The organism is Roseibium sp. RKSG952 (assembly GCF_009711355.1).
In genome coordinates, this window is the sequence record NZ_SMMF01000931.1 from 11,919 (window position 1) to 67,588 (window position 55,670).

Genomic DNA, 55,670 nt, shown 5'->3' on the forward strand with positions numbered 1-55,670 from the left:
GTGTGGTGCGGCGCCTGTTGGATATGGGGCCACGCGAAGATCGAGCGCTGGCGTTTGTGATGGCGTTCTGCGTGGTTGGCTTTATTGCTCAGCTGCCCGGTCTGGCCCGGCGCGCCCATCTTGAGAATCTTGAACTCAACATGCTCTTGGGCGGGGCGCTACTGGGATCGGTCTTCATCTTGCCGTTAATGTTCTATTTTCTGGCTTGGATTTCGTATCTCGGGGCGAAGCTTGTAGGAGGTAAAAGCACATCCTATGGCGCCCGGCTTGCTTTGTTCTGGGCGCTCTTGGCCTCAGCGCCCTTAGTTCTGCTGAATGGCCTGATCGCCGGATTTATCGGACCGGGACCGGCGCAAACAGCTGCGGGTCTTTTGTGGGTTGTGGTTTTTGTGTGGTTCTGGTTCTCCGGTTTCAGACAAGCACAAGGGCCTGCCGCATGAATGTCGCCGTATTGGGTAATCTGGCTTTGCTCACAGTCAAAGACCCCGCCGAAGCTGCGCGAAGGTTGTTGACTCTGAATATGAACCGCGAGGCGCTCTGGGTGGCTTTGGCGCTTGCCGTTGTTCTGAACACCTTGCTTCAGGTTCTGTCAAACGTCCTATACCCCGTAAGCGACCCTGATATGCAGGATCTGGCCGGATCAATCACCCTGTATGTCGCCGTGGTTGGCGGTGGGCTGGTCGTCAGCATCGCCGCATTCTATCAGGTCGGCCAAAAGATGGGCGGCAAAGGGTCTTTCAATGACATCATGATACTGATGGTCTGGCTTCAGTTTCTGCGTGTCGCTGTTCAGGCCTTCAGCCTATTGTTGCTGATCAGCCTTCCCGGGCTGTTGGACATTCTGGCTTTTGCAGCTTTCTTGCTGGGCCTTTACATCACGGTCCACTTCATCGATCAGGCCCATCGCTTTGGATCTCCGCTCAAGGCGCTTGGCGTTCTCGTTCTTTCGGCGCTGGCTATCGCCGTTGTTATCACTATCCTGTTGTCCCTCGTTGGGGGACCAATGCTGGGAATCCCCGCCCATGTATGACGTTCAGAAGATCCGATCCGATTTTCCCATCCTGTCACGAGAGGTGAACGGCAAGCCGTTGACTTATCTCGACAACGGCGCATCAGCGCAAAAGCCGCAGGTGGTGATTGACGCGGTGACGAATGCATATGCGCATGAGTACTCGAATGTGCATCGAGGACTTCACTATCTGTCCAACCTCGCTACTGAGAAGTATGAATCCGTGCGCGGAACCGTTGCGCGTTTTCTGGGTGTCTCCAACGAGGATGAGATTGTCCTGAATTCGGGTACGACTGAAGGTATCAATCTGGTTGCCTATGGTTGGGCCATGCCCCGGATGGAAGCGGGGGACGAGATTGTACTCAGTGTGATGGAGCATCACGCAAACATCGTCCCGTGGCACTTTCTTCGGGAACGGCAGGGCGTTGTATTGAAGTGGGTCGATGTTGACGCCGATGGCAGCCTGGATCCGCAAGCAGTGATTGATGCGATCGGGCCGAAAACCAAACTGGTTGCGGTCACCCATTGTTCGAATGTCCTGGGCACTGTTGTGGACGTCAAAGCTATCACGCAGGGCGCGCATGACAAAGGTGTGCCGGTTCTGGTGGATGGTAGCCAGGGCGCGGTGCATATGGCGGTCAACGTTCAGGATATTGGCTGCGATTTCTATGCGATCACCGGACACAAGCTTTACGGTCCGTCCGGGTCTGGTGCGATCTACATCAAATCCGAGCGTATGGCCGAGATGCGCCCCTTCATTGGCGGTGGGGACATGATCAAGGAAGTGTCCAAAGATCAGGTCATCTACAACGACCCACCAATGAAGTTCGAAGCTGGTACGCCGGGCATCGTGCAAACCATCGGGATGGGTGTCGCGCTTGATTATATGATGGAGCTCGGGATGGAAGACATCGCGGCGCACGAATCTTCACTTCGTGACTACGCGATGCAGCGCCTTACCGGGCTGAACTGGCTACAGGTTCAGGGAACGACGTCTAATAAGGCTGCAATCTTCAGTTTCACATTGGACGGGGCAGGGCACGCCCATGACGTTTCTACGATTCTCGACAAAAAAGGCGTAGCGGTTCGTGCTGGCCACCATTGCGCCGGGCCACTGATGGATCATCTGGGAGTGACGGCCACCTGCCGCGCCAGCTTTGGTCTGTACAACACAACAGATGAGGTCGATACGCTGATCGACGCACTGGAGCTTGCCCATGATCTGTTCGCCTGATGTTGTCAAAAGCTTGGCATCAGGAGCAGATTTTCAGTTGCACCCGGATCGTATCAGGGTTAGCTAACGGCCAAGGCACCTGTAGCTCAGCTGGATAGAGCGCTGCCCTCCGAAGGCAGAGGCCAGAGGTTCGAATCCTCTCAGGTGCGCCATATACCCTAAATTAATGTGATTTATCGGCGACTTAAGAGTGCCGGTACTAGCTGTTTGTTCATCCATTCCTTATTCGGTCTTTTTGGTCGGTCGTACCTAGCGAACTGTCTGTTAAGGCGATGGTTCACTACTTCTTAGGAGATGAAGAACAGCAGCTGTAATCGATGGCTCTATGCCGAAAATGGATAGCGTCGCGATCAATTGCGCTGAACGCTCTCAGCAATCACTGGGTAGCCCGCGACACCGGTATAGCGGGCATGTTCCGGGTTGAGACAGAAGCCAGCCGTACTGATGAAAGCGTGAAGACGTTGCCAAACCCAGATTTCTCTAGGTCAAAGTCTTTGCGTGGTTGCGATGAACAAAACTCGGGATCGTCCTGTGCGGACTAGAATGCGTCACTTCCTCATCGGAGCAATCACCCGACCTATGTGGTCGGGCATTATTGCGAGTGGCCTGTGCTGGGTGTTTCAGTCATTCCTCTCAGGAAAACCAGTCATCAAATGATGAGACCGTGTCAAAAGTCCAAAACACCACTTCAGGGGTTTCTGTGGTTTGTGAAGACAATGATGAACTTTTTTGTCCCATCAAACTGGACAACCTGAGATCCAACCCATTGGCTGACGCGCCATTTTCGGTGTCCTGAGCCGGAGCGTTAAATACAAACTCGTCGTTGCCAGTCCATGCATTGGTTGCGGTTACAGATTCAGCGAGTTTGAACAAGTTTCCTAATTCCTGCAGTTGCCAACCGCCACTGGCATCGACCGCAACTGCGTTTACCATAGCAGTGCTTCCCGCATTGTTCGTATCGCCATTGGCAACAACATTGTCCGGGAGATCGTTTCTCAAACTATCGATAAGTCCAGGGTTCAATGGCCTGCCGCAATATCCACACATTGTGCTCTCCGAGTACGTTCGTCGACAGGCCTGAACCGATCGACTTAAAATAGCATTGATAGAGGGCGTATCGATGAAATGCGGCAGTATTTTGGCTATCCGCGCGATGCTTCAGTTGAGTCGTCGCGCTTATGTTGCCAGATGTTGCGGTGGTTCTAACCTTCAGGATCGGTTGAAAATAAATGCAAGTTCACTTCTCACTTTCTGAGCCGGAATAGACTGCACTTATAACAAAATCTTACGAATCGTGTGGAGCTCTGAGGCGCGCCATCGACCAACTATTTTTCCGATTGAAGACGCAGGGCGCAGTCTTGTGTGATCTGCCGCAATCACTTGACTTACCAGTTCTGGTTGAAACAACTGCGCTAAGTCAGACCAAAGTGAACAAATCCATAAAACAAAACCCCGGGTGGTACGGCACACCGGGGTTTCAGGCAGTTAACGATTTGTGTTTCTTAGCCGCGCCAACTGCGAACCACACCGCAATCCATATGGACAAAGTTCGAGCGGTAGTACTGACCAACACCGCCTGCACGACAGGACATAGCTGCTTTGGCCATTTGCGAAACTGAACGTGAAGACAGGCGCAGATCAGCTGCCTGGCCCTTCATATGTAGCGAGTTTCTCGCTACCCCGCGCGAGCGCGAGCGCAACATTGCATTGGTCTGTGGGGAACGATAGCCGGACAGCAGCATGTAAGGCTCATTTACGTCCAGCAGGTTATGGGAAGCTGCCATGATGTCGATTGTGCGCAGATCCATCGATTTGGACTGGTCGGTACGCCAGTCGCGCATGAAGTGGTTCACTTCTTTGACAGCATCCTTGATGTATTTTCCATCGACCCAATATATCATGTCGATGCGTTCGCCAGTGCGACCAGAATACATGCGGATACGACGAATATCGCCACCCCCGCGTAGAAAGCCCGCTGCGTTGGAATAAGTCGGTGCTGCAACCACTGCTGTTGCCGCAAATGCGCCCAATAGGGCACGCCGGGTCAACCCCGAAGTACTGCTCTCGGCCATTTTATGTTTCGTCCCGTACTGTTCCTGCCTGCACACGATGTTACGTGCGCTCTCTTAATTTTTTCCCATCCCCAGATGCGGGATTTATGACACAGTAGGAATCATCCGCCAAGCAATCTTTCGCACTCATGTTTTCAAGGGGGAATATTCGGCAGTTTCTTGCGCATATGACACAGGTGTGCACAGTTATGACACATTTCGACGGTTTTTCCGTCGTCCGATGCAAACGCGCATCAGCGTCTGACAGATAGGTCAGAGTCATCTATTTGTGAATGGACAAAGGGCAGGTTCCGAAATCATATTTGTTCGGCGAGCAGCGCAAACTACAAGTTATTGAAAATTCAAGGCCATCCCATGCAGTCTGTCTTTCGGACAAGTACCAGTCTTCTTCTTGCCGCCTGTTTTGCGGTTTCAGCGTCCTTTACATCGGCAGCAACCGATGAAGGGCAAAGTACAGCTTTCCAGATGTCAGTTGCCGAGAGCACTTCGGCAGGGTCTGGTCTTGCTGAGTTCTATCGCAACAATGGCTTTGAACCAGTTTGGGTTGGCGATACGCCGGAACATGCAGCCAGACGTGCGGCTCTGATCAGAGCTCTGGCAAACGTGGAAATGCACGGTTTGCCAGCGTCCAGATATGATGTTCAGTCGCTGATCTCAAAAATGCAGGATGCCAAATCGGTCAGGGATCTTGGCCAGATAGAGGCTGAGCTCAGCCGTGTTTTCCTGAATTACGCGCGTGACGTGCAGTCCGGTGCGTTGCGCCCCTCACAAATTGATCCCGGCCTTGTTCGAACCGTCAATCGGCTGCCGGCCGAGGAACATCTGAACGCGGTCTTGGCTTCTAAAGATGGTGCCTACATTCAGCAGCTGGCGCCTCAGACCCGGCAATATCGCGCGCTTATGAAGCAGAAAATGGCGCTTGAATCTCTGATCGCGAAAGGCGGTTGGGGATCGACTGTTCCGGTTGATAAGCTGGAGTTGGGCGACAGTGGGCCGAATGTAATTAGGCTTCGCAACAGATTGGTTTCATTGGGGTATATGAAGCCGACTGCCAGCCCGACTTTCGATAAAACGCTGCTGTCCGCAGTGAAGGATTTTCAGCGGGATCATGGCCTGGAGCCTGATGGTGTTGCTGGTCAGGGCACAATAACCGAACTTAACCGTCCGGCTTCGGATCGTTTGAAAGCCGTACTCGTTGCGCTAGAGCGGGAGCGTTGGCTGCCGCGTGAACGGGGCGAACGCCATATCCTTGTAAATCAGGCGGATTTTTCGGCTAAGATCGTAGATGACGGTCGCGTCACGTTCGAAACGCGCGCGGTTATCGGAAAAAACACTCATGATCGTCGTAGCCCGGAATTCTCGGATGAGATGGAGCATATGGTTATCAACCCGAGTTGGTACGTACCACGCTCGATCATCACCAAAGAATATCTGCCAAAATTGCGCGCCAATCCGAATGCGGTAGGTCATATCGAGATCACCGATCGCCGAGGCCGTCAGGTAAACCGAGGAGCGGTGGACTTCACTCAATTCACGGCCAAGAACTTTCCGTTCGCCATGCGACAGCCTCCAAGCAAGAGCAATGCACTTGGCTTGGTGAAGTTCATGTTCCCGAACAAGCACAATATCTATCTGCACGATACTCCGCAAAAGAGCTTGTTTGCGCGTGAAGTGCGGGCATTCTCGCACGGCTGTATTCGTTTGGCACAGCCATTCGAATTTGCGTATGCATTGTTGGCGCGTCAGGAAGAAGATCCTAAAGCGTTTTTTCATCGCATCCTGAGCACGGGTAAAGAAACAAAGGTGAACCTGGATAAGCCGGTCCCGGTGCACCTGATTTACCGGACAGCCTATATCGGCCCCAAAGGTGAAGTGCAGTACCGCCGCGATGTCTATGATCGGGATCGCAAAATTTGGGAAGCGCTGCAAAAAGCAGGGGTGGTCCTGCCTGACGTTCAGGGGTAATCACGCAGGCAAGTCCTGATATAAGGAAGCCTGCCATGCAGTTTACCATTCAACAAATCGCTGACGCACTCGGTGTCCCGGCCGAGGGTAACACTGATCTGACAATCCTGCGTGCTGCGGAACCGGCTGAGGCTGGGGCCACGGACCTGGCAATGGCAATGTCGCCCAAATACGCCGAGGCACTTTCGTCCGGTACTGCGCGCGCAGCAGTGTTATGGGAAGGTGCGGACTGGCAGGCCCTTGGGTTAGAGGCAGCGTTGTTTGTGCCACGTCCGCGGATGGCAATGGCAGGGATCACAGCCATGCTGGACCGGGGGCAGGGCGTAGAACCGGGCATTCACCCTTCGGCAGTGATCGATCCGACTGCTGACATCGGTGACGACGTTGCAATCGGCCCTCTGAGTGTGGTTGGCGCGCGCGCCCAAATTGGCGCGGGATCAGTGATCGGCGCCCATTGCGTTATCGGGATGGATGCGAAACTGGGCTCAAACGCAGTCTTGCGCGAAATGGTCAGCATCGGCGCACGGGCTCAGATTGGCGACCGTTTCATTGCGCAGCCCGGCGCACGGATTGGCGGTGACGGGTTTAGCTTTGTTACGCCCGAAGTGTCTGACGTCGAAAATGTCCGTAAGACCATGGGCGACAAAGGAGACGCCAAGGCTCAGAACTGGCTGCGCATCCATTCGCTCGGCGCGGTCGAAATCGGTGATGATGTCGAGGTCGGCGCGAACTGCACCATCGACAACGGAACTATCCGCAATACGAGCATTGGTAGCGGATCGAAACTGGATAACCTTGTCCACGTGGGCCACAACACCCGGGTTGGGCAAGATTGCTTGTTGTGCGGCCAGACAGGCGTTTCAGGTTCAGTTGAAATCGGAAACAATGTTGTTCTGGGCGGTCAAACCGGGGTCGTGGATAATATTTTCATTGGCAATGGAGTGATCTCTGGCGGTGGAACCAAGATCCTCTCCAATGTACCTGCCGGGCGCGTAATCATGGGCTATCCGGGCATAAAAATGGAAAGCCACACAGACATCTATAAGGCTCAGCGCCGGCTGCCGCGTATGGCACGTGACGTCGAGGCGTTGAAAAAGGCTGTTTTCAAACAGCCTCCAAGCGATTAAATCATCCTCAAAGCGATAATTAGGGGATCACTATGAGCATCAGCGACCGCGTCATCGCGATCATTGCAGAGCAGGCAGTGCTGGAGCCATCCGATGTCACGCCTGAAAGCACGCTTGAGGATCTGGGCATCGACAGTCTTGGATTGGTCGAGAGCATCTTCGCCATTGAAGAAGAATTTGACATAACGATCCCCTTCAACGCGAATGAACCAACAGCCAGCGATTTCGATATTTCGAATGTCGCCGCCATCATCGCCGGGATTGAAAAGCTGGTTGCGGAAAAGGTCTGACAAGCGATCATGAAACGCGTTGTCATTACAGGTGCCGGCACTATCAACTCGTTGGGCCATTCAGTTCCCGATACCCTTGAAGCCATGAGAGAAGGCCGGTGCGGCATATCGGAACTGGAATTCCGGGATGTCGAAAGGCTGGCAATCAAGATCGGCGGTCAGGTCCGCGGGTTCGAGGCTGAAGGCCGTTTTAACCGTCAGCAAATGACATTGTATGATCGGTTCACTCAATTCACACTGACGGCCGCAAAAGAAGCGATCGAACAGTCGGGGATCGAGTTTCATGGCGAACTTGCTGCACGGTCCGGGGTCGTCCTGGGTACTGCCGGCGGTGGGGTGTCTACATGGGACGATAACTATCGCTCTGTCTATGAAGATGGCAAAAACCGCGTTCATCCCTTTGTCGTCCCTAAGTTGATGAACAACGCCGCTGCCAGCCACGTTTCGATGGAACACAATCTCAAAGGCCCAAGCTTTACAGTTTCAACAGCCTGTGCATCGTCCAATCACGCGATGGCATTGGCCTTTCAGATGGTCCGCAGCGGTGCTGCGCCAGCGATGTTGACTGGCGGTTCGGAATCTATGCTCTGCTTTGGGGGCGTAAAGGCTTGGGAAGGCTTGCGCGTTATGTCCAAGGACGCCTGCCGCCCATTCAGCGCTAACCGCAATGGTATGGTTCAGGGCGAGGGGGCTGGTGTGTTCGTGTTCGAGGAGTACGAGCACGCACGGGCTCGGGGTGCTGAGATTTTGTGTGAGGTCGTTGGATATGCGATGTCCTCCGATGCCGCAGATATCGTGATGCCAAGCAAGCAAGGTGCGTCGCGCGCGATGTCCGGGGCACTGGCTGATGCCAAGCTGAATGCCAGCGATGTTTGTTACATCAATGCGCACGGAACCGGTACAGCGGCAAATGACAAAACCGAATGCGCTGCGGTTGCAGATGTATTTGGGCCTCATGCAGATGAGTTGATGATTTCTTCGACCAAATCGATGCATGGTCACCTTATTGGTGGTACGGGTGCAGTGGAATTGCTGGCCTGTATCATGGCACTCAAAGACGGCGTTATTGCCCCGACGATCGGTTATGAAGAACCTGATCCGGAATGCGCCTTGGATGTTGTTCCGAATGAGGCGCGTGAAGCGAAGATCGATGTTGCCTTGAGCAACGCGTTTGCGTTCGGTGGCCTGAATGCGGTTCTCGCGCTGAAGCGGGTCTAACAAAAAAGCCGCCGAGATAACCGGCGGCTTTTTTCGTAGGTTTGTTTTCGTCTTAATTCAGATTAACGGACAGTCCGTCAAATGCTGACGTGAAACCGCTGAGGGACATTTCCATGTCCAGTATCTGATCCGGGAAACGGGCCGGAACCAGCGACAGAACGGCTTTTGTGCCCGCCTTCATTGCGTCCACATCACCTTGCGTCAGACCCAGCTGCGCTACGCAGCCGACCGGCACACAGTGGTGATAGTTATAGAGTTTGCGCGGAGCTCCATCGATTGACAGAGCCAGTTGGGCCTGCAGGAGAGTTTCGAGCGGAACAATCACGTTTGCCCAAGCGACAGCGGCACCGCCTTCGGGCAGTTTTCCAACGGTAATCTCGGCAATGGGTTCACCCTGTTGGCCGCTAAGTACCTGGACCATCGCACAAGGGTCTTCACCGTTTTCAGCCTTCAGACACGAAATTTCCCAATCGCCCGATTTTTCCTTAACGTACTGCTCGCCAATGCGGGGACCGGTTTCGCCCAGATCTAGGTCAGTACCCGCTTCGGCTTGCGGCGCTTCTGCCGGTGTTTCCGCGTCCTGCGTGGTTTCCTGAGCAATGGCTACACCGCACCAAAGAGCGGCCGCCACCATGTTAAGTGGGAGAAGTTTCTTGATCATGAATGCCTCATTGTGCTGATCCAGCTTTTCCACTCGTCTAACATCTGAAACTTCAGGTGTCAGGCGCAAACCTGTCATTGTTTTGCGAATTGAACGAAATTCTGCCGAATACGCACAAAGATCGCTGTTTTCGGTCTTGTGCAGGCCAATGAAAAAGGGAGCCGGTGAGGCGGCTCCCCTTAGAATAGTTCTCCCCGTCGGACTGGCCGACTTAGTTATGCGCAGACGTTACGAAAGGGGAAGCCAGCGGTCAACAGCTATCCTGAAAATTTAATCATTCTACGCATTTGAATATTTTACTTAAAGGCCATGAAAAAAGCCGTGCCCGCAGGCACGGCCAGTCGACAGGGAGGAAGTCTGCCCTCGACGGCTTGAGCCGCATTGAAGGCAAATTGACTATCGCAGCCAAAGGTTAAGTTTGTATGCTGGTCAAAGAGCGATGAAGTTTAGGACAGTAAATCCATGAGCGAGAACATATTTGTTGGCGGTGCAGGGCAGGACTACGGGCAAGCACAAGGGCTGACTTTGAAGTATGCAAACCGTCACGGTTTGATTGCGGGTGCAACGGGCACAGGCAAAACCGTAACGTTGCAAATCTTGGCCGAAGGTTTCTCGCAAGCTGGTGTTCCTGTGTTTCTGGCCGATGTCAAAGGGGATCTGTCTGGCCTTGCACGATCCGGCAGCGACCAACACAAGTTACACAAAGCTTTTATGGAGCGTGCAGAAAAAATTGGGTTTACGGATTTTTCCTATTCTGCTTGTCCGGTGACATTCTGGGATTTGTTTGGTGAGCAAGGACATCCGGTCCGCACGACAGTAACCGAGATGGGCCCATTGCTGTTTTCCCGTTTGCTGGAACTATCCGAAGCCCAGGAAGGGATACTGAACATTGCATTTCGGGTTGCCGATGAAGAGGGAATGCCGCTGCTGGATCTCAAGGATCTTCAGGCATTGCTGGTTTGGATCGGTGAAAATCGGGCACAACTTTCCCTGAGATACGGCAACGTATCAACAGCTTCGATCGGGGCGATACAACGGCGTTTGCTGGTACTGGAAAACCAAGGTGGGAACCGTTTGTTCGGTGAGCCAGCCTTGGCCTTGTCCGATCTCATGCGAAAGGATGAAAACGGGTACGGGATGGTGAACATCCTGGCTTCGGATAAGTTGATGGGGGCACCGCGCCTCTATGCGACTTTCCTTCTTTGGTTGCTGAGCGAGCTGTTCGAAGAACTTCCCGAAGTTGGTGATCCCGACAAACCAAAACTGGTCTTCTTTTTTGACGAAGCACACTTGCTATTTGAGGATGCTCCGAAGGTTCTGGTCGACAAGGTTGAACAGGTGGCGCGCCTGATCCGGTCAAAGGGGGTTGGGGTTTATTTCATTACCCAGAACCCGGCCGACATCCCCGAGGATATACTCGGTCAATTGGGTAACCGGGTTCAGCATGCGTTACGCGCCTTTACCGCGCGGGATCGCAAGAACCTACGGCTTGCGGCCGAAACCTATCGCGAGAATCCGGCCTTCGATACCGAGACTGCTATCCGGGAAGTAGGAGTCGGAGAAGCCGTGACTTCCATGCTTGAGAAGAAGGGTATTCCAGGCATGGTTGAACGCACCCTTATTCGCCCTCCTGGGTCCCAGCTTGGGCCAATCACTGCAGCGGAACGTCAAGCTGTTCTCGATGCGTCTCCAATGGCGGGAAAGTATGACAAGCTGCTGGATCGGAAATCGGCGTTCGAGATATTGCAGGCTAGAGCGAACCAGGCTGCGCAAGAGGCAGAGGTCGCGGAAGCTGACGAAGTGGTCGAACGGCAAAGTCCGATGGAACGGGAGTATTCTTCGGCTCGCCGATACACCGGGGGACGTGTTGGCCGATCAACATCAAGGGCGGTGCGCAAGAAAGACACTTTTACCAGTGCAATGAGTGAAGCGGTGATAAAGGAACTCAAAGGCACCACAGGCCGCCGGATTGTGCGTGGCATTTTGGGCGGTTTGTTCAGAAACCGATAGAATTGGCGTCAAGCCCCGCTGAAACGAAACTGCGGGGCTTTTATCGCTTAGCGCTTGAGCCGCCGTTGGCCTTCTTGCCGACAGTAGTTATCCGCTTGCGTTACAGACATCTTAGTAGCAGGGTAATCGATTGCACGATCCCAGGTTACACGATCCAGACGATAGAGCTGGCAGGTGACGACACCTTGGGGTGTCTGAACTTGGACTGGAGTCGTTTCAAGGTCTTCCGGGCTGGGAATGCAGCCGGCCAGGGCTGCCAGAACGGGCAAAAGAGTGACGGATGTGGTGAATGGTTTTTTCATGAGTGTCTGCGTTCTTTTATGATGACCAGAGCCGATTGTTACGAAACGCCGATGATACTGAGTGAATTGGTTCGCTACATTGGAACGAACACGTTTACCGACGATGAACCCGTGTATAAAATTTTTTGTTTAGAATCAAGAAGCCGCGCCGAATTACGACGCGGCTTTTAGTTTGCGGAGGTTTCCGGAACTATTTCTCCGGAATAAGGCCCCTTGGACTAAATCTGAGAACAACCAGCAATATCAGGCCCATGGTAAACAGGCGCATGTGGGCTGCGCTTTCGATCAGATGTGTCTTGAGTGCACTTCCGTCCGGCATTCCAGCTGTGATCAGGTTCATCAACCACAGCCCGATTGGTTCGACCTGAACCCAGAGGAACCAGATCAAAAATGCCCCCAGAACAGCGCCGAAATTGTTGCCGGAGCCGCCGACAATAACCATGACCCAGACCAGGAACGTAAAGCGCAATGGCTGGTATGCGCTTGGTGTCAGCTGCCCATCCAGCGTGGTCATCATGGCACCCGCAATTCCACAAATGGCCGACCCCAGAACGAAAATCTGCAAGTGGCGACGGGTCACATCCTTGCCCATGGCTTCGGCGGCAACTTCGTTGTCACGGATTGCGCGCATCATACGGCCCCAAGGGCTCTTCAACGCCATTTGAGCCATCCAGAGCAGAATGAGCAGGACAGCCAGGAACAACACCGAATATCCGAGTTTGACCGAGAGTGTGGAGGCTGTAACCGGATCCAGACCGAACCACGCTGCACGCTCAATGAAGCCCGGATCTTTTTGTAGCTCGATCTCATAGCCAACGACCGGGGATGGACGCGGGATGCCGTAGACATTCTTAACGCCCCGAGCCAACCAATCCTCGTTCTTCATGATGGCAATGATGATTTCGGCAATTCCCAGTGTTGCGATTGCAAGATAGTCCGAGCGAAGCCCCAGCGCCGTTTTGCCGATCAACCATGCAGCACCGGCAGCCAGCAATCCACCTGCAGGCCACGCCAGCAGAACCGGCAAGTTCAGTCCGCCAATGTTGCCTTCCACCGCGGGATTGATTGCTTCGACTGCAGCAGCATTCGGATCAAAAATTGCACGGTAAACGAAGAAACCAACGATCAGAATACCTATGATCGAAAGAGTCCGAACACGTCCGCTGGGCAGTTTTTGCGCAACAAGAACAGCAGCTACAACCGTTGCAGCACCCAGCAGCAGGGCAAGGATGATTCCGTATCCGCCGGCAGACCATGCACCGGGGGTCGGTGGGGTGGAAACAAGAACCACACCAAGTCCGCCAAGGGCTACAAAGCCCATGACGCCGACGTTGAACAGGCCCGCAAAACCCCACTGAAGGTTAACACCTATGGCCATGATGGCCGAGATCAGCCCCATGTTCAGGATCAGGATCGCGGTGTTCCAGCTTTGGGAAAAGCCGGTCACAAGAATAAGCGCACCGACCACTACGAATAGCAGAGTGTTTTTGGTCATCTCACTCATACCGCTTTCCCCTTGAACAGCCCCGTGGGCTTAAACAGAAGCACGATCAGCAGGATGACGAAGCTGACGGCAAATTTGTAGTCCGTGGACAAGAACTGAACCAAGCCTGACGGTGCCAAACTCTCGGGCGCAATGTAGGTGAGGACTTTCTTCCACGCATAGGTGATCGTGACTTCCGAGAAAGCGATGATGAAACCTCCGGCGATTGCGCCCAACGGATTACCCAGGCCGCCGACAATGGCCGAAGCAAAGATTGGAAGCAGAAGCTGGAAATACACAAACGGCTTAAAGCTCTTATCCAGCCCATACAGCACACCGGCGGTTGTCGCCAACGCTGCCACGATGATCCAGGTGATCATCACGACGCGTTCCGGGTTGATGCCCGAAAGCAGCGCCAGATCTTCGTTGTCTGAATAGGCACGCATGGATTTCCCGGTGCGTGTTTTGTTCAGAAACCAGAACAGCAAGGCGACCGAGACAACGGCGACGACGACGGTGATGCCCTGTGAGGTCTTGATCGCAAGTCCCTCGTTCAGGCCAGTCATCTTCTTGAAATCACGTGCGGAAATCAGAAAACGCGCACCATCTGAAAAGCGCTGATCGTCGGGTCCGATGATAAAGCGAACAAGGCCGTTCATGATGAACATGACACCCATCGAGACAATGACCAATATGACTGGTTTGGCTTTCTGTTCACGATAGAAACGATAAACCAGTCTGTCTGTGATCAGGACAAGAATAATGCATCCAAGTATCGCGAATGGCAGGGCCAGCAATGCAGTGGGCAACGGGCCAAAGCTGACACCGGCGGCTTGCAGCCCCCAAGTGACAAGCACGGCAATCATGGCGCCAAACGCCATCGTGTCACCATGAGCAAAGTTGGAAAATCGCAGAATGCCGTAGATCAGAGTGACCCCCAGCGCCCCTAGGGCAAGCTGGGATCCGTAGGCGATTGCCGGCACCAGCACAAAGTTAGCAAGCGCGACAAGCGCGTTCAGTATGTCCATGTGACCTTCTCATTTTCTCGGGTGCGGCTTTATGGCATGCTGGCCGCCCGATACACAACAATCAGGTAGCGAATAACGCTGTTAAATCGGCAATTTTCTCATGTTTTTTCTGGCCTCCGCATCGTCAGGTTGAAAACTCGCATGTCGATGCAGGGCCTGAAAAATACAAAGGCCGAACAGAGTTCATATCCGTTCGGCCCAATCATCGAAGCGATGAATATAACCAGACTACTTGTTGGTTACCGCGCATTTTCCGCGTTCATCATGCATCTGGCCACCTGACGTATGAACTGAGACCTTTCCGGTTTCGTCATTAACGGTATAGCCAACACTTCCGCCGGCAGAAATCGAGAGGAATTCGTGCGTTCCCAGTCCGGGGAACACCAGAACTTCGATAACTTTACCCTGCTTAGTCACAGTGCCCTTGGAATTCCCTTCGACCCGGTCCAGCGTGACTGGAATAACGGGATCGAGGGACGAGCACTTTCCCGCCTTGCAGATCTCGGTCAGCTGACATTCATAGACGAACCGACCTTTGGGAACATCCAGCGTCACGGACTGAGCGGCGACAGGAATAAATACGGCTGCAAGGGCGGCCAGGTGTTTCATTTTGCTTCTCCTGAAGTGGTCGCTTGTGGCATAGGCTGCTGCGACGTGGCACCAAAGAATCGTGAGTTTTTGACTCACGATTTTCGGCACCGGGGTAGGCGAGTAGGATCACAAAATCAAACGTTGAATCGTGTGTATCGAATTCAATTATTGGGCGAGTTGTTTTAAACCTCTTCACACGATCCGTGGTCGGTTCCGGCGTGGGGTCCTTTGACGGACAGGTCGTAGGTCATGTCCGAGAAATGCACGACAAAGGTCATCACATCACTTTCTTCGATATGGACGAAAGTCATGTTGCCAACACCTTTGAAGACCATTGCATCGCCCTCGATGTCCTTTGTCTCGATGCTGCCCTTGTCTCCTTCAGGAGCACGGTTCAGGCGGACTTCGCTGCCGTCACGATCTGATACACAGACAAAGTGACGTTCCTCTGCAGCTGCACCAGTCGCAAGAACAGCGGCAACAGCAGCCATGATCCAGGTTTTCATGTTGAGATTTCCTTAGTTTTATTGGTCTTGTTTCGCTTTGGCAGCATGTTCAAATTACATGTGTAGCCCGGATATCTTTTGTATCCGGACGATGCGGAACTAGTCAGGCATTGTGACGCCAATACAGCCTAACGGTGTCCAACTTCGGTTCGTGCGAAAATCTGCTTGTTCTTTTTTCCAGTTGGTCAAATCAATCAATTCAATGGTTTAGAATGTATGTTTGATCATCGAAACCATGAGCGCTGGTCAGGCGCCACATTGGAGACACAAAATCGGTCATAAACGCTTTGGTTTGTTTGCTTTAAGGTGATTCAGCGCTGTCGCCAAAGCCAACCCGTCACCAGGCTGAATCTGTCTGACCTGTGAACTCACCAGGCGCTTGCGCGACAATTCTCACTTACTCTCAACTAGGCGTGAGGCAAGGCCGATAAGTCTTTGCGAAGGCAGTATTCTATCTACCTATGTTCGTGGCGCAGGGCATGTCCCGCCCCAGACAGGAACAAAGGGTCCCGGCCGGTCACTCATCCGAACCGGACCCCAGAAGGAAAGTAGAACTATGAAAAATACCATCTTGTTGCTCGCCGGTCTTGCCATGCCCACGATTGCTTTCGCCGCAACAAACGATCCGCTGAACGGAGCGGACTTCGTTGTGAACTGTGTATCAGACAGCAATGGGGGCGCTGTGACGCTGGCACGGTCTGGGGCGACCGACAAAGGGTTCATCGTAACTGATGACATCAAGGGCGAAGCGACGATCATTGCAGGTCTGAATTCACTGACCTTCCTGCATATCATGGACAAGGATGTCGTGACCTTTGTCGTGGATTTTGACAACCTCAACTATGACATGTCGATCAAAGGTCCGCACGCTGCGCAGGATTTCGGGTCGTGTGGTGATCCGATTGGGTGAATGATCTTGAACATCATCGCGGTGAGGACAGGATTGGAGGAACTCCTGTTTTCCCGCTTCGCTGGTCCTTGGGAAAGACAGCAACACAAATCAATTGAAATGAATTTGGAGAGTACTGAACGTTGGTTTGCGGATTTTACTAATTTGATCCACCGAATGACGAACAGTGCCCGTACCACTGCGAAGCAACGAACTCTCCGGAAATCGCAGTGTGCCGAGAGTGAATTGCTGTCCCATCCGCTAAAACAGACGTAGATTGTACTGCTCCACTCCCTAAGGGCTCAACGAATGAGAATGCTTGATCACCGGCCAACGGCATGACTTGAACTAGATCTACATTCCCTTGCATGTATGCTTGTCCTTGATCATCTAAGAAGAAGGTTAAGTTCATTTCCTGTTTTTCGCATCCGCTATCGCGAATGCACTCGGTATTGAACTTACATACAAATGAAGTTGCTTGCGCTTTTAATGTCTGAGGCGTCAACAACAGAAGCGCAACCAATGCTTTTCGCACGTTCAGCCCCCCAAGAAACTCTTCCGTACCTCAGGGTCAGCCAGCAATTCTTTGCCCGTGCCAGTATAGGCATTCCGCCCCTGAACCAGCACATATCCCTTATCCGCGATCTCAAGGGCCTGACGAGCGTTCTGTTCAACCATCAGGATCGGCAGGCCAGTGCGGGACACCTCAATGATCCGATCAAACAGTTCATCCATCACGATGGGTGACACACCGGCAGTCGGTTCGTCCAACATCAGCACTTTGGGCTGAGTCATCAGTGCGCGGCCCACAGCAACCTGTTGGCGCTGACCGCCCGACAGTTCTCCGGCCGCCTGATTGCGCTTGTCGCGCAGGATGGGGAAGAGGTCATAGACCTGCTCCATCGTCTGGCTGATATCATCGCGACGGATGAAAGCGCCCATCTCGAGGTTTTCCTCGACCGTCATGGACGTAAAGATATTCTGCGTTTGCGGAACGAACCCCATGCCTTTGATCACACGGTCCTGTGGGCTGAGGTTAGTGATATCCTCGCCATCCAGACGTACCGAACCTGCGCGAACGTCCAGCATCCCAAAGACAGCCTTCATTGCGGTCGACTTGCCAGCGCCGTTCGGGCCCACGATCACCGCAATCTCACCTTTGTCCACGGCGATGGTGCAGTCGTGCAGAATGTCGGGGCCTTTGCCATAGCCACCCGTCATCGTGTCACCGATCAGGAAGGGACCGCCGCCAACATAGTGTGTTTCACCGCTTACGCGATGTGCAGGTGTCATTGTGCCGACGCCCTGAGTGTTGGTGATCGAGGCGTCCTTGTTCCCGTGATCGTCCTGATAGGGATTATCGCTCATGCCTCGGCCTCCAGCTTATCTTTGTTCTTGAGGCCGGTGCCCAGATAGGCTTCGATCACGTGCTCATTCGCCTTGATTTCGTCCAGAGTGCCTTCGGCCAGCACTTTGCCTTCGGCCATACAGATGACCGGGTCACAGATCTTGCCGATGAAATCCATGTCGTGTTCGATAACCACGAAGGTATAGCCGCGTTCCTTGTTCAGACGCAGGATTGTGTCGGCGATCGTCATCAGCAGGGTGCGGTTCACGCCCGCGCCGACCTCGTCCAGGAATACGATCTTGGCGTCGACCATCATGGTGCGGCCCAGCTCAAGCAGTTTCTTCTGACCGCCCGAGACCTGACCCGCCTTGTGGTCGGCCAGATGTTCGATTGTCAGGAATTCCAGCACCTCGTCTGCTTTGGCTTTCAGCGCACGCTCTTCATCTGCGATGCGTTTGCGGCCGAACCAGGTATTCCAGAGCGATTCACCAGATTGGGCGCCAGGGACCATCATCAGGTTCTCGCGGCAGCTCATCGATGAAAACTCGTGCGCGATCTGGAACGTACGCAGCAGACCTTTATGAAACAGATCATGCGGGGGCAGGCCGGTGATATCCTCGCCATCCATGAACACCTTGCCGCTGGTGGGTGGAAGCACCCCGGCGATGACATTGAACAGAGTGGTTTTTCCCGCCCCGTTGGGCCCGATGAGCCCGGTGATCGAACCCTTTTCGATTTCCAGCGATGCACCATCCACCGCGTGAAAACCGCCGAAATGCTTATGCACGTCCTCGACGACGATCATGTGTTCCCCTGGCCACTTGTGTGGCGCTTTGCTGAATTGCCCCATCCCCCCGAAAGAGGTGCGGTCTTTTGTCATTGAAACAGCCCGGACACAAGGCCCGGGCTGCTTGGTATTATGAAGAAATCGGTCGGATCAACGGAAGTTGACGGTCTTGTTCTCGCCGTCAGTGACTTCGATCTCACGATAAGAACCCGCGCTTTCACCGGGGCCGATCAGCTCAACGCCCGATGCGCCGACATAGTCGATGTCCTGACCTGCGGCCAGAAGCTCCAGACCTTTCGCCAATTCACCCGGATAGATCTTTTCACCCGGAGCGTTGGCGACGTCCATGATCTTGGCGCCGTACTCAGCCGGGCTGGTCGAACCTGCGGCCTGCATGGCCAGCATGAACAGAGCGGCGGCGTCGTAAGACTCAGGCGAGTAAGGCGACGAACCGTCGAAACCTGCGGCTTCGGCCATTGCGAAGTACTTTTCAGCACCTTCGCCACCCGAACCTGCGATCTGACCAAACGAACCATCGAGGTCCGGACCAACATTTGCAGGCAGCGAGTCACCGATCATGCCACCAGGCAGACCGAATGTATCAAACGCACCGCTGTCCAGCGACGACTGGATGATGCCCAGACCACCCTGATCCAGATAACCCGCGACAACCAGAATATCGCCACCGGCCGATGCCAAGGCACCAACTTCGGCCGAATAGTCGGCTTTGCCATCTTCATGTGCAGCTGTGATGGTTACTTCACCACCGGCTGCCTCGAACGAGCTTTTGATCGCGTCGGCCAGACCCTTGCCGTAGTCGTTGTTGGTGTAGGTCAGGGCGATCGAGTTGATGCCGCGATCTTTCAGAATGTCAGCCATAACCTGACCTTCACGCGCATCCGACGGTGCGGTGCGGAAGAACAGGCCGTTGTCTTCCATTGTCGACAGCCCAGGTGACGTCGCCGATGGTGAAATCATGACCATGCCGTTTGGAATCGCAACGTTCTGCAGGATCGCACCAGTTACGCCCGAGCAGTCACCACCGATGATACCGGCAACGCCGTCCGCGATCATGCGTTCACCGTTCGATGTTGCCAGACCGTTGTCGATGCAGCCGGTGTCAGCTCGCGAAGCGGTTACGGTCGTGCCATCCAGCAGTTTGCCGGATTCGGTAACTTCAGCCATCGCCAGCTCGGCGCCGGAACCCATTGCCGGGGCCAGCGATTCAATCGGACCGGTAAAGCCAAACAGTACGCCCAGTTTGACGTCTTCAGCCATCGCGGTGCCGGCCAGAAGAGCGGTTGCTGCAGTTGCAGTAAGCAGCTTTTTCATATGGTTACTCCCTAATTGGAACGTATTCGTTCTGCGCACGACCCTAGGCAAGCTGTCCGGAAAAGAAAAGTCCTAACGAAAAAGTGCTTTTGTGGGCCATAACTCTATTTGTTTTGATGGGTTTGCCCGATGGTGGCGATGAACATCCGGTATTGGAGAGCAACGATGATCAGAGTTTGCGCGATTCTAGTTCTACTAGTGATATCCGGAGGTATCAGGGCTGATGTGCTTCAAACTTCAGCCGGTTCTGTTCGAGTAACAGAAATGCTGGGTGGCTTGGATACGCCATGGGCCATAGGCATTCTGCCGGACGAGAGCTTTTTGGTGACCGAACGTGATGGTGAATTACTATACGTGAAGGATGGTAAGTCTCAGCGTGTGTCAGGTGTGCCGAAAGTTGCGGCATCTGGGCAGGGCGGATTGCTGGATGTCACGATCGCCCGGGATTTTTCGAATAGTCGGGAGGTCTTCCTGACCTATTCCAAGCGTCAGAGTAGTGGTGCCGGAACTGCTGTTGCCGTGGCGCGATTGTCTGAAAATGGGAAGAGGCTTACCAATCTGCGCGTAATCTTCGAAGCAGTGCCGGGCGGGTCTGGTGGTCGTCATTTCGGTTCGCGCGTCGTGGAAGCAAATGACGGGTCACTGTTCATCACGCTGGGTGAACGCGGAGACCGACCAGCAGCGCAGGACAAATCAAATCATATGGGCACTGTGATCAGGATCAATCGGGACGGAACAATCCCGTCTGACAATCCATTTGTTGGCGACCCCAGCGCGCGACCAGAAATCTGGTCATATGGGCACCGAAACCCTCAGGGCGCGGGACTTGATGCGCGGGGCAGGTTGTGGGTCTCAGAACATGGCGCGCAGGGTGGGGATGAGGTCAATCTTGTGCAGCCCGGTCTCAACTATGGCTGGCCGGTCATTTCATATGGCAAACACTATTCTGGCCAAAAGATTGGTGAGGGCACATCCAAACCTGGGATGGAGCAACCCGAATTCTATTGGGATCCCTCCATCGCTCCATCAGGCTTGTTGGTGTATTCAGGCAAACTCTGGCCGCAGTGGAAAGGCGATCTTTTCGTGGGATCTCTGAAATTCGACTACATTTCCCGTCTTGCTGGCAGTCCACTACGCGAAGTCGAGCAGATCAAAGGCGCTGAGACGGAACGCGTGCGCGATATCGTCGAAGCACCTGATGGATCGATCTGGTTTATTTCTGTGGGGCAGGGTGCCGTTTACCGACTGGCACCCGGATAGTTCGCGACCAAGTCAGACAGACAAGCGCCCGCCCTGAGTTCCACGCTCACGATAAGGCGTCGTGTTGTAGTGCGCGCGGTAGCATTTCGAAAAATGCGACGGGCTTGCGAAGCCACAAGCCAATGCGACGTTGATAACGCTCATGTCGGTTTGCATCAGCAGGTTCCGGGCCTTGTGCAGGCGAAGTTCCATGTAATAGCGCTTGGGTGAGCGGCTGAGATAACGGCGGAAAAGACGTTCCAGCTGGCGCGTGGACATACCGACATCTTTGGCGAGAATCGAAGGCGAGATCGGCTCCTCGATATTCTTCTCCATCATCAGGATAACCTGACTGAGTTTAGGATGGCGTACTCCAATCCGCGTCGGTGTTGACAGGCGTTGCGTGTCCTGATCGGTGCGGATCGACGAATAGATCATCTGATCCGCAACCGCGTTTGCCAGATCTTCGCCGTAGTCGTTGGCAATCAACTTGAGCATCAGGTCGATCGACGATGTTCCGCCTGCGGTGGTCATCCGGTTGCCATCAATCTGAAAGACCGATTTGGTCAGTTCGACGGTGTCAAATTCCTCTGAGAAGCTATCGGAGTTCTCCCAGTGAATCGTCGCTTTCTTGCCCTCCAGCAGCCCGGCCTTTGCCAGAGTGTAGGCAGCCGTACAAAGACCACCTATTTTGATCCCCTTGCGGGCTTCTCGACGTAGCCAGTTCAGAATCTTCTTGGTCGTGGCTGCCTGAACGTCGACCCCGCCGCAGACCAGGATGACATCATCGCGCTGAAGTTCGGACAGGTCCGTGTCGAGCTTGAAAGTGGTTCCGGCAGAACAATGAACGACGTCTCCGCCTTCTCCGGCCAAGGTCCATGTATAGATCGGGCGATCGGACATACGATTTGCAATGCGCAAGCTGTCCAAAGCTGACGCGAATGACAAAAGCGAAAACTTGTCCAGCAGGACAAAGACGAAATTAAGCGGCTTTGCCGCGCTGCTGTCCACAGTGACAACTTGGCGTTGCTCTTGCATGGCGAACTGTCCTTGATTCGGCGACCGCTGCTCTTTAGCTGCGACGGATTTGCCAGACAACATGCTCAAAGCTTGTTTGCCCAGTCAAGAGGCGCAAATGAGATATGGTCACTCTGTAATGCATTTTGTATAGAGGCACCCTGAAATACCTCAGCGGAGATCAAAGCTATGACCGAGTGGCAAAAATCGAACTGGCGCAGCAAGCCCCGAGTTCAGATGCCCGATTATACCGACGCGGCCGCACTGGCCAAAGTCGAGGCTCAGCTTTCGCAGTATCCCCCGCTGGTCTTTGCTGGCGAAGCGCGGCGCCTGAAGCAACATCTGGGTGCCGCTGGTCGCGGCGAGGCCTTCCTGCTGCAGGGTGGGGATTGTGCTGAAAGCTTTGAACAGTTCAGCGCAGACGCAATCCGCGACACCTTTAAGGTGATGCTGCAGATGGCGATGGTTCTGACCTATGGCGCCAAGGTGCCAGTGGTCAAAGTCGGCCGTATGGCAGGGCAGTTCGCCAAGCCGCGCAGCGCACCGACCGAGGTCGTGGATGGTGTAGAGCTGCCCAGCTACCGTGGTGATATCATCAACGAACTGGCTTTCACACCCGAGGCGCGCATTCCGAACCCGGGCAAAATGTTGCAGGCCTACACGCAGGCTGCTGCAACACTGAACCTGTTGCGTGCATTCTCGACTGGTGGTTTCGCAGATATGAGCCGTGTGCATTCATGGACGCTCGGCTTTACCGATGAACAGGATGTTCAGAAGTATTCCGAGATCGCTGACCGGATCCAGGACACGATTGATTTCATGGGCGCGGCTGGCATCACGGCGGACACAACTCATGAGTTTTCGACTGTAGAATTCTACACCAGCCATGAAAGCCTTCTGCTGGAATACGAAGAAGCACTGACCCGTCTTGATTCGACCTCCGGCAACTGGCTGGCAGGTTCGGGCCATATGATCTGGATCGGTGACCGAACTCGTCAGCCAGATGGTGCTCATGTCGAGTTCTGCCGTGGCGTTCTGAACCCGATTGGCCTGAAATGTGGTCCGACAACCACCGCCGAAGACCTCAAGGTTCTGATGTCCAAACTGAACCCGGAGAACGAAGAGGGTCGTCTGACTCTGATCGCACGTTTCGGCGCTGGCAAAGCGGGTGAGCATCTGCCGCGCCTGATCAAGGCCGTTAAGGAAGAGGGTGCAAAAGTTACCTGGGTCTGTGATCCGATGCATGGCAACACCATCAAGTCGGCCACGGGTTACAAGACGCGGCCCTTCGACTCGGTGCTGCGTGAAGTGCGTGACTTCTTTGGTGTGCACCAGGCTGAGGGGACAATCCCCGGCGGCGTGCATTTCGAGATGACCGGTCTGGACGTGACCGAATGCACCGGCGGCGTACGTGCTGTTACTGAAGAAGATCTGTCGGATCGTTACCACACTGCCTGCGATCCGCGCCTCAACGCAACGCAGTCACTCGAACTGGCCTTCTTGGTTGCCGAAGAGCTGACCAATCTGCGGCGGGATCGCAGCAAGCGCGCTGCAAGCTGATCTAATTGGCAATATCTTTAAACGGCGGGACATGTGCCCGCCGTTTTTTATTGATTAGTCATCCCGCGAAACAACAAGGCGAAGGTGGTTGGCAGGTCTGGCGAACTCAGCCTTTTCCTCCGCAAAGCCTGCCGGCTCTGTGGGCCTGGGTTTTGCTGGAGTGTGAAGATCTGCCACGGGTTTCGTCCGGATGTCTTCGATTATGAAACGTCGTGGTGTCGCTCCGATCGCGCCATCGCTGATCATGACGCCCAATACTCGGCTCACATCCCCCAGATCGCTTTTTAATGGCAACAGTATCATACGGGCCTGCAGTCGCGTACGGCCAAGTTTTCCCGATGAGTTCAATCCCAGTTCTGCGATAGCTGGCGACGCGAAAACCTGTTCCAGCGCGTCTTTGACGTCCGAGCGCGCGCTTGGTTCGAAAAATGCCGTCAGGGGCATGCCCCGTACCTCCATGCCAGCAAGCTGGTTCAGATGACTGCCTGCCAGCCGAAAGCGCGCGAGACCGGGTGCTATCCTTTCCAGAATGAAGGTGTATTGCAGAATGTTCTCCAGCCCGCGCGGGTCAATCTGCGAACGCATCGGCACGCCATCGCCTGTCAGCAATGCCGTCCAATACGCTTCGGCCTGTCGGATGGGTGACAGGCTGCGACCACTGTCAAAGCGATCCATTGCAACGATCTTTCCAAATTTCGACCCGGAACCATTCCCGAAAAAGGTTTTCATTTTGCCACCCTCATGTCGATTGACCACCATTTTCATAAAATGCTCCGCATTGGGCGGAGAGGCAGCCAACCCGTCATCGTGACCGACAGATTGACACGGGTTTATTCAAAATTGGAGCAAATCTTTAATGAATGGTTAACTTCTGGTGATGAATTGCAGCGACAGTGAGTCTTGCCCTATCGCCCCGGATGGCATTAGGTGCGGCAAGCAAGCGGGTCGCAGGCAAAAAAGGAAAGGGCAGTCATGATCAGATCCATGACCGGGTTCGCCTCGGGCAAAGGAGAGTTCGGGCCTCACAGCTGGACCTGGGAACTGCGCAGTGTGAACGGCAAGGGGCTGGACATGCGGTTGCGTGTCCCTGAATGGCTGACCGGGCTTGAGACAGCGTTGCGGGCGGAGATGTCAAAATCGCTGAGCCGGGGTAACGTGACTTTGTCCCTGCGGCTGAGCAGAGAAGAAACAGCGACAGAGCTTAAACTCAACGAAGCAGCGATGACTGCAGCTTTAAGGGCGTTGGTGCAGACGCAAGTAATGGCTGAAGAACATAGCGTGGAACTGAGCCAACCCTCGGCGGCTGAACTGATTGCCATCAAAGGTATGTTGGACTCGGGCGGTGAACTGGATGACCCAGCACCGTTGGTTCAGGAGTTGAAGTCAGAGTTTGGTGGTCTGCTGGTAGCTTTTCTGGATATGCGTCAAACCGAAGGTGAGGCGTTGTCTACTGTTTTGAACGGACAACTGGATCTCATTTCCGAACTGACCAGCCAAGCTGCCGCGCTGGCTGAAAAGCGCAAAGACCTGATGGCAGAAACATTGCGCGACAACCTCGCGCGCGTGCTGGAAAACGCGCAGGGCGTTGATCCGGATCGTGTTGCGCAGGAACTAGCCCTGATCGCGGTCAAAGCTGACATCACCGAAGAAATTGATCGTTTGGCGACGCATGTAACCGCGGCACGCGCTTTGTTGTCGCAAGAGGGACCGGTTGGACGAAAGCTGGATTTCCTGATGCAGGAATTCAATCGAGAGGCCAATACCTTGTGTTCCAAATCTCAGAATGCCGAACTGACTGCGGTGGGGTTGGAACTCAAAGCGGTCATAGATCAGTTGCGCGAGCAAGTGCAGAACGTTGAATAAATACGGGAAAGACTAACGATGGCGGATCGCCGAGGCCTACTTATCATTCTGTCTTCACCCTCGGGCGCTGGGAAATCCACCCTGGCCAAAAGGTTGATGAAATGGGACCCTGAGCTTGAGTTCTCGGTTTCGGCCACCACCCGGGCTCCGCGCCCCGGGGAGGAACACGGCCGCGAGTATTATTTCCTGAGTGAGGATGAGTTCAAACAGCAGGTTGCTGACGGACAGATGCTGGAACACGCCCATGTGTTCGGCAATTTTTACGGCTCACCAGCTGGTCCCGTGCGCTCATCAATCACCAGCGGCAGGGACGTCCTGTTCGATGTCGATTGGCAAGGTGAAGTCCAAATCCGTAATTCGGAGCTTGGCAAACATGCTTTGTCGATCTTCATCCTGCCTCCATCGATCCGAGAGCTTCGCCGTCGGCTGGAAACGCGCGGACAAGACAGCGAAGATGTGATTTCAAAGCGTATGCTCAAAAGCTGGGATGAGATCAGTCACTGGGGCTACTATGACTACGTACTGATCAATGATGATCTGGATGCTACCGAAGCCAAACTAAAAACCATCGTGAGCGCTGAGCGGATGCGCCGGATCCAACAGCCGGATCTGCAAAATCACGTTCGTGCACTGCAAAATGAGTTCGAGGCCCTGTCATGACTATTTATGCGCTTGGTGATCACGCTCCTCAGATCCACGAAGATACTTGGGTCGCGCCAGATGCAAACCTTGTCGGCAAAGTCGTGATGGAGCAGGGGGCTTCGGTCTGGTTTGGCTGCACGATCCGAGCTGATCATGAGGAAATTCGTGTCGGGGAAGGCAGCAACATTCAGGAAAACTGCGTTATGCATATCGATGCCGGGTTTCCGTTGACCATCGGTAAGAACTGCACCATTGGGCATAAGGTCATGCTGCATGGCTGCACGATTGGCGACAATACTCTGATCGGTATGGGCGCTATCGTATTGAACGGTGCAAAGATCGGTAAGAACTGCCTGATCGGGGCCGGGGCTCTGATAACAGAAGGTAAGGAAATCCCTGACAACTCTTTGGTCATGGGGTCGCCGGGTAAGGTCGTCAGGCAGCTTGATGAGGCCGCCGCCCAGCGCATTACGTTCAGTGCGCTGCACTATCAGGACAACATGCGCAAGTTTCGGGACACTCTCAAACCCGTCATATGAACAAGCCATCTCAGAGGATTGATCCATGACCGGCGATCTGTTGAACGAAGTCGTCTCGGCCATTCCGATGCCTGCTCTGATGGTTGATCAGACTGAACGGATTATTGCCGCCAACACTGATTCAAGGACACTGCTGGGCCAGAATATCGTTGGCCGTCATTTTGCGACAATTCTTCGCCAACCTCAGGTAATCGACGCAATTGAGCAAAGCCTGCGCTCTAAAGGTACTGCTAAAGCGCGGCATCTGTCGAATGATGGTGCTCAGGACACAACGTTTGAGATTCAGTGCCGGTACATGAAAGGGGTTGGCGCCGTCGAAGGCGGTGCTGTGTTGGCGACGTTTCAGGACGTTACACACCTGGAACAGGCAAGCCAGATGCGGCGCGACTTTGTAGCCAATGTCAGCCATGAGTTGCGTACCCCTCTGACCGCATTGATGGGCTTCATCGAAACTCTGCGTGGCCCTGCCCGAGAGGACGTAATCGCCCGTGATCGATTTCTTCAAATCATGAACGACGAAGCTAACCGGATGAACAGGCTGGTTGGTGATTTGCTGTCATTGAACCGCGTCGAAAGCGAAGAGCGGGTTCGACCGAAAGAGCAGCTGGAGCTTACAGGTCTGCTGGAATCGACCCTCAATTCACTGCGCCCGCTGGCTGATGATGCCGGAGTTGTCTTGAAGTTGAACGCGCCGGATGCGCCGATTTCACTGGTTGGTGACAGCGATCAACTGCGTCAGGTTTTTACCAATCTGATTGAGAATGCGATCAAGTATGGCGGTAGCGGCGGCAGTGTTGATGTGTTGGTGACCATTTCTGAACGCGATGCTGCAATGCGCGGACCTGCTGTTCGGGTCCAGATTGTGGACAAGGGACCGGGCATCGATGCGGTGCATCTGCCCAGATTGACCGAGCGATTCTACCGTGCCGACAGTCACAGATCCCGAGAACTGGGTGGGACCGGGCTTGGGCTAGCGATCGTGAAGCATATTGTGAATCGTCATCGCGGGCGACTTCGCGTGGAAAGCGATCTTGGGAAAGGTTCAGTCTTTACAGTGATTTTGCCGCGCTGAAGGACGGGTTTTGATCCGTTCGCCGATGTCCTTACCCATCGTCAAGTTAAGAAAACCTAAGAAATTCGTGAGTTGTCATAAAACCGTTACGTATGTGTCACAAAAGGCTTACGCGCGGTACTTAGGGGTGCCGACAAGATCATCATGGGGGTGATCAATGTATATCATTACCAAGGAGACTGAGATGTCCTTTGTGAAACTGTCGGCTTCGGCGCTTGCTATCGCTGCCGTATCGGCCACCGCTGCTGCTGCTCGTGACCAAGTACAGGTTGCTGGTTCTTCGACCGTTCTGCCTTACGCGTCGATCGTTGCTGAAGCCTTCGGTGAGAACTTTGACTTCCCGACACCGGTTGTTGAATCGGGTGGTTCTTCGGCAGGCCTGAAGCGCTTCTGCGAAGGTGTTGGCGAAAACACCATCGACGTTGCAAATGCCTCGCGCGCCATCCGTGAAAAAGAAATCAAAGCTTGTGCCGAAAACGGCGTAACCGACATCATCGAAGTTCAGATCGGTTATGACGGCATCGTTTTCGCATCCGACATCAATGGCAACTCGTTCGAGTTCACCCCGGAAGACTGGTACAAAGCTCTGTCCGCTCAGATCGTTGTTGACGGCCAGCTGGTCGACAACCCGAACAAAACCTGGGCCGACGTGAACCCTGCGTTCCCGGCGCAGCCGATCGCAGCATTCATCCCGGGCACTAAGCACGGCACCCGTGAAGTGTTCGAAGACAAAGTGATCCTGGCTGGTTGTGAGCATCTGGGTGACTTCGACGCCTATCTGGCAGCTGCAGAAGGCGACAGCGACAAAGCCAAGAAGAAAGCGGCCGAGAAAGCCTGTATCGCTCTGCGCACCGACGGCGTTTCGGTCGACATCGACGGCGACTACACTGAAACTCTGGCTCGTATCGACAGCAACAAGGATGGCATCGGCGTCTTTGGTCTGGCGTTCTACGAGAACAACACCGACAAGCTGCAGGTTGCGACCATGTCGGACGTTGTTCCTTCGACCGAATCCATTGCTTCGGGTGAATACCCGGTTTCGCGCCCGCTGTTCTTCTACGTGAAGAAAGCCCACATCGGCGTGATCCCCGGCCTGAAAGAATATGCCGAGTTCTTCGTCGCTGACGAAATCGCTGGCCCCGATGGTCCGCTGGCAGAATACGGCCTGGTATCTGACCCTGAGCTGGTCAAGGTACAGGAAGCTGTTGCCAACGAAACCGTTCTGGGCGGCGGTTCCTAATCACCCTTGCTAACGGAACCGGGGCGATTTATGCGCGCCCCGGTTCTTTTTGACTCCAAGTCTGCCATTCCTACGGAGTTCTCATGGCGTTATCCTGGCTGTTGCTTATCCTGCTTGCGCTGGCAGTGATTGGATACTTTGCGGGTCGGTCCCGCGCTCTGGCAAGTGTGGGAGGTGACACCCGCGATTTGCACTCTCTGCCATCCTACTATGGCTACAACGTTGCGCTAACAGCACTGGTTCCGGCCTTGGGCGTGTTGATTATCTGGCTCTTGGTGCAGCCAATGATCGTGAACAGCACAGTATCCGGCCTTATTCCTGATCAAGCGATCCCCGAAGGTTCAGATCGCGGCTTGGTCATGAGCGAGGTGCGCCGTGTAGCTTATGGTCTGGAAGGTGCCGTCGCGAGCGGTGCAATGACCGAAACACAGGCGCAGGACGGCAGCGCAGATATCGAGACCCTGACCAAAACGCTGAAAGATGCAGGGCAGGTTCTGACACAGGATATTACGCAGCCCATTTTGGTGGCGGCGCAAAAGTTCCGCAGCATGACATCAACCGGCAAGGTTGCGATGCAAGTCGTCGTACTGGCTCTGGCGCTGCTTGGTGCGGCCTTTGCTTATGTGCGTACGCACAAGGAGTTCCGGGCCCGCAATGTGGTAGAGCAGGGCGTACTGGCGCTGTTACTGTTGGCCGCGTCAATCGCGATCCTCACTACAGTCGGAATCGTTCTTTCAATGTTGTTCGAGACAATGAACTTCTTCCAACTGCATTCTTGGAAGGATTTCTTCTTCGGCAGCACCTGGGCCCCAAACTTCCGCGGAGGCAGCGAGCTGTCTATCTTGCCGCTGCTGTGGGGGACACTGTATATCTCGGTAATCGCATTGCTGGTGGCCGTGCCGATCGGCCTCTTTGCCGCGATTTACCTTTCCGAATATGCATCGGGCGCGACACGATCGATCGCCAAGCCTTTGCTTGAAATTCTCGCCGGTATCCCGACCATCGTTTATGGTCTATTCGCGTTGCTGACCGTTGGTCCGGCACTCGTGTCGATGTTTGGCCAAGGCGGCACGCTGGGCGTCGGCTGGATGGCCAGTTCCAACGCAGTTCTGACCGCCGGGCTGGTGATGGGGATCATGCTGATCCCGTTTGTGTCATCGCTGTCGGATGATATCATCAATGCCGTGCCACAATCCATGCGCGATGGTTCGCTGGGTCTTGGCGCAACCCATTCCGAAACTGTGCGCAGTGTAATCCTGCCAGCAGCGCTGCCGGGTATCGTCGGAGCGGTTCTGCTGGCCGCCAGCCGCGCCATCGGTGAAACGATGATCGTTGTTATGGCTGCTGGTGCAATTGCCAAGTTTTCGGGCAACCCGTTCGAGGCTATGACCACAATCACGACGCGGATCGTCAGCCAGTTGACCGGGGACACTGACTTTGCCAGCCCCGAAACGCTGGTCGCGTTTGCGCTGGGTCTGACCCTGTTCATCATCACGCTGGGGCTAAATATCTTCGCCCTCTACATCGTACGCAAATACCGGGAGCAGTACGAATGACCGATATTTCCCAAACACCTGGCGCTGCTCCGACCGCTAAACCTAAGAGTGGTTCGCTGTTCGAAAAGGACGCGCGCACTAAGCGGCGTAACGCGGCTGAAAGCCGGTTCAAGATGTACGGTATCGCCGCCATCGGTATCGGGCTGCTGATGCTGATCGTGCTGGTGACGAACATTGTGACCGCCGGTACCGGAGCCTTCCAGCAAACCTATCTTGAACTGGATGTCGACTTGAAGGCCGACAAGTTGGATAAGAAGGGCAATCGGAATATCGAGGACATCAAGAAGGTGTCGACCTTTGGTTATGCGCCTCTGATCGCCTCTGCGCTGGAATCCGAAGTTGCAAAACTTGGTATTCAGACCGATTTGTCGGCCAAGGACATGGGCAAAATCCTGTCCAAAGCAGCCCAAGCTGAGTTGCGGAACTACGTCATCGCCAACCCTGATGAAATCGGCAGGACGGTCAGCTTCCGTTTTCTGACCAACAGCCGCGTTGATGGCTACATGAAAGGCCGCGTAACTCGCGAATCGATTGCCAACGATAAGAGTATCTCGGTCGAACAACTTGATTTCGTTGACCAGTTGCGGGATGCCGGAGTTCTTTACAAGGCGTTCAACCCGGACTTCATACTGGGCGCTGATGCCTCCGACCAACGGCCCGAGGCTGCGGGGATCGGTGTGTCCATGCTGGGTTCGCTGTTCATGATGTTTGTGGTTCTGGCGCTGGCGTTGCCGATTGGCGTTGCGGCCTCGATCTACCTAGAAGAATTCGCACCCCAGAACCGACTGACGGACATCATCGAGGTCAACATCTCGAACCTGGCCGCAGTACCGTCGATCGTGTTCGGTATTCTGGGTCTGGCCGTGTTCATCAACTACATGCACCTGCCGACGTCCGCGCCGCTGGTCGGTGGTCTGGTGCTGACGCTGATGACCTTGCCGACGATCATCATCTCGACCCGTGCTTCGCTCAAGGCGGTTCCGCCGTCGATCAGAGATGCGGCGTTGGGGGTAGGGGCCTCGAAAATGCAGGCCGTGTTCCATCATGTACTGCCGCTGGCCGCGCCCGGTATTCTGACCGGTACCATCATTGGTCTGGCGCAAGCGTTGGGGGAAACCGCTCCGCTGTTGCTGATCGGGATGGTGGGCTTTATTGCCTCGAACCCGCCCGATGGCATCGTTGCAGGCTTCCTGTCGCCAAACTCGGCCATGCCGGCGCAGATCTACGAATGGTCCAAGCGCGCCGACCCGGCCTTTTATGAACGCGCATGGGGGGGCATCATCATTCTGTTGATCTTCCTCGTCACAATGAACACGATTGCGGTCATCCTGCGCCGCCGCTTCGAACGCCGCTGGTAAGTGGAGGCTAAAATGAACGACATGTCACGAGTGGAGAGAACTGTGGACTCCAAAGATATCAAGATCGCCGCGAAGAATGTTCAGGTCTACTATGGCGATACCCACGCCATCAAAGATGTAGACGTGGAAATCGAAGACAAGACGGTTACCGCCTTCATCGGTCCTTCGGGCTGCGGCAAATCAACGTTTCTGCGTTGTCTGAACCGGATGAATGACACCATCGACATCTGCCGTGTCAAAGGGGATATCCTGCTGGATGGCGAGGATATCTATGACAAGCGAGTCGACCCGGTTCAGTTGCGGGCAAAAGTTGGCATGGTTTTCCAAAAGCCAAACCCGTTTCCGAAATCGATCTACGATAACGTAGCCTATGGTCCGCGTATCCATGGCCTTGCCAAGAACAAGGCGGAACTGGATGAGATCGTTGAAAAATCTCTGCGCCGAGGTGCGATCTGGGATGAGGTAAAGGATCGCCTCGACGCTCCGGGAACCGGACTGTCCGGTGGTCAGCAGCAACGTCTTTGCATCGCACGCGCCGTGGCAACCGCGCCCGAAGTTCTGCTCATGGACGAGCCATGCTCAGCGCTTGATCCGATCGCAACCGCTCAGGTCGAAGAACTGATTGATGAACTGCGCGAACGCTACTCGGTGGTGATCGTGACCCACTCGATGCAGCAGGCCGCGCGCGTCAGCCAAAAAACAGCGTTCTTCCACTTGGGCAACCTAGTCGAGTTTGGCGAAACCGGTCAGATCTTCACAAATCCGGTCGATCCTCGCACGGAAAGCTACATTACAGGCCGTATCGGCTGAACACAGGTATTCAGATATGACCGAACAACATATTGCATCCGCATTCGACCGGGATCTCGAAGCCATTCAGGCACACATCATGAAAATGGGTGGTCTGGTCGAGGCTGCGATTATGGGCGCTGCGCGTTCACTGGAAACACGTGACGAAGAACTGGCACAAGAGGTTCGCCAGGGCGACAAGGCTATTGACGCGTTGGAAGACGTTATCAACGAAGAAACCGCGCGCCTGATCGCATTGCGGGCTCCTACAGCGGGTGACTTGCGGTTGGTTCTTTCAGTACTGAAGGTTTCGGCCAACCTGGAACGTATCGGCGACTATTCCAAAAACATCGCCAAGCGGACTACGGTTCTGGTCAATGCCGGTGAGATTAACGGCAGCGCTGCCGCCTTGCGCCGCATGGCACGAGAGGTTGAGGTTATGCTGCGTGACGCTCTGGATGCGTACATCCAGCGTGATGCCGAGCTGGCCACCGATGTGATCGAACGCGATGAAGAAGTCGACCAGATGTACAATGGTCTGTTCCGCGAGTTCCTGACCTTTATGGCGGAAGATCCGCGCAACATCTCTTCGTGTATGCACCTGCATTTCATCGCCAAGAACATCGAGCGCATGGGCGACCATGTCACGGCAATTGCCGAGCAGGTCGTGTACCTCGTGACAGGTGAGCGCCCGACCGAGGCGCGGCCCAAAGCCGATACCACGTCGCAAACCGCCTAGGAGACAAGACAATGTCCGCTGATCAGCCAACAGTTCTGGTTGTAGAGGATGAATTGGCGCAGCGCGAAGTGCTGGCCTACAATCTTGAGGCCGAAGGCTTCCGCGTTTCCAAAGCGGCCAGCGGCGACGAAGCCATGCTGCTTGTGGATGAAGACAGCCCAGACATCATTGTTCTGGACTGGATGATGCCCAATCTCAGCGGAATCGAGGTTTGCCGGCGCCTGAAAACGCGCCCGGATACACGTTCGATCCCTATAATCATGCTGTCAGCCCGCAGTGAAGAGGTGGACAAGGTTCGCGGCCTGGAAACCGGCGCAGACGACTATGTGGTCAAGCCGTATTCGGTAGTCGAACTTATGGCTCGCGTCCGGACCCAGTTGCGCCGGGTACGTCCGGCGACGGTTGGTATCCGGCTGGAGTTCGATGACATCATCCTAGACTCGGAAACCCATAAGGTCAGCCGTGGCAACAAGCCTCTGAAACTTGGTCCCACAGAGTTTCGGCTGCTGAGTACGTTCATGGAAAAACCGGGCCGGGTCTGGAGCCGAGAGCAACTGCTGGATCGGGTGTGGGGCAGGGACATCTATGTTGATACCCGCACCGTGGATGTCCACATCGGGCGACTGCGGAAAGCACTCACACAGCACGGTGGCGAGGATCCTGTGCGCACAGTTCGAGGCGCTGGATATGCCTTGGGCTGAAGCCTATCGCGGCAGCGTTTCCTCGGTCTGTGCCTGAGAAGCAAGCCAGTGCCGGAACTCTCGCAAAGACGGGTCATTGGATTTGGATTTAGGCCAGACCAGATAATATGCGCCCATGGTTTCCACGGCATCTGGAAAGACAGCAATCAGTTTGCCTGTCGCCAGATCCTGCTCGATCAAATAGTTCGGTAGCAGCGCGACACCAAGGCCATGCAACGCAGCCTGATTGATGGTTGTAAACTGATCATGAACTGTGCCGGGCAGGGCATCCGGATGATGAACGCCCATTTGGCGAAACCATTCCTGCCAGGCTGCCGGGCGGGTCTGTATGTGCAACAATGGCAGTTTCAGAAGATCAGCGGGTGAACGAAGTCGCCCGGTCGGTAGCAAGGAAGGCGAGCAAACCGGTAGGACGCGTTCGACACTAAGCAGAAGGCGCTCTGTTCCCGGCCAGTCAGGTTCACCAAAATGTAGTGCTGCATCAAATGGTTCTGCGGTAAAGTTAAATGGCCGCAGGCGCGTTGACATGTTGATTGTGATATCAGGATGCAGGCGCGCGAAGTCAGGTAAGCGTGGTACAAGCCAACGCATACCGAAAGTAGGTAGGATGGCCAGGTTCAGGGTACCCCCAACTGGCGCAACGTGAAGTTTCAGCGAAGCCTGTGCTATGTGGTTCAATCCCTGCCGAATTTCGGCGACGTATTCCTGTGCAGCCGGCGTCAGTGATAGTCGTTTTCGGTCCCGGCTGATCAGTTCCACACCCAATTGATTTTCCAGTGTTTGCAACTGGCGGCTGACTGCACTTTGAGTAAGCGCAAGTTCGTCAGCCGCTGCAGAAGCTGATCCAAGGCGATCCAGCGCTTCAAGCGCACGGAGCGAGGAGATTGACGGGAAAAGGCGTCGGGTGGTTTCCATGTATGCGATATACTCATGGAAACATGCAAATGTCTCGCTGTTTTTTGCGGTTTTGTCAGGGTAGGGTGCGGCAAACAGAATTAAGGAGCTGCAAGATGAACGCCCCAGAAACAAAACCTGTCCTTCGCGCAAAAGATGCTCCGGACCTTGGTAACTTTACTTGGGACGATCCATTCCGTTTGTCCGATCAGTTGAATGAGGACGAACGCCTGATCGCCGATAGTGCACGTGCGTATGCGCAAGAGAAGCTACAGCCGCGCGTTACCAAGGCATTTGAAAATGAGGAAACTGATCCCGGAATCTTCCGCGAAATGGGCGAAATGGGCCTGTTAGGGACTACTATTCCCGAGGAATACGGTGGGATTGGCGCGGGCTACGTAACCTATGGGCTGGTTGCTCGTGAGGTCGAGCGCGTGGATTCTGGTTATCGTTCGATGATGTCAGTTCAAAGCTCGCTGGTGATGTATCCAATCTATGCCTACGGCAGTGAGGAACAGCGACGGAAGTATCTTCCAAAGCTCGCAAGTGGCGAATGGATCGGTTGTTTTGGTCTGACTGAGCCCGACGCCGGATCTGATCCTGCCGGCATGAAGACACGCGCAGAAAAGACTGATGGCGGTTACCGTCTGACCGGCAGCAAGATGTGGATTTCCAACTCACCGATTGCGGATGTGTTTGTGGTCTGGGCGAAATCTGATGCACATGACGGTAAAATCCGAGGCTTTGTGCTGGAGAAAGGCATGAAAGGCCTCAGTACGCCAAAGATTCAGAACAAGTTGAGCCTGCGCGCATCGATCACCGGTGAAATCGTGATGGATAGCGTTGAGGTAGACGAGGGCGCCTTGCTGCCGCACGTTCAGGGCCTCAAAGGACCATTTGGTTGCCTCAATCGTGCACGTTATGGGATCAGCTGGGGTGTGATGGGATCAGCTGAGTGTTGCTGGCATGCAGCTCGTCAATACGGTTTGGACCGGAAGCAGTTCAATCGTCCTTTGGCGCAAACGCAGCTGTTCCAGCGCAAACTGGCTGATATGCAGACCGAGATTGCGTTGGGTCTTCAGGCCAGCTTGCGTGTTGGCCGTCTGTTAGATCAGGCCGAAGCTGCACCAGAGATGATTTCGATCGTAAAGCGCAACAATTGCGGCAAGGCACTGGATATCGCTCGGATGGCGCGTGACATGCATGGTGGCAACGGAATTTCGCTGGAATTCCAGGTCGTGCGGCACATGATCAATCTGGAAACTGTGAACACCTATGAAGGAACGCATGACGTTCATGCACTGATCCTAGGGCGGGCACAAACCGGGCTGCAGGCGTTCTACTGAACCATATGACAGATATCGTGTAATCGGTATTATGTTATTTACACAACCTATGAACACTGCCAATGTTCGCATTGGCGGTGTTTTTACAAGATGTTACGCTGTGATTTGAAACAGATACAGCGGGCCCCCAGATGGAACTTAAAGACAAAGTAATTGTCATTACCGGAGCTGCCGGTGGTATTGGCAAAGGACTGGCTGAGCGGTTCGCCCGCGAAGGTGCACGTATCGTTTGTGCAGATCTAAATTTACCCGAAGCTCAAGCAGTCGCTGATGCGATCAAGGGCAAAGCCATCAAATGCGATGTATCCAGTGAAGATGACATCCAGGCGTTGATCGAAGCCGTCGAAAGCACACTCGGGCCAATCGACCTCTTTTGTGCCAATGCAGGAATTCTGACTCTTGGCGGGCTTGAGGTGCCGGATGAAGATTGGGACCGGATCTGGAAAATCAATGTCATGTCGCATGTGTGGGTCGCACGTCATCTGGTGCCAAGGATGGTTGAGCGTGGTCACGGCTACATCCTGACAACTGCATCAGCTGCTGGATTGTTGAACCAACCTGGCGCTGCTCCATATGGGGTTACCAAACACGCAGCCGTGGGTTTTGCCGAGTGGCTTTCTCTGACTTACGGCAATCAAGGTATACGCGTTTCGGTATTATGTCCGCAGGCTGTCAGGTCCGAGATGACGCGCGGACACGAAAATTCGGTTGCCGCAATCGATGGAATGCTTGAGCCAGAAGATGTGGCGCAGGCCTGTGTAGAAGCAATCGCTGAAGAGCGCTTCCTTGTTTTGCCGCATCCGCAGGTACTCGATTATATGCGTTTGAAAACAGCTGACTATGATCGATGGCTGGGCGGAATGCGGAAGCTAAATCAACAGTTTGCCGGTGAAACCTAAGATCTTTTTTGTGGTTTGCGCAACAGCCCTTCCTGTGCCACCGACGCGACAAGAGTGCCATCTTGGGAATAGATTGACCCGCGGTTAAAGCTACGTCCCTGCCCCGTCCATGGCGACTCCATCGAATACAAATGCCAGTCCTGAAACTGCACTGGCGCGTGGAACCACATCGCGTGATCGAGGCTTGCGCCATTGATTTCACCGGTAAACCAGCTGAGCCCATGCGGACGCATGCCCGAGCTCAGCAGGCTCATATCAGATGCATATGCCAACAAAAGGTGTTGCGTCACCTGGCTTGCTTGATCGGCGGCCTGCATCCGGAACCAGATATGGTTATGATCATCTGCTTTCTCTGGCTGAAACAGGTCCAGCGGCTCAATTTCTCGCACGTCAATCGGACGTTCACGTAGGAATTCCGTGCGTAGCCTTTCAGGAACGCGAGGTAGATATCTTTGCCTTAACTCATCCCGCGTGGCGTGCTTTTCCGGCGGTTCCACGTCCGGCATTTTATGCTGGTGATCCCAGCCGTCATCCTGAATGTGAAAGGACGCCGACATGTTCAGGATTTGCTTTCCGTGTTGAATGGCAACAACGCGACGGGTTGTGAATGAACCTCCATCTCGTGCCCGATCAACTTGATATATAACCGGAATCTCTGGATCGCCGGGCCTTATGAAATAAGCATGTAGCGAGTGACACAAACGACCCTCAACGGTCCGATACGCTGCCGCCAATGCCTGTGCGATCACCTGTCCGCCAAATATGCGCATTGGCGTCTCACCGCCCGATCCGGTGCCGCGGAACAGATCGACCTCAAGGCGTTCAATGTTCAAAAGGTCCAGCAGAATGCGTTCGGCTTCAGTCATATCCGACTCTCCGGTTTGGTTTTGCCATCGGGTAGCAGCCCTACGGCCCTCATTCAATCAATGCCCCAAGGACAAGCCCCTTGAGTTCTGATCGCGACGGGTAGGAGCTGGACGGCGAAAGTTGGGTGAAGAACACACAAGTGAAATCGTTCTCACGGTCAATCCAGAAGAAAGTTGAGGCCATTCCACCCCAACTAAAGTCGCCAACAGAGCCCGGCGTGCGGGCACGCGCCGGATCGAGAACGACGGCGCCGGCCAAACCAAAGCCCATGCCTTCCATAGGTTGTTCAGCAAAGCTATGCGGCCCCATTGATGCGATGTCACCGGGTAAGTGATTGCGCATCATGAAGTCGACGGTCTTTGAACCCAGTAGTCTGTTGCCGTTGAGTGTTCCTTTGTTGCGTAGCATCTCTGCAAATCTGGCATAGTCGTCAATCGTTCCGACCAATCCTCCGCCACCGGAAAATGTTGAGGCATTCTCGAACGGTGATTGACCGGGCTGATCCGTCAGACGCAAGGTTTCCCCACCGCTTTTAGCCGCATTCAGGGCCATCGCGTCACCTTCTAGCGGGGTGTAGAGCGAGGCAAATCGATCCCCTGCCCGTGAAGGCACGGAAAAGGCAGTCTCTTGCATCCCCATTGGTGCAAATATTTGTTCTGCGAAGAACTGATCCAGCGTTTGTCCCGAAACAACTTCGATCACGCGCCCGATTACATCAATCCCGACCGAATATTCCCATTGAGTTCCCGGTTTAAATGCGAGCGGGAGTTGCGCCAACTCTTTGACTTTGTCTGCCAAGTGCCCTTGGTTTGGCCCAAAAATCAGGTCCAGCTCATCCATTGCCGCTGGCAAAATGCCGGGGTTGAATGGATAGCTTAAACCGCTGGTATGGGTGAGCAACTGGTGCAGTGTGGGTGTCGGAGCATCTTCGGTTTGATCAATGCGCTCAGCATTTGGGACCAAGGCCTGCATATCCCGAAATTCTGGGATGAACTCTAAAACGGGTGCTTCCAGATGGAACAATCCGCGCTCTGCCAGCATCATCAATGCGACAGATGTTATTGGCTTGGTCATCGAGTATATTCGGACCAGGGTATCCCGCTTAAATGGAAGATTGTTCTCGACACTACGCTGCCCACAGGTGTGAAAAAAAGCTTCTCGTCCACCCTGGTGCAGCAATATTGAACTGCCTGCGTATTTTCTTTGGTCTACATAGCCTTGCATCCAATCGCGGATGCGATCCAACCGTGCTGTATCAAAATTTGCCGTCACGATCCCTACCCGCTCAATACCCTCATTTGAGGTGATCTTGCCGCCTTGTCCGATGAAACGACAGACAAAAAATGAAAGAGTTTGCCTGAAAGGCCAAAGCAGTATCGGCGCTTGCACAGAGACGCTGCTAAACTGAAACAGGTAAAGATTCGCAGTTTTTTGTCTTCCCCCGTATCAGAGAATTATTTCGGAGTAAGATCATGCCGCATAGTGTTGATTTTATGTATGATTTTAGTAGTCCTAATGCGTTTCTTGCACACAAGGTACTACCGGATCTGATCAGTCGCCGCTCGGCCGATCTGCGGAATGTTCCGATACTACTAAGTATTGTTTTTAAGGCAACGAATAACCAGAGCCCCTTTCAGGCCTTTGCGGAGAACCGACAAAAATCGGCCTACCTGACGCATGATCTACACCGTTTCGCGCGTCGTCGCGGAATTAGCTTTCACATGAGCCCGCATTTCCCTCTGAACACAAAATTCGCCATGCGAGGTGCCGTGTTTGCGATGGGTAAACCGTGGGAAAGCAAATACATAGACGCCATATTTGACGCAATTTGGGTGCATGGCCAAAAGATCGATGACCTTAACGTTTTGTCTGATGTTCTTCAGGAAAATGGTCTTCCTATAAGAAAGATCCGTGAAGCGATCTCGAGCGCCGACATCAAACAGAAGTTGAAAGAGCAAACCAAGGCAGCGGTGAGGAGTGGTGTGTTTGGCGTACCCAGCATGTTCGTCGGGCCCGAGATGTTCTTTGGAAAGAACAGCCTGGGGAATTTGGACCTTGAGCTTTCGCTGGACAAGTAGGCGCTAAGGCCGCATCCCCAATTCGTGTGCTGCAGACTTCAATCTTTCAGCGTGTTCTTTTTCCAGTTCTTCCGGTGTGACATAGAAACTAGGCCCACCGATATTCAGGCCGAAGAACCTGTCATCTTGCGGTGAAGGAACTGGAACAGAGATGGCATGAACATCGTCGCGCCAGAGCGAGTATCCGGTGCAATACCCATGCCTATCATATTCATCTTGCGCAGTTTTTATCGAATCTTGCAGCTGAACCTTGCCCAAGTCGAGATCTTGTTTTGCAGCTTCGATTGCTGCCTCTTGGCGGTCTTGGGGCATTCCAACCAGAATGGAGCGACCCATTGCGGAGGTGAACAATGGCAGGCGTGATCCGACATGCATGGTTAGCGCAACATTCTCGGTCGATCGGTTTACCGCCACATAGATCACTTCGGCGCGGTGGGCTTCACCCAGTGCGACCGTAAGATAGGGGTTCGCTCCGCTTCTTAGATCGCGCAACACATCCGTCGCGCGTTCGCAGATATCCGTTCCGGCCAAGACGCTGAAACCCAGCCTCAGAACCCCTGCCCCAAGCCTATATGAGCCCCCGGGATGATCCTGAACCAAATAGCCAAGCTGGCAGAGTGTGTGGGTCAATCGAGAAATTGTGGGTTTCGGCAAACCTGTTCGATCAGAGAAATCGGTATTGGTTAAAGTTGCCTCACCATGGCGAAAACAGCGCAGAATTTGCAGGCCACGCGCAAGCGAAGTGACAAAGTTTCTGTCTTTTTCCCCTTGACCGGGTTCAGCTAGATCATCTGTGGCCATACGCGTTTCCGATCACTTCAATGCTGACAACCCATGTTGTGCAAAAACAGGAACATAAGCGCCAAAAGCCTGCGCACGCGCAGGATCAGATGCATTCCCATCAAGTGCGCGCTTGTAGACCCCTTGCAGGATGCCCGCCATACGAAAGAAGTTGAAAGCAAGATAAAAGCCGAAGTTTTCGATACCCGATATCCCGCGACGCTCGCAATATCTGGCGATAAAGGCTTGGTCCGATGGTAGACCAAGGCTGTCACGATTGATACCGGCAAGCCCCCGTCCCTCTCTACCCGGTGGCATTTGCCATTGCATGATGACAGCAGCCAAATCGGCATATGGATGGCCAATCGTCGACAGTTCCCAGTCCAGAACCCCGATACAACGGCTGCCGTCGCGCTCAAACATCAGGTTGTCGATCCTGTAGTCACCATGCACCAGAGTTCTCTGACCATCATCTTCCGGAATCGAGGCTTCCAATGCAGAAATCAGGGCGTCCATATCTGCAATCTCGTTGGTTTCCGAAGCCCGGTACTGTTTGGTCCAACGCGCAATCTGACGTTCAAAGTAGTTTCCCGTCGGTCCATAGTCAGACAATCCAACCGCATCGATATCGACCATATGAAGCTCGGCCAGAACCCGGTTCATTTCGTCCAGTATTGCGGTTCTGGTTTCGTTGGATTCGCCTTTCATCGTCGGCTCTAGAAAGGTTCGCCCCTGCAAATGTTCCATTACATAAAAGGCGGATCCAATGATGTCGTCATCTTCGCATAGCAGATACATCTTGGGCACCGGCACCTTGCTGCCTGCAAGAGCGCTCTGCACACGAAACTCACGGTCAATAGCATGAGCCGATTTCAACAAGACACCAGGCGGTTTTCGCCTTAAAACAAAGCTTTTATCTGGAGTTTTTAACTCAAAGGTGGGGTTAGATTGCCCCACCGCAAACTTAGTAGCCTCCAGCGGGCCACGATGACCGTCCAGGTGATTTGCCAAATAGGCGTCGACAGCATCGATATCCAACGTATCGGTGCTCATAGCGCGTCGGCAAAAATATTGCCGCCCGTTACCACGTTGATACCGCCAGAGACAGGGATCACCGAACCGGTCACGTAGCTGCCACCGCGGCCGCAAAGGAACAACAAACAGCCCGCGATGTCTTCGTCGCGGCCTACTCTGCCCAGCGGCACGGATTTGCCTACCTTCTCCCTCTTTTCTTCGTCTGCTGTTGCGAAGGCGGTCATCCGCGAGACAAATGGTCCGGGGGCCAGCGCATTAACCGTAACGTTGTACGGGGCAAGTTCCTTGGCCATGATCCTTGTAAGGTGGATGACTGCCGCCTTCGAAGCCGAATAGCTGTAGGCCCCATCTCCCATAGGAACTTCACCCATAACTGACGCAACATTAACCACGCGCGCAGGATCGTCGCCGGATCCTGATTTCATCAAGATAGGCAGCAGCTTTTGCGTTAGGTCAAAGATACCGGCGACATTGACCGACATGACTTTTTCCCAGGCATGATAGGGAAATTGACCCAGCGGAGCCCCCCAACTTATGCCCGCATTATTCATCAGAATATCAAGGCGTTCCGTCCGGTTTTTGATTTCAGATACCAGCGCGTCAATACCTTCTTCTGTACTGATATCTCCTGCAAAACCCTCTGCAGTTCCCTCGGCATCAAGTGCGTTCAATTCTGCCGCCACAGCCTCACAGGAGTCTCCCTTTCGCGACGCGATCAACACTCTTGCGCCTGCTCGCACCAGCGCCTCGGCGGCCATGCGCCCGATACCTGTTGCACCGCCGGTGACCAGTGCAGTCTTACCCTGCAGGGAAAAGAGTTGTTCAGGGGTCATAGGGTGTCCTTTTCTAATCGACTGCTCTGTGTTGCCCGTTCTTACATAAACACAACCTCTCAAACCGAGGCTGTTTCGCTGTGCAGAATTACATTTCGCTAAATTCTTGACAACACATGCGGGTGGTTCAACTTTCTGTGCTTAACAGAGGCAATTACGAGAGACTCAAATGCAAGCATTACTCAGCGTCGCGCCAGGAGGCCCCGAGACTCTTGAATTGACCACAATGTCCGATCCGGAGCCGAAAAAGAACGAGTTGTTGATCAGAGTGCGGGCAGCAGGCGTCAATTTCCCGGACACACTGATTATTCAAGACCTTTATCAGATGAAGCCACCTCGCCCGTTTGCGCCGGGTGGTGAGGTTTCGGGTGAGGTCATCGCAACCGGATCTGGGGTTGAAGGTTTCCAGGTGGGTGATCGCGTTCTGGCGCTAACCGGCCATGGCGGATTTTCAACGCATCTGTGCATCAATGCATCTTCGGCGATCAAGTTTCCCGAGACGATGCCGTTTAAAGATGCCGCCTGCTTTATCTTCACGTACGGCACCTCCTACCACGCCCTGAAAGACCGGGCGGCGTTGAAACCCGGAGAAACGCTGTTGGTACTCGGGGCCGCCGGTGGCGTTGGGTCTGCAGCGATTGAGCTTGGGAAAACCATGGGCGCACGTGTAATCGCTGCGGTCTCTTCGGAGGACAAGGCCAAGTTTTGTCGCGAAATTGGCGCTGATGAAACGATCATCTATCCGCGAAAGCTCGACAGGGACGCACAGAAGGCTTTGTCAGCGGAGATTAAGCGGCTTTCCGGTGGTGAAGGTGTCGACGTGATCTATGATGCCGTCGGGGGTGAGTATGCTGAACCAGCGCTGCGCAGCATGGCGTGTAATGGTCGGTATCTGGTGGTTGGTTTTCCCGCAGGCATTCCCAGCATCCCTCTGAATTTGCCTCTGCTTAAAGGATGTCAGATCGTTGGGGTCTTTTGGGGAGCTGCAGTGTTTCGCGACCCTCAGGGCCACGCCGAAAATATAGGCGAGCTGTTTCAGATGTACCTGAACGAAAAGATAAAGCCTCGGATCAGCGCAAGTTATCCGCTGGATAAGGCGGCTGAGGCGTTAGACTTGCTGACGCAGCGATCTGTTCTCGGAAAGGTTGTTGTCACAATGGGCGATTGACCAACAATCTTTCAGCTCTCCCGACAAGACTGGTCACAGAGATTCACCAATGCTCGCCTCATAAGAGCAATGCTGGTGGACAGCCCCACCTTTTCGCGTTTAAGAGAAAGTATGGGGATAGTGAGATAATGCACAACGTTCTGGTTTTGAATGGCCCGAATCTCAACCTGCTAGGAACGCGGCAGCCTGAGGTTTATGGCCACACGACACTCAAGATGATCGAAGACCTGTGCGTTTCGCACGGCAACTCGATTGGGCTTACTGTATCGCATATGCAGTCAAATCACGAAGGCGCATTGATCGATGCGATACATGCCGCTCGTGGTGTGCAGGCCGGGATCGTGCTGAATGCCGGAGCTTTCACGCATACATCTGTGGCGCTGATGGATGCTATTTCTTCAGCCGAAGTGCCGGTTGTTGAAGTTCATCTTTCCAACATCCACGCGCGCGAAGCATTTCGCCACAAATCCTACATCGCACCAGTAGCCATCGGACAGATCTGTGGCTTTGGGGCCAAGGGGTATGTGCTGGCCCTTGATGCGTTGGCAGCTCATCTAAGTGATGGGGGCAGCGGATGAACCTTCATGAATATCTGAACTTCGTAAGTTATTCCACGACGCTTGAAGAGCTTTGGGATGGGCATTGTCGTCAGATGGCAGGATACGGTTTCGACCGCCTGCTCTACGGCTATACACAGTACCGGACAGAAACGTCGCTGGGTGATCCCGAAGACTTTGTGATACTGACCAATCATGGCGAAGGGTATCTGGAGGGTTTCCTGAAAGATGGCCTATACTTTAACGCTCCGATGTTGAAATGGGCGTTAAACCACGAAGGTGCTGCCAGCTGGAGCATGATCCATGAGATGATGTCCAGCGGTGTAATGACACCAGCTGAACGCAAAGTTTTTGATTACAACAAGTCCAAAGGCGTTACCGTCGGCTATACCGTCAGCTTCAACTCGGTCTCGGTACGTTCAAAGGGTGCGATCTCACTGTCGGACAGTAGTGGCCGAACGCAGGATGATCTGGATGCGCTCTGGGAGGAGCATGGTGACGACATCCTGCTTATGAACAATGTCGTGCATCTCAAGATTCTGACCCTGCCCTATAACGCGCCCAATCGCGCTTTGACAAAACGTCAGAAAGAAGCACTGCAATGGGTTGGTGATGGTAAGACCACGCAGGATATCGCCCTGTTGATGGGGCTCACATCGGCCACAGTTGAAAAGCACCTTCGCCTCGCTCGTGAGGCTCTGTCAGTCGAAACAACGGCTCAGGCTGTGCTGAAGGCATCGCTTCAGAACCAGATATTCGTCATGGAAGCCTGAGAGTAAAATCGGCGCTAATCCGCGTCAATTTACCTTAGGTAAGGAAATCATGACTTTTCGAATCTGGGCGTAAAATTGCAAAGTGATACTGTTCCGTGAGTGGTGGCTTTAGCCAGGGAACATTTGGTCGGATCTTTGCAATTCCAAAGCTCTCCGATCGCTCTGACAAAGGGGCGCCTATTCGTCCGCGTACCTGTGTCGGAAATTTTGGGGGGCCTCGACCATCCCCATCATGCGGGGCCCCTCAATCCAAATTATGATTGTTCTCAAGCTGCGCCTTTTGGGCGCTTTTTTTGTTCAGGCTTTTCCCTCGACATAAAAAAGCCGGCTACGCTTGGGCGTAACCGGCTCTTTTTTGATCACGGTCGCCCGTGAAATCGCGGGCTTAGCCCTGAGCTGCCTTGGCAACTTCGGCTGCGAAGTCTTCTTTTTCGACTACGATGCCTTCGCCAACTTCCAGACGGACGAAACCGGTGATGGTTGCGCCCGCCTCTTTGGCCGCCGCTTCGACGGTCAGGTCAGGGTTCACAACAAACGACTGGTTCAGCAGTGTCGATTCCGCAACGAATTTTTTCATACGGCCTTCGATCATCTTTTCGATCACCTGCTCCGGCTTGCCGGATTCGCGGGCGATGTCCATCTGGACCTGCTTCTCTTTTTCGACAACAGCCGGATCCATATCCGCTTCGGACAGAGCAGCAGGGTTCACAGCTGCGATGTGCATCGCAACCTGCTTGCCGATGGTTTCATCACCACCCGACAGAGCAACCAGAACGCCAATTTTACCCATGCCATTGGTGGCTGCGTTGTGGACGTAGGACACAACGGTGTCGCCCGACAGTTTGGCCATGCGGCGAACCGACATGTTTTCACCGATGGTGGCGATTTTGTCGGTCAGGGTATCAGCAACGCTCTTGCCGCCCAGATCGGCCGCCAGCAGAGCTTCGACATCGTCGACGCCTTCAGCTGCGTATGCGATCTTGCCGACCATTTCCTGAAACTCAGAGTTTTTCGCAACGAAGTCGGTTTCCGAGTTCACTTCAACAGCAACACCGTTGCCACCGTCGACGTGGACTGCAACCAGACCTTCAGCTGCGGTACGGCCCGATTTCTTGGCCGCTTTGGCCAGACCTTTGGTGCGCAGCCAATCAACGGCTTCGTCCATGTTGCCTTCGGTTTCGGTCAGCGCTTTTTTCGCGTCCATCATGCCTGCGCCGGTCGAGTCGCGCAGTTCTTTAACCATTGCTGCTGTGATTGCCATCTTTTGGCTCTCCTCAATTCAAACGGAATTGGGGCAGGTCTACCCTGCCCCATATGTCATTTACGTGACGGGCAGCTTACGCTTCGGCAGGAGTTTCTGCTTTTGCGGGGGCTTCTTCTTCTGCAACGGCTTCTTCGACCGGTGCTTCTTCGAAGGCACCCAGGTCAACGCCTGCAGCGCCCATCTGAGCGGTCATACCGTCCAGAGCGGCACGTGCGGCCAAGTCACAGTACAGCGAGATTGCGCGAGCTGCGTCGTCGTTGCCGGGGATGATGTAGTCAACGCCGTCGGGCGAGCAGTTGGTGTCGACAACAGCCACAACCGGGATACCCAGCTTGTTGGCTTCGGCGATGGCCAGCGCTTCTTTTTTGACGTCGATGACGAACAGCAGATCAGGAACGCCGCCCATTTCGCGGATACCGCCAAGCGAAGCCTGCAGTTTGCTCTGGTCACGCTCCATGCCCAGACGCTCTTTCTTGGTCAGGCCTTCGGCGCCCGATTCCATGGCTTCGTCGATCTGGTTCAGACGGTTGATCGACTGGGAAACGGTTTTCCAGTTGGTCAGCGTGCCGCCCAGCCAGCGGTGGTTCATGTAGTACTGAGCCGACTTTTCAGCCGCTTCAGCGATCGGACCAGCGGCCTGACGCTTGGTACCAACGAACAGAACGCGGCCACCTTTAGCGACGGTGTCACGAACGGCCTGCAGAGCCTGGTCCAGCATCGGAACGGTCTGGGTCAGGTCCATGATGTGGATGCCATTGCGCGAGCCGTAAATGAACGGGCCCATGCGGGGATTCCAACGCTGTGTCTGGTGACCAAAGTGAACGCCAGCTTCCAGCAGCTGACGCATGGAGAACTCGGGAAGAGCCATGCTATGTTTTCCTTTTCCGGTTTACGCCTGGGCGGGGGTGAAAGAAGCGGATGCTCCAACCGGCGGTCTTGATGAGGATGTCTCCCTCAAAAAGCCCAAACCCCGCCTGCGGGTTTGAATGGCGCGCGTATACGGCAGCTTTGGATATAGCGCAAGGGCCAATCGCCCTTATTTTTCAAGCCGCGCCAAGCTGTGCGCGTGGCGCACGGCCTCTTCACAATGCGCAGCCAGTGCCTTGCGATTTTCAAAGTCGCAAACCCGGGCCGGAGAGTGATAGATCAGTTCGACAGTACCTTGCCGCCGCGCGCCGAGCGTCTTGAGCAGATGAGGTCCAAAATCCATGTCGCCCCACCAGCCATAGAAGCGATCGGGTTGTCCGATTGGGGCGTGAAACACTACCGATACTGGCTGGACGAACATGAAATCGCGCAGCTCGTCTGAGAAGAACGCAGCAAAAAGCGTTGTTTTAAAAGGCAAAACCCGCAAACCATCGGTCGATGTGCCTTCGGGAAAGAACAACAACTTGTGTCCTGCTTTGAGGCGTTCTTCGAAAATCTGGGTTTGCTCACGCGCTTTCTTGCGATCTCGTTCTATGAAAACGGTACCCGTGGCGCGTGCAAGCCAACCGATGACTGGCCATTTCGCCACCTCTGCTTTGGAGACAAAGTAGACGCGTTTGCGTGCGTTCAAAGCGAAAATGTCCAACCACGAAGTGTGGTTTGCCACGACCGCACCTCGTTCCCTCATCAATTCGCCCGAACTTTGAAAACCGATTCCGAGAATTCGGAAGGCATTGCGGCAAACAAATTGGGTGACAAACGGCGTTATCGGGCGCTTCACCCCAAACAGAGGCAGTTCAACAAGGCGGATGGTCAGCAGCACGATCAGGCCACCAAATACGAGCAGTGCCAGTGGCACGCCGCGCAGGATTACAAGCAGCCAGCCCAAAATACCCAGTTCGATTGGATCGGGGGCGTCTTCACTGTTCCAGAGTGGATCGTTCACCTGTTTAGGCTCCGCCATAGATGCGTTTTTGGCGTTCATTCATACGGGCTGTATCCAGGATCAGGCACACATCCGTGGTATTGAAGGCGTGATCAATGAAAGCCCCCTCGCCCACAAAGCCACCAAGCCTAAGATAGGCTTTGATCAGCGCGGGAACCTGAACCATTGCCGCGCGTCGGTCCAGCGCTTCGGGAGCGACAAGATCCATAGTCTGAAACACATTCGGTTGAGCCCGCACCCTCAGATCCGGTGGCGCCAGATGGTTGTGGTGCAACATCGAAAGTGGTTGCTCTAATTCCTGAACATCCGTTCCGTGAAAACTGGCAACCCCAAACAGAACCTCAATTCCTCGCTCGGCAACGTAGCCAGCAAGACCGTTCCAGAGGTGATACATGGCCGTTCCACCCCGATAGTCCGGATGCAGGCAAGACCGACCTAGTTCCAACAGCTTGCGACCGCTTTGCTTGAGTATGGTCAGGTCATATTCATCTTCGGAGTAGAATTGCCCAAGCTCGGCAGCGCGATCACTCGGCAACAGCCTGTAGACGCCGACCACCTCGCCCGTTGCATCGTCATAGGCCAGCATGTGATCGAAATAGGGATCGAAACGGTCCTGCTCCAGCCCAGCCTCATGGTCGACCATCTCACCGCCGCCACCAAGTTCACGAACAAAAACGTCATAGCGTAACCGCTGCGCAGCGCGCATTTCTTTTTCGGTTTCAGCCAGTTTGATCGTGAATGAGGGGCCAGCGTCCGGCATGACAGGCGTATCGGTCCTTTGTTGCTACGGCGGCTGATACCCCAGTTCTTCGACCGAAGGCAACAAGTGCGCGACTGGCTATTCCCGTTAACTTTTCTTAAACCAGTTTCACGGATCAAAGACCGGCATCAGAGCGATGCGTGTTCCGTCAATCACCACCTTCCCCTGCTCGCGGAAATTTACGGTGATTTTGCCCGCGATGTTGGACTGAACCTGTCCAACACCCCAGTCGGGGAAATCCGGGTGACGGACATACATGCCCGGTGCAAGAATGGCATTCAAATCTGTCATGCAGAGGCTCCGGTCCGGCAATAGGCAGATGTATCAGGAGGTACGCATGGGCGACACCAACGTCAACCTGGCCGAGTTAATCGGCTCTCGGATCTGTCACGATCTGATCAGCCCCATCGGGGCGATCACCAATGGGTTGGAGCTGTTGGATATGGTCGGTGCCGTACAGGGCCCCGAGATGGAACTGATATCAGGCAGCGTTGGTAGTGCAGGCGCGCGGATCCGGTTCTTTCGGGTGGCCTTTGGCTCGGCCAGCGATCACCCATTGGGACGTGCTGAAATCGCCGAATTGCACAAGGATATCGAACGCGCTGGCCGGGTGCGCGTCCATTGGGCACCAAGCGAGGCCATCCCGCGCAATCAGGTAAAGCTGGCCTTTCTCGCAATGATGTGCTGCGAAAGTGCAATGCCCATGGGCGGAGAGGTTGAAATCACCGTCCAGGGCGACCAGTGGCAGGTAATGGGTTCGGGCGACAAGCTGAATATTGATGGTGATCTATGGAAGAATGTCACAACCGGCCGCTTTCCAAACAAGATCACCCCGGCTCAGGTGCAATTCGCGTTGCTGCCTGAAACAGCCGGGATTCTGGGGCGGCGGGTCGCGGTGGAAACCACCTCAACCCGCGTCGTGATCAAGTTCTAGCTACGGGTCGTTCCGTTTCCGCGAACCAGATACTTGAAACTGGTCAATTGAGCTGCACCAACTGGGCCACGGGCATGCATCTTGCCAGTGGCGATCCCGATTTCAGCCCCCATGCCGAACTCTCCACCATCGGCGAACTGGGTCGAAGCGTTGTGCATCAGAATGGCACTGTCGAGACGTTCAAAGAACCGCGCGGCCGCCTCGGCGTCTTCGGTCATGATACAGTCTGTGTGGTTCGAGCCAAACTCGCGGATATGCGAGATCGCAGCGTCGATATCAGCAACTGGTTTTGCAGCAATGATGCTGTCGAGAAACTCTTTGCCCCAATCTTCGCCCGAAGCTGCCACGGTGCCATCAATCGCCAAAACGCCTTCTGCGTGAACTTCCACACCCGCTGCCAGAAGTGCTGCGATGACATCTTTCCCAAGCGTCTTTGCAACGTCCTGATGGATCAGCAGACATTCGGCTGCGCCACAGATGCCTGTGCGACGGGTCTTGGCGTTAAGTACGACGTCCAGCGTTTTCTGAGGATCAGCAGCTTTGTCGATATAGATGTGCACGATGCCCTCGAGGTGGGCAAATACCGGCACTCGGGCCTCGCGCTGGACTAACCCAACCAGCCCTTTACCGCCGCGCGGTACAATGACGTCCACATAGTCAGTCATGGTCAGCAATTCCTGAACTGCCGCGCGGTCCCGTGTGGGTACCAATTGAATTGCATCTTCAGGCAGGTTTGCGGCCTTCAGCCCCTCGACCAAGCAGGCATGGATAGCGGTTGAGGAATGGAAGCTCTCGGACCCGCCCCGCAGGATCACAGCATTTCCAGATTTCAGACAAAGCGCGCCTGCATCAGCAGTCACGTTCGGTCGGCTTTCGTAAATCACTCCGATAACGCCCAGCGGTGTTCGAACGCGCTGGATGTTCAGACCCGTCGGCATATCCCATTCCGAAAGAACCTCACCAACCGGATCAGTCTGCTCGGCAACGGTACGCAAGCCATCAACCATGCCCTGAATACGGGCCTCGTCCAGCATCAGGCGATCCATCATCGCCGGGCTCAAACCCTTTTCGCGGCCAAATTCCAGATCCTTCTGATTGGCTTCTATAATCTTCGCGCGGTTCTTCCAAACTGCGTCCGCTGCAGCGATCAGAGCGGCGTGTTTGCGTTCAGCGGTGGCAAAACCAAGGTCTTTGGACGCCTCTTTCGCACGTTTTCCAAGATCGGCCATCAGGGCGGGGATGTTGTCGAAATCCTTCATTTTATGTGCCTTTCAGGTCGGAGTATTCTAATTTGTAGTTCGCGTTTTTACAGAGCCAGATCGTCACGATGAACCAAAGCAGCCCTGCCCGGATAACCCAATGTGGCCTCGATTTCCGAGGATTTGCGCCCTTTGATGGCATCGGCTTCTTGTGCAGTATAACGGCTGAGACCTTGTGCCAGCCGCCGAGCATCGGGATCTAATATCGCTACCGGATCACCGCGCCCGAAATCGCCGGTCACTTCGACGATACCAGCGGGTAGCAAGCTCTTACCATTCGCAAGTGCCCGCGCAGCACCTTCATCTACGGTGATTTCTCCACGTGGCTTCATAGCAGAAATCCAGCGCTTGCGGGCCGCATGCGGATCAAGCGTTGCGGTAAACCAGGTGCAGCTCGCGCCATTTTCAAGCGTTTTCAGAGGGTTCAGCGGGGATCCTTCAGTGATCGCCATATCGCAACCGGCGGCAATAGCCATCTTACCAGCCAGCAATTTGGTTTTCATGCCACCTTTGGACAATCCAGAACCGGCATCACCGGCCATCGCTTCGATCTCGGGCGTGATCTGGTCAATCACATCGTAGCGCGTGGCGGTGGGATCTTCGTTAGGATTGCCGGAATAGAACCCATCCACATCCGACAGAAGGATCAATTGATCAGCACCCACTGTCACCGCGATCTGTGCCGCCAGACGATCATTATCGCCATATCGGATCTCGTCCGTCGCAACTGTGTCGTTTTCATTAACGATCGGCACAACGCCAAGACTCAGCAGAGTTTCCAAGGTGGCGCGAGAGTTCAGGTACCGCCTCCGGTCTGCACTGTCCTCAAGCGTTACCAATACCTGGGCCGTTTTGATCTCATGCGGGGCAAGCGCCTCTTCATAGGCACGCGCCAGCTTGATCTGACCTACGGCGGCAGCGGCCTGAGACTGCTCGAGCGGCAGATTTGCCAAAGGCAACCCAAGAACCCCACGCCCAAGGGCGATTGAGCCTGACGATACCAGGATAACATCCGTTCCCTGCCCCTTGAGCCAAGCAACGTCCTGCGCCAGTGAATGCAACCAGTCTGAGCGCAGCAATCCCGTTTCGCGGTCTACAAGCAGTGCAGACCCGATTTTGACAACCAGGCGTTTAGCAGTGCTTAGGGTTGCCAAGACTGCGCCTCCTCAGTGGGCTTTTGCCGCAGGCGATTTTCATCAATTTCCGCGCGCAGAGCACGCAATACTTCAGTGACGCCCAGATGAGCTACACCAGACATCGTCATGACAGGGCCACCGACAGCTTCTTCCAGCTCAGTCTTGGCGAGTTCGAGCTCTTCTCCATCCAAAGCATCAACTTTATTCAATACCGTGATCCGCGGTTTCTCCGCCAACTCACCACCATAAGCTTCCAGCTCATGAATGATTGTTCGATAGTCTTCAGCCACGGTTTCAGAGGTGCCATCAACCAGATGCAGCAGAACGGCACAGCGTTCGACATGACCCAGGAAGCGGTCACCAATGCCGCGCCCTTCGTGTGCGCCTTCGATCAAGCCGGGAATGTCGGCCACTACAAATTCGACGTTATCGACACCTACAACACCTAAGTTTGGGTGCAGAGTTGTAAACGGATAATCGGCAATCTTCGGACGCGCGTTGGAAGTTGCGGCGAGGAAGGTTGATTTGCCGGCATTTGGCATACCCAGCAGACCCACATCGGCAATCAGCTTAAGTCGCAGCCAGATGGTGCGATCGATGCCGCCCTGTCCGGGATTGGCGCGGCGTGGTGCCTGGTTGGTGGCCGATTTGAAATGCAGGTTGCCGAAGCCGCCATTTCCACCTTTGGCCAGCAGAACACGTTGACCGACCTCGGTCAGGTCACAAATGACGGTTTCCTCGTCCTCATCAAGGATTTCGGTGCCGACGGGTACACGCAGGACGATGTCATCACCATCCTTGCCAGTACGTTGCTGACCACGACCGGGTTGGCCATTCTTGGCAAAGAAGTGTTGCTGATAACGGAAGTCGATAAGGGTGTTCAGCCCATCCACAACTTCGGCCCAGACGGACCCGCCCTTACCGCCGTCGCCGCCGTCGGGACCGCCGTATTCAATGTACTTTTCGCGCCGAAAGCTGACGCACCCGCCACCGCCGGCCCCGGACCGGATGTAGACCTTTGCAAGATCGAGAAATTTCATGACTGTCCCCTAATGCAAAGGCCCCATCGGCCACAAGTCAGAGTTTTTTACTGTACGTCCAGGTGGGCACATTTGCATCGCGCGCCACCGAATAGCTTTCGGCATCACCAAGGTATTCAAACCCGCAATGAGTCAGCACCCGGGCCGACGCCGGATTGTCCTGAAACACGCTGGCGAACATGTTCGAGTTTTCCAGCGGGTTGGCCAGAACCAACGCTTCGACTGCCAGTGAAGCAATACCGGTATTCCAATAGAGCGGAGCGACCCAATAGCCCACTTCGGACTGATTGCGGTCGAGACCCTGAAGCGAGATCAGGCCAATCAGCTCTGGTCCACCATCCTTGGTGGCATCCATGGCCCAAACGTCCTCTTCCCGCTCTTCCGACATCGCACGCGTTACAAAAGCCTCGGTCGAACCGGGCGGTAGCGGATGCGGAATGGTTGTGGTCATGCGTGCAACACGCTCATCGCCTGCATAATGCTCGATGAGACCCATATCCGAACGGCGCAGTGGGCGCAGATCGAACCGCTCGGTTTCTATGACCGGCTGATTTATTATTGTCTCAAGTTTCATGAGTGCGTTCCTCCTCCGAACAACACAAAAAGTACGGACGCAACAGTGAGACTCGCTAACGTCCACATCAGATATTTTTCCGCGGGTCGACCTTCAACCACGTGGGCAATTCTATCTCCGGCAAATGTCCAGATCGGGTGTAAAATCACCTGACAAAACAATAAACAGAGAGCGATCGTGAACGTTGCGTTAAAGGTGGGCGTGCCAGCCGCAACGAACCCGGTAAACCCGGCAATGATCATGGCCCAAGCCTTTGGATTAAGGGGATGAACAATCAAACCCGCCCAAAAACCAGGCACTTCTCCGGTGGTCTCACTGCGTGAAAGGCGCAGATTGGCGATCTTCCAGGCCAGCCAGCAGATATACGCCGCTGAGGCGTATTTCAGGACCGTAAAGACCATCGGCGCCTGATCCGCGAGCTGAAGCAGACCAAAACCTACCGGCCAGATGATCAGCTGTTTGCCCAAGATGACACCAGCCACAAACGGCAGCGCGGCTTGGAACCCATACCGCGCACCTGTGCCCAATAGAACCATGTTGGCAGGACCTGGCGTGCCGACCTGACTTGCAGCGAAAATCAGGAAGCTGGTTGTGGCGACTGTCATTGCTGCGCCTCCCAATCCCTGCGTGTCAAAAGCACGTCCTGAATGGTCACATCTTCGTTTGTCGAACGTACCGTCGCTGCGTGTTGGCCGTCGGGCTTGAACCCTAGCTTCGTTAGAACGGCCTTGGACCGCTCATTGCCCAGGTGATAACCAGACGTGAGCTCGGACCGATCGGACCGAAAGAACCGTGCAATCATCGCACGGCAGGCCTCGGTGACGAAGCCCCGCCCCCACGATCCTTTCTCGACCCAATAGCCCAACTGGGAACCGGTTGAGATGCAGCCGACCAAAGCGTCGTCTTTAGTAATGGCAAAGGCATCGTGCTCATTGGCCATGATGTCGATGAATTCTGCCGAATGCGTGTCCCCGTAAGGGTGCGGTACTACTGTCAGCCACCGCGCCACCTCAAGGTCGTTCAGAAGTGTGACCAGACGCGACGAATCCTCACGCCGGAACCGACGCAGGACAAGACGCTCTGTTTTGATCACTTCGGTCATAAGACCACTCCTGAAAACGAGAAAGGGGACCGGCACTTTGTGCCGGTCCCCCATGAATTTTTCTTAAACCTCTGGGTTTCGGCTTACTCTGCGGCCTCCGCCACTGGCAGGACCGAAATAAAGGTGCGGTTTTTGAGTCCCTTGTGGAACTTCACGGCGCCATCGACAGTTGCAAAGATCGTGTGGTCTTTGCCAATGCCTACGCCTTCGCCCGGCCAGAACTTGGTGCCGCGCTGACGTACGATGATGTTACCTGCGATGGCTGCCTGGCCACCATACAGTTTCACGCCAAGGCGGCGACCAGCTGAGTCGCGACCGTTACGGGAGGAAC

The 55,670-nt window shown here is 54.4% G+C and carries 59 protein-coding genes and 1 tRNA gene (1 of these 60 only partly in view); 29 read left to right on the forward strand and 31 right to left on the reverse strand.

All coding sequences use genetic code 11. The annotated features are described in order from the left end of the window. The 4 genes from E1297_RS49230 to E1297_RS24570 all read left to right on the forward strand — a co-directional run. On the forward strand, positions 1-440 hold a 440-nt coding region (locus E1297_RS49230; RefSeq protein ID WP_196223401.1), incomplete at its 5' end, for a YIP1 family protein. After that, a complete protein-coding gene (locus E1297_RS24560; RefSeq protein ID WP_155143137.1) occupies positions 437-1,030 on the forward strand; it encodes a YIP1 family protein in 594 nt (197 codons plus the stop codon). The genes E1297_RS49230 and E1297_RS24560, both read left to right, overlap by 4 nt. Then, the gene (locus E1297_RS24565) at positions 1,023-2,243 is read left to right on the forward strand and encodes a cysteine desulfurase (RefSeq protein WP_155143138.1); all 1,221 of its coding nucleotides are present in this window, start codon (positions 1,023-1,025) and stop codon (positions 2,241-2,243) included. Before E1297_RS24560 ends, E1297_RS24565 begins: the two co-directional genes overlap by 8 nt. A gap of 75 nt (positions 2,244-2,318) precedes the next feature. Then, positions 2,319-2,395 (forward strand) — tRNA-Arg (locus E1297_RS24570). 481 nt (positions 2,396-2,876) lie between these two features. Here E1297_RS24570 and E1297_RS24575 read toward each other — a convergent pair. Both E1297_RS24575 and E1297_RS24580 read right to left on the reverse strand, forming a co-directional pair. Continuing rightward, positions 2,877-3,290 carry a hypothetical protein gene (locus tag E1297_RS24575; RefSeq protein ID WP_155143139.1) on the reverse strand — a complete coding sequence of 138 codons (414 nt, stop codon included), beginning with the start codon at positions 3,288-3,290 and terminating at the stop codon, positions 2,877-2,879. Positions 3,291-3,745: 455 nt separating this feature from the next. Further along, entirely contained in the window at positions 3,746-4,315 is a 570-nt protein-coding gene (locus E1297_RS24580) for a DUF882 domain-containing protein (protein WP_155143140.1), read from the reverse strand. A 354-nt stretch (positions 4,316-4,669) separates the two neighbouring features. Here E1297_RS24580 and E1297_RS24585 point away from each other — a divergent pair, with 354 nt between their 5' ends. The 4 genes from E1297_RS24585 to E1297_RS24600 are packed head-to-tail and all read left to right on the forward strand — an operon-like array spanning position 4,670 to position 8,915. Then, on the forward strand, positions 4,670-6,280 hold the full coding sequence (locus E1297_RS24585; RefSeq protein WP_155143141.1) for a murein L,D-transpeptidase: 1,611 nt from the start codon (positions 4,670-4,672) through the stop codon (positions 6,278-6,280). 35 nt (positions 6,281-6,315) lie between these two features. Further along, positions 6,316-7,407, forward strand: coding sequence for a UDP-3-O-(3-hydroxymyristoyl)glucosamine N-acyltransferase (gene lpxD / locus E1297_RS24590; protein ID WP_155143142.1), 1,092 nt, complete (start codon positions 6,316-6,318; stop codon positions 7,405-7,407). 32 nt (positions 7,408-7,439) lie between these two features. Continuing rightward, on the forward strand, positions 7,440-7,697 hold the full coding sequence (locus E1297_RS24595; RefSeq protein ID WP_155143143.1) for an acyl carrier protein: 258 nt from the start codon (positions 7,440-7,442) through the stop codon (positions 7,695-7,697). 9 nt (positions 7,698-7,706) lie between these two features. Continuing rightward, positions 7,707-8,915: a beta-ketoacyl synthase gene (locus E1297_RS24600; RefSeq protein ID WP_155143144.1), complete on the forward strand. Its 1,209-nt coding sequence runs from the start codon at positions 7,707-7,709 to the stop codon at positions 8,913-8,915. Positions 8,916-8,967: 52 nt separating this feature from the next. On the opposite strand, the gene E1297_RS24605 is transcribed toward E1297_RS24600, so the two are convergent. Next, positions 8,968-9,576, reverse strand: coding sequence for an invasion associated locus B family protein (locus E1297_RS24605; RefSeq protein WP_155143145.1), 609 nt, complete (start codon positions 9,574-9,576; stop codon positions 8,968-8,970). Between the two features lie 462 nt (positions 9,577-10,038). Here E1297_RS24605 and E1297_RS24610 point away from each other — a divergent pair, with 462 nt between their 5' ends. Beyond that, positions 10,039-11,586: a helicase HerA-like domain-containing protein gene (locus E1297_RS24610; protein WP_155143146.1), complete on the forward strand. Its 1,548-nt coding sequence runs from the start codon at positions 10,039-10,041 to the stop codon at positions 11,584-11,586. Between the two features lie 47 nt (positions 11,587-11,633). On the opposite strand, the gene E1297_RS24615 is transcribed toward E1297_RS24610, so the two are convergent. The 5 genes from E1297_RS24615 to E1297_RS24635 all read right to left on the reverse strand — a co-directional run bounded on the left by E1297_RS24615 (position 11,634) and on the right by E1297_RS24635 (position 15,496). Next, complete coding sequence (locus tag E1297_RS24615; RefSeq protein WP_155143147.1) at positions 11,634-11,888, reverse strand: hypothetical protein; 255 nt, start codon at positions 11,886-11,888, stop codon at positions 11,634-11,636. Between the two features lie 190 nt (positions 11,889-12,078). Next, a complete protein-coding gene (locus E1297_RS24620) occupies positions 12,079-13,392 on the reverse strand; it encodes a branched-chain amino acid ABC transporter permease (RefSeq protein WP_155143148.1) in 1,314 nt (437 codons plus the stop codon). Beyond that, the gene (locus E1297_RS24625; protein ID WP_155143149.1) at positions 13,389-14,399 is read right to left on the reverse strand and encodes a branched-chain amino acid ABC transporter permease; all 1,011 of its coding nucleotides are present in this window, start codon (positions 14,397-14,399) and stop codon (positions 13,389-13,391) included. The genes E1297_RS24620 and E1297_RS24625 overlap by 4 nt, the downstream gene beginning before the upstream one ends. A 228-nt stretch (positions 14,400-14,627) precedes the next feature. After that, a complete protein-coding gene (locus E1297_RS24630) occupies positions 14,628-15,008 on the reverse strand; it encodes a hypothetical protein (protein WP_155143150.1) in 381 nt (126 codons plus the stop codon). A 164-nt stretch (positions 15,009-15,172) separates the two neighbouring features. After that, entirely contained in the window at positions 15,173-15,496 is a 324-nt protein-coding gene (locus E1297_RS24635) for a hypothetical protein (protein WP_155143151.1), read from the reverse strand. Between the two features lie 556 nt (positions 15,497-16,052). Between E1297_RS24635 and E1297_RS24640 the strand changes: the two genes are divergently transcribed. After that, entirely contained in the window at positions 16,053-16,406 is a 354-nt protein-coding gene (locus E1297_RS24640) for a hypothetical protein (RefSeq protein ID WP_155143152.1), read from the forward strand. Positions 16,407-16,922: 516 nt separating this feature from the next. On the opposite strand, the gene E1297_RS24645 is transcribed toward E1297_RS24640, so the two are convergent. The 3 genes from E1297_RS24645 to E1297_RS24655 all read right to left on the reverse strand — a co-directional run bounded on the left by E1297_RS24645 (position 16,923) and on the right by E1297_RS24655 (position 19,852). Beyond that, entirely contained in the window at positions 16,923-17,606 is a 684-nt protein-coding gene (locus E1297_RS24645) for an ABC transporter ATP-binding protein (protein ID WP_209015972.1), read from the reverse strand. A 143-nt stretch (positions 17,607-17,749) separates the two neighbouring features. Then, the gene (locus tag E1297_RS24650; RefSeq protein WP_155143154.1) at positions 17,750-18,538 is read right to left on the reverse strand and encodes an ABC transporter ATP-binding protein; all 789 of its coding nucleotides are present in this window, start codon (positions 18,536-18,538) and stop codon (positions 17,750-17,752) included. A gap of 132 nt (positions 18,539-18,670) precedes the next feature. Beyond that, positions 18,671-19,852 (reverse strand): ABC transporter substrate-binding protein, encoded by a 1,182-nt coding sequence (locus E1297_RS24655; protein ID WP_155143155.1) that lies wholly within the window; start codon positions 19,850-19,852, stop codon positions 18,671-18,673. A 264-nt stretch (positions 19,853-20,116) separates the two neighbouring features. On the opposite strand from E1297_RS24655, the gene E1297_RS24660 reads away from it, so the two are divergent. After that, positions 20,117-21,112 (forward strand): PQQ-dependent sugar dehydrogenase, encoded by a 996-nt coding sequence (locus E1297_RS24660; RefSeq protein WP_244327874.1) that lies wholly within the window; start codon positions 20,117-20,119, stop codon positions 21,110-21,112. A 12-nt stretch (positions 21,113-21,124) separates the two neighbouring features. Here E1297_RS24660 and E1297_RS24665 read toward each other — a convergent pair whose 3' ends face one another. Further along, complete coding sequence (locus E1297_RS24665; protein WP_155143157.1) at positions 21,125-22,129, reverse strand: GlxA family transcriptional regulator; 1,005 nt, start codon at positions 22,127-22,129, stop codon at positions 21,125-21,127. Between the two features lie 168 nt (positions 22,130-22,297). On the opposite strand from E1297_RS24665, the gene E1297_RS24670 reads away from it, so the two are divergent. Then, complete coding sequence (locus E1297_RS24670) at positions 22,298-23,668, forward strand: class II 3-deoxy-7-phosphoheptulonate synthase (protein ID WP_155143158.1); 1,371 nt, start codon at positions 22,298-22,300, stop codon at positions 23,666-23,668. A 54-nt stretch (positions 23,669-23,722) separates the two neighbouring features. On the opposite strand, the gene E1297_RS24675 is transcribed toward E1297_RS24670, so the two are convergent. Next, complete coding sequence (locus tag E1297_RS24675) at positions 23,723-24,397, reverse strand: PAS domain-containing protein (RefSeq protein WP_155143159.1); 675 nt, start codon at positions 24,395-24,397, stop codon at positions 23,723-23,725. Between the two features lie 243 nt (positions 24,398-24,640). Here E1297_RS24675 and E1297_RS24680 point away from each other — a divergent pair, with 243 nt between their 5' ends. The 10 genes from E1297_RS24680 to phoB all read left to right on the forward strand — a co-directional run bounded on the left by E1297_RS24680 (position 24,641) and on the right by phoB (position 34,167). Continuing rightward, positions 24,641-25,531, forward strand: a complete 891-nt coding sequence (locus E1297_RS24680) for a YicC/YloC family endoribonuclease (protein ID WP_155143160.1) — start codon at positions 24,641-24,643, stop codon at positions 25,529-25,531. A gap of 18 nt (positions 25,532-25,549) precedes the next feature. Then, positions 25,550-26,191 (forward strand): guanylate kinase, encoded by a 642-nt coding sequence (gmk, locus tag E1297_RS24685; protein WP_155143161.1) that lies wholly within the window; start codon positions 25,550-25,552, stop codon positions 26,189-26,191. After that, a complete protein-coding gene (locus tag E1297_RS24690) occupies positions 26,188-26,712 on the forward strand; it encodes a gamma carbonic anhydrase family protein (protein ID WP_155143162.1) in 525 nt (174 codons plus the stop codon). The genes gmk and E1297_RS24690 overlap by 4 nt, the downstream gene beginning before the upstream one ends. Positions 26,713-26,737: 25 nt before the next feature. Continuing rightward, a complete protein-coding gene (locus tag E1297_RS24695; RefSeq protein ID WP_155143163.1) occupies positions 26,738-27,784 on the forward strand; it encodes an ATP-binding protein in 1,047 nt (348 codons plus the stop codon). Positions 27,785-27,968: 184 nt separating this feature from the next. Then, positions 27,969-29,024 carry a substrate-binding domain-containing protein gene (locus E1297_RS24700; protein WP_155143164.1) on the forward strand — a complete coding sequence of 352 codons (1,056 nt, stop codon included), beginning with the start codon at positions 27,969-27,971 and terminating at the stop codon, positions 29,022-29,024. A gap of 83 nt (positions 29,025-29,107) precedes the next feature. Next, complete coding sequence (gene pstC / locus E1297_RS24705; RefSeq protein WP_155143165.1) at positions 29,108-30,580, forward strand: phosphate ABC transporter permease subunit PstC; 1,473 nt, start codon at positions 29,108-29,110, stop codon at positions 30,578-30,580. Then, a complete protein-coding gene (pstA, locus tag E1297_RS24710) occupies positions 30,577-31,938 on the forward strand; it encodes a phosphate ABC transporter permease PstA (protein WP_155143166.1) in 1,362 nt (453 codons plus the stop codon). Before pstC ends, pstA begins: the two co-directional genes overlap by 4 nt. 12 nt (positions 31,939-31,950) lie before the next feature. Beyond that, a complete protein-coding gene (pstB, locus tag E1297_RS24715; protein WP_155143167.1) occupies positions 31,951-32,748 on the forward strand; it encodes a phosphate ABC transporter ATP-binding protein PstB in 798 nt (265 codons plus the stop codon). Positions 32,749-32,764: 16 nt separating this feature from the next. Then, positions 32,765-33,466: a phosphate signaling complex protein PhoU gene (phoU, locus tag E1297_RS24720; protein ID WP_155143168.1), complete on the forward strand. Its 702-nt coding sequence runs from the start codon at positions 32,765-32,767 to the stop codon at positions 33,464-33,466. 11 nt (positions 33,467-33,477) lie between these two features. Then, complete coding sequence (gene phoB, locus E1297_RS24725) at positions 33,478-34,167, forward strand: phosphate regulon transcriptional regulator PhoB (protein WP_155143169.1); 690 nt, start codon at positions 33,478-33,480, stop codon at positions 34,165-34,167. A 3-nt stretch (positions 34,168-34,170) separates the two neighbouring features. On the opposite strand, the gene E1297_RS24730 is transcribed toward phoB, so the two are convergent. After that, positions 34,171-35,082 (reverse strand): LysR family transcriptional regulator, encoded by a 912-nt coding sequence (locus E1297_RS24730; protein ID WP_155143170.1) that lies wholly within the window; start codon positions 35,080-35,082, stop codon positions 34,171-34,173. 95 nt (positions 35,083-35,177) lie between these two features. Between E1297_RS24730 and E1297_RS24735 the strand changes: the two genes are divergently transcribed. Both E1297_RS24735 and E1297_RS24740 read left to right on the forward strand, forming a co-directional pair. After that, a complete protein-coding gene (locus tag E1297_RS24735) occupies positions 35,178-36,407 on the forward strand; it encodes an acyl-CoA dehydrogenase (protein ID WP_155143171.1) in 1,230 nt (409 codons plus the stop codon). A 131-nt stretch (positions 36,408-36,538) separates the two neighbouring features. After that, a complete protein-coding gene (locus tag E1297_RS24740; RefSeq protein ID WP_155143172.1) occupies positions 36,539-37,306 on the forward strand; it encodes an SDR family oxidoreductase in 768 nt (255 codons plus the stop codon). Here E1297_RS24740 and E1297_RS24745 read toward each other — a convergent pair. Next, positions 37,303-38,172, reverse strand: a complete 870-nt coding sequence (locus tag E1297_RS24745; protein ID WP_155143173.1) for an acyl-CoA thioesterase II — start codon at positions 38,170-38,172, stop codon at positions 37,303-37,305. The genes E1297_RS24740 and E1297_RS24745 overlap by 4 nt on opposite strands. Before the next feature lie 49 nt (positions 38,173-38,221). Further along, positions 38,222-39,562, reverse strand: coding sequence for a serine hydrolase domain-containing protein (locus E1297_RS24750; RefSeq protein WP_368669669.1), 1,341 nt, complete (start codon positions 39,560-39,562; stop codon positions 38,222-38,224). 83 nt (positions 39,563-39,645) lie between these two features. On the opposite strand from E1297_RS24750, the gene E1297_RS24755 reads away from it, so the two are divergent. Continuing rightward, positions 39,646-40,251, forward strand: coding sequence for a 2-hydroxychromene-2-carboxylate isomerase (locus E1297_RS24755; protein ID WP_155143174.1), 606 nt, complete (start codon positions 39,646-39,648; stop codon positions 40,249-40,251). A 3-nt stretch (positions 40,252-40,254) separates the two neighbouring features. Here the strand turns inward: E1297_RS24755 and E1297_RS24760 are convergent, their stop codons facing one another. From E1297_RS24760 to E1297_RS24770, 3 genes are read right to left on the reverse strand one after another with little or no spacing between them, the layout of a single operon-like run. Next, positions 40,255-41,052 carry an IclR family transcriptional regulator gene (locus E1297_RS24760; RefSeq protein WP_155143175.1) on the reverse strand — a complete coding sequence of 266 codons (798 nt, stop codon included), beginning with the start codon at positions 41,050-41,052 and terminating at the stop codon, positions 40,255-40,257. A gap of 12 nt (positions 41,053-41,064) precedes the next feature. Next, positions 41,065-42,084: a phosphotransferase family protein gene (locus E1297_RS24765; protein ID WP_155143176.1), complete on the reverse strand. Its 1,020-nt coding sequence runs from the start codon at positions 42,082-42,084 to the stop codon at positions 41,065-41,067. Beyond that, positions 42,081-42,899 carry an SDR family NAD(P)-dependent oxidoreductase gene (locus tag E1297_RS24770; RefSeq protein ID WP_155143177.1) on the reverse strand — a complete coding sequence of 273 codons (819 nt, stop codon included), beginning with the start codon at positions 42,897-42,899 and terminating at the stop codon, positions 42,081-42,083. The genes E1297_RS24765 and E1297_RS24770 overlap by 4 nt, the downstream gene beginning before the upstream one ends. A gap of 169 nt (positions 42,900-43,068) precedes the next feature. On the opposite strand from E1297_RS24770, the gene E1297_RS24775 reads away from it, so the two are divergent. The 3 genes from E1297_RS24775 to E1297_RS24785 all read left to right on the forward strand — a co-directional run bounded on the left by E1297_RS24775 (position 43,069) and on the right by E1297_RS24785 (position 45,397). Further along, complete coding sequence (locus E1297_RS24775; protein ID WP_155143178.1) at positions 43,069-44,067, forward strand: NADPH:quinone oxidoreductase family protein; 999 nt, start codon at positions 43,069-43,071, stop codon at positions 44,065-44,067. A 128-nt stretch (positions 44,068-44,195) separates the two neighbouring features. Next, positions 44,196-44,645, forward strand: coding sequence for a type II 3-dehydroquinate dehydratase (gene aroQ, locus E1297_RS24780; RefSeq protein ID WP_155143179.1), 450 nt, complete (start codon positions 44,196-44,198; stop codon positions 44,643-44,645). Next, entirely contained in the window at positions 44,642-45,397 is a 756-nt protein-coding gene (locus E1297_RS24785; protein ID WP_155143180.1) for an autoinducer binding domain-containing protein, read from the forward strand. The genes aroQ and E1297_RS24785 overlap by 4 nt, the downstream gene beginning before the upstream one ends. Before the next feature lie 385 nt (positions 45,398-45,782). Here the strand turns inward: E1297_RS24785 and tsf are convergent, their stop codons facing one another. The 5 genes from tsf to E1297_RS24810 form a co-directional block, all read right to left on the reverse strand. Further along, positions 45,783-46,658 carry a translation elongation factor Ts gene (gene tsf, locus E1297_RS24790; protein ID WP_155143181.1) on the reverse strand — a complete coding sequence of 292 codons (876 nt, stop codon included), beginning with the start codon at positions 46,656-46,658 and terminating at the stop codon, positions 45,783-45,785. A 76-nt stretch (positions 46,659-46,734) separates the two neighbouring features. After that, entirely contained in the window at positions 46,735-47,529 is a 795-nt protein-coding gene (gene rpsB, locus E1297_RS24795) for a 30S ribosomal protein S2 (RefSeq protein ID WP_155143182.1), read from the reverse strand. A gap of 168 nt (positions 47,530-47,697) precedes the next feature. After that, on the reverse strand, positions 47,698-48,534 hold the full coding sequence (locus E1297_RS24800) for a lysophospholipid acyltransferase family protein (protein WP_209015971.1): 837 nt from the start codon (positions 48,532-48,534) through the stop codon (positions 47,698-47,700). 4 nt (positions 48,535-48,538) lie between these two features. Continuing rightward, complete coding sequence (locus tag E1297_RS24805; protein ID WP_155143183.1) at positions 48,539-49,294, reverse strand: GNAT family N-acetyltransferase; 756 nt, start codon at positions 49,292-49,294, stop codon at positions 48,539-48,541. A 108-nt stretch (positions 49,295-49,402) separates the two neighbouring features. Then, entirely contained in the window at positions 49,403-49,585 is a 183-nt protein-coding gene (locus tag E1297_RS24810) for a DUF3553 domain-containing protein (protein WP_008756567.1), read from the reverse strand. Between the two features lie 46 nt (positions 49,586-49,631). Between E1297_RS24810 and E1297_RS24815 the strand changes: the two genes are divergently transcribed. Next, positions 49,632-50,228, forward strand: a complete 597-nt coding sequence (locus tag E1297_RS24815) for a histidine phosphotransferase family protein (RefSeq protein WP_155143184.1) — start codon at positions 49,632-49,634, stop codon at positions 50,226-50,228. Here E1297_RS24815 and E1297_RS24820 read toward each other — a convergent pair. From E1297_RS24820 to rpmA, 7 genes are all read right to left on the reverse strand, one after another. Further along, a complete protein-coding gene (locus E1297_RS24820) occupies positions 50,225-51,487 on the reverse strand; it encodes a glutamate-5-semialdehyde dehydrogenase (RefSeq protein ID WP_155143185.1) in 1,263 nt (420 codons plus the stop codon). The genes E1297_RS24815 and E1297_RS24820 overlap by 4 nt on opposite strands. Before the next feature lie 47 nt (positions 51,488-51,534). Continuing rightward, complete coding sequence (gene proB / locus E1297_RS24825; protein WP_155143186.1) at positions 51,535-52,641, reverse strand: glutamate 5-kinase; 1,107 nt, start codon at positions 52,639-52,641, stop codon at positions 51,535-51,537. Then, positions 52,629-53,663: a GTPase ObgE gene (gene obgE / locus E1297_RS24830; RefSeq protein ID WP_155143187.1), complete on the reverse strand. Its 1,035-nt coding sequence runs from the start codon at positions 53,661-53,663 to the stop codon at positions 52,629-52,631. The genes proB and obgE overlap by 13 nt, the downstream gene beginning before the upstream one ends. A 37-nt stretch (positions 53,664-53,700) precedes the next feature. Next, positions 53,701-54,237: a GNAT family N-acetyltransferase gene (locus tag E1297_RS24835; RefSeq protein ID WP_155143188.1), complete on the reverse strand. Its 537-nt coding sequence runs from the start codon at positions 54,235-54,237 to the stop codon at positions 53,701-53,703. Further along, positions 54,234-54,842, reverse strand: a complete 609-nt coding sequence (locus E1297_RS24840) for a LysE family translocator (protein WP_155143189.1) — start codon at positions 54,840-54,842, stop codon at positions 54,234-54,236. Before E1297_RS24840 ends, E1297_RS24835 begins: the two co-directional genes overlap by 4 nt. Further along, positions 54,839-55,339, reverse strand: coding sequence for a GNAT family N-acetyltransferase (locus tag E1297_RS24845; protein ID WP_196223402.1), 501 nt, complete (start codon positions 55,337-55,339; stop codon positions 54,839-54,841). The genes E1297_RS24840 and E1297_RS24845 overlap by 4 nt, the downstream gene beginning before the upstream one ends. An 83-nt stretch (positions 55,340-55,422) precedes the next feature. Next, positions 55,423-55,670: the 3' portion of a 50S ribosomal protein L27 gene (gene rpmA, locus E1297_RS24850; protein ID WP_050602452.1), read on the reverse strand. 22 nt of this gene lie beyond the right edge of the window; only the last 248 of its 270 coding nucleotides appear in the window; its start codon lies beyond the right edge, outside the window — the gene reads right to left on this strand; its stop codon occupies positions 55,423-55,425.

Excerpts from the sequence above, each read along its gene's own strand:
- E1297_RS24560 (WP_155143137.1), top strand. The coding sequence starts at position 437 with ATGAATGTCGCCGTATTGGGTAATCTGGCTTTGCTCACAGTCAAAGAC.
- E1297_RS24565 (WP_155143138.1), top strand. The coding sequence starts at position 1,023 with ATGTATGACGTTCAGAAGATCCGATCCGATTTTCCCATCCTGTCACGA.
- E1297_RS24575 (WP_155143139.1), bottom strand. The coding sequence starts at position 3,290 with ATGTGTGGATATTGCGGCAGGCCATTGAACCCTGGACTTATCGATAGT.
- E1297_RS24580 (WP_155143140.1), bottom strand. The coding sequence starts at position 4,315 with ATGGCCGAGAGCAGTACTTCGGGGTTGACCCGGCGTGCCCTATTGGGC.
- E1297_RS24585 (WP_155143141.1), top strand. The coding sequence starts at position 4,670 with ATGCAGTCTGTCTTTCGGACAAGTACCAGTCTTCTTCTTGCCGCCTGT.
- lpxD (WP_155143142.1), top strand. The coding sequence starts at position 6,316 with ATGCAGTTTACCATTCAACAAATCGCTGACGCACTCGGTGTCCCGGCC.
- E1297_RS24595 (WP_155143143.1), top strand. The coding sequence starts at position 7,440 with ATGAGCATCAGCGACCGCGTCATCGCGATCATTGCAGAGCAGGCAGTG.
- E1297_RS24600 (WP_155143144.1), top strand. The coding sequence starts at position 7,707 with ATGAAACGCGTTGTCATTACAGGTGCCGGCACTATCAACTCGTTGGGC.
- E1297_RS24605 (WP_155143145.1), bottom strand. The coding sequence starts at position 9,576 with ATGATCAAGAAACTTCTCCCACTTAACATGGTGGCGGCCGCTCTTTGG.
- E1297_RS24610 (WP_155143146.1), top strand. The coding sequence starts at position 10,039 with ATGAGCGAGAACATATTTGTTGGCGGTGCAGGGCAGGACTACGGGCAA.
- E1297_RS24615 (WP_155143147.1), bottom strand. The coding sequence starts at position 11,888 with ATGAAAAAACCATTCACCACATCCGTCACTCTTTTGCCCGTTCTGGCA.
- E1297_RS24620 (WP_155143148.1), bottom strand. The coding sequence starts at position 13,392 with ATGAGTGAGATGACCAAAAACACTCTGCTATTCGTAGTGGTCGGTGCG.
- E1297_RS24625 (WP_155143149.1), bottom strand. The coding sequence starts at position 14,399 with ATGGACATACTGAACGCGCTTGTCGCGCTTGCTAACTTTGTGCTGGTG.
- E1297_RS24630 (WP_155143150.1), bottom strand. The coding sequence starts at position 15,008 with ATGAAACACCTGGCCGCCCTTGCAGCCGTATTTATTCCTGTCGCCGCT.
- E1297_RS24635 (WP_155143151.1), bottom strand. The coding sequence starts at position 15,496 with ATGAAAACCTGGATCATGGCTGCTGTTGCCGCTGTTCTTGCGACTGGT.
- E1297_RS24640 (WP_155143152.1), top strand. The coding sequence starts at position 16,053 with ATGAAAAATACCATCTTGTTGCTCGCCGGTCTTGCCATGCCCACGATT.
- E1297_RS24645 (WP_209015972.1), bottom strand. The coding sequence starts at position 17,606 with ATGACGGGTGGCTATGGCAAAGGCCCCGACATTCTGCACGACTGCACC.
- E1297_RS24650 (WP_155143154.1), bottom strand. The coding sequence starts at position 18,538 with ATGATCGTCGTCGAGGACGTGCATAAGCATTTCGGCGGTTTTCACGCG.
- E1297_RS24655 (WP_155143155.1), bottom strand. The coding sequence starts at position 19,852 with ATGAAAAAGCTGCTTACTGCAACTGCAGCAACCGCTCTTCTGGCCGGC.
- E1297_RS24660 (WP_244327874.1), top strand. The coding sequence starts at position 20,117 with ATGCTGGGTGGCTTGGATACGCCATGGGCCATAGGCATTCTGCCGGAC.
- E1297_RS24665 (WP_155143157.1), bottom strand. The coding sequence starts at position 22,129 with ATGCAAGAGCAACGCCAAGTTGTCACTGTGGACAGCAGCGCGGCAAAG.
- E1297_RS24670 (WP_155143158.1), top strand. The coding sequence starts at position 22,298 with ATGACCGAGTGGCAAAAATCGAACTGGCGCAGCAAGCCCCGAGTTCAG.
- E1297_RS24675 (WP_155143159.1), bottom strand. The coding sequence starts at position 24,397 with ATGAAAACCTTTTTCGGGAATGGTTCCGGGTCGAAATTTGGAAAGATC.
- E1297_RS24680 (WP_155143160.1), top strand. The coding sequence starts at position 24,641 with ATGATCAGATCCATGACCGGGTTCGCCTCGGGCAAAGGAGAGTTCGGG.
- gmk (WP_155143161.1), top strand. The coding sequence starts at position 25,550 with ATGGCGGATCGCCGAGGCCTACTTATCATTCTGTCTTCACCCTCGGGC.
- E1297_RS24690 (WP_155143162.1), top strand. The coding sequence starts at position 26,188 with ATGACTATTTATGCGCTTGGTGATCACGCTCCTCAGATCCACGAAGAT.
- E1297_RS24695 (WP_155143163.1), top strand. The coding sequence starts at position 26,738 with ATGACCGGCGATCTGTTGAACGAAGTCGTCTCGGCCATTCCGATGCCT.
- E1297_RS24700 (WP_155143164.1), top strand. The coding sequence starts at position 27,969 with ATGTCCTTTGTGAAACTGTCGGCTTCGGCGCTTGCTATCGCTGCCGTA.
- pstC (WP_155143165.1), top strand. The coding sequence starts at position 29,108 with ATGGCGTTATCCTGGCTGTTGCTTATCCTGCTTGCGCTGGCAGTGATT.
- pstA (WP_155143166.1), top strand. The coding sequence starts at position 30,577 with ATGACCGATATTTCCCAAACACCTGGCGCTGCTCCGACCGCTAAACCT.
- pstB (WP_155143167.1), top strand. The coding sequence starts at position 31,951 with ATGAACGACATGTCACGAGTGGAGAGAACTGTGGACTCCAAAGATATC.
- phoU (WP_155143168.1), top strand. The coding sequence starts at position 32,765 with ATGACCGAACAACATATTGCATCCGCATTCGACCGGGATCTCGAAGCC.
- phoB (WP_155143169.1), top strand. The coding sequence starts at position 33,478 with ATGTCCGCTGATCAGCCAACAGTTCTGGTTGTAGAGGATGAATTGGCG.
- E1297_RS24730 (WP_155143170.1), bottom strand. The coding sequence starts at position 35,082 with ATGGAAACCACCCGACGCCTTTTCCCGTCAATCTCCTCGCTCCGTGCG.
- E1297_RS24735 (WP_155143171.1), top strand. The coding sequence starts at position 35,178 with ATGAACGCCCCAGAAACAAAACCTGTCCTTCGCGCAAAAGATGCTCCG.
- E1297_RS24740 (WP_155143172.1), top strand. The coding sequence starts at position 36,539 with ATGGAACTTAAAGACAAAGTAATTGTCATTACCGGAGCTGCCGGTGGT.
- E1297_RS24745 (WP_155143173.1), bottom strand. The coding sequence starts at position 38,172 with ATGACTGAAGCCGAACGCATTCTGCTGGACCTTTTGAACATTGAACGC.
- E1297_RS24755 (WP_155143174.1), top strand. The coding sequence starts at position 39,646 with ATGCCGCATAGTGTTGATTTTATGTATGATTTTAGTAGTCCTAATGCG.
- E1297_RS24760 (WP_155143175.1), bottom strand. The coding sequence starts at position 41,052 with ATGGCCACAGATGATCTAGCTGAACCCGGTCAAGGGGAAAAAGACAGA.
- E1297_RS24765 (WP_155143176.1), bottom strand. The coding sequence starts at position 42,084 with ATGAGCACCGATACGTTGGATATCGATGCTGTCGACGCCTATTTGGCA.
- E1297_RS24770 (WP_155143177.1), bottom strand. The coding sequence starts at position 42,899 with ATGACCCCTGAACAACTCTTTTCCCTGCAGGGTAAGACTGCACTGGTC.
- E1297_RS24775 (WP_155143178.1), top strand. The coding sequence starts at position 43,069 with ATGCAAGCATTACTCAGCGTCGCGCCAGGAGGCCCCGAGACTCTTGAA.
- aroQ (WP_155143179.1), top strand. The coding sequence starts at position 44,196 with ATGCACAACGTTCTGGTTTTGAATGGCCCGAATCTCAACCTGCTAGGA.
- E1297_RS24785 (WP_155143180.1), top strand. The coding sequence starts at position 44,642 with ATGAACCTTCATGAATATCTGAACTTCGTAAGTTATTCCACGACGCTT.
- tsf (WP_155143181.1), bottom strand. The coding sequence starts at position 46,658 with ATGGCAATCACAGCAGCAATGGTTAAAGAACTGCGCGACTCGACCGGC.
- rpsB (WP_155143182.1), bottom strand. The coding sequence starts at position 47,529 with ATGGCTCTTCCCGAGTTCTCCATGCGTCAGCTGCTGGAAGCTGGCGTT.
- E1297_RS24805 (WP_155143183.1), bottom strand. The coding sequence starts at position 49,294 with ATGCCGGACGCTGGCCCCTCATTCACGATCAAACTGGCTGAAACCGAA.
- E1297_RS24810 (WP_008756567.1), bottom strand. The coding sequence starts at position 49,585 with ATGACAGATTTGAATGCCATTCTTGCACCGGGCATGTATGTCCGTCAC.
- E1297_RS24815 (WP_155143184.1), top strand. The coding sequence starts at position 49,632 with ATGGGCGACACCAACGTCAACCTGGCCGAGTTAATCGGCTCTCGGATC.
- E1297_RS24820 (WP_155143185.1), bottom strand. The coding sequence starts at position 51,487 with ATGAAGGATTTCGACAACATCCCCGCCCTGATGGCCGATCTTGGAAAA.
- obgE (WP_155143187.1), bottom strand. The coding sequence starts at position 53,663 with ATGAAATTTCTCGATCTTGCAAAGGTCTACATCCGGTCCGGGGCCGGC.
- E1297_RS24835 (WP_155143188.1), bottom strand. The coding sequence starts at position 54,237 with ATGAAACTTGAGACAATAATAAATCAGCCGGTCATAGAAACCGAGCGG.
- E1297_RS24840 (WP_155143189.1), bottom strand. The coding sequence starts at position 54,842 with ATGACAGTCGCCACAACCAGCTTCCTGATTTTCGCTGCAAGTCAGGTC.
- E1297_RS24845 (WP_196223402.1), bottom strand. The coding sequence starts at position 55,339 with ATGACCGAAGTGATCAAAACAGAGCGTCTTGTCCTGCGTCGGTTCCGG.